Raw genomic sequence first — 42,504 nt, forward strand, 5'->3', positions numbered from 1 at the left:
GTGAATAAATCTTTAATTTCTAAATATTATCCTGAATATTGCTTTAATGAAGTGTTCAAAATATTCAATTAATGTTGGGTCCTAAATCCCAATGAACAATTATTATATGCTATTTCAAAGTTTGAACACTTTCAAGGTTTCCCCATTCAATCTTTTTGATTTTCCCTAAAATAATTACTATTGTATCTCGATGATTCGTATCGGTAAATACAAGTAATTAATACCCGGCATTCAATTTTGAAAGGGATCATACTTATAATGTGAATATTATCAAGAGACGGCTTACGCCCGAAATATTGCCATATTTCAGTCCCATTATTTTTCAGAGATCAACTTTGATATTTCAGGAAGAGCTAATGCCATTGCTTTAATCGGTTAGTGCATTAAAAAAATTATTTTTATCCTTAAGCGATAATAGTAATTTCTTTCTCTATATTCTTTCTCTTGCATCGGGGGCCGGCCCACAATATGGCAGACATAACGGCAAAGCATAAACGTATTAACCATATACGTATTCATGGTTCTCTACAATCTAGTACAGATAAGCGTTTGTGCGATTTTCGAACTTCTTTTGTCCACATTTTTATTAATCTTTAATTTATCTCCATACGAAGTCGTTAATTCTCACGAGCTCAAAAGGATCAGATTAAAAATGGATTAGAATTAAACATTCTTCGAATCGTCAACATCTTTTTCTATCAAAACCTTACATTTTTTTCTTAATTTTAACTTCTTCAGGATTGAAGTGATATTCCTGATTGAAATCCGAATCCAATGCCTCTTCAACTCTTTTTTACTACCAACGTTTCTTATTCATTACCGGCGTTTCTTATCTTTTAGGGTCACCCCATCACCTGTATTAAAAGTCAAATAACCTCAAGCAGGTTTATTGATACTTTATGTATTCACACTAACCTTTACCTATGTTAAATCATTATTTAAATGCTCGTTATTGGAATTGTTGAAAACGAGGTTAAGTACCGATCAGGACTTGAGCAGTTTTTTACATTATCACCCGACTATGTAGTGGGGGGCGTATGGAGCGATGCCAAAAGTGCGATCAATGGAGTGCTTCAGGTATTACCCGATGTTATTTTTGTAGAGCTGCAATTGCCAGGGATGGGCGGGATTGAATGTATTCGCAGGCTTAAACAAAAATGTCCGGGCGTGAAACTGCTGGTGTTAACCTGGCATGAAAATGACGAAATGGTGCTCGAGGCTTTCAGGGCAGGTGCTTCCGGGTACCTCTTAAAAAGCGACGGTCCTGAATTGATCATTAAGGCGCTCCGTGAGTTACAGCAGGGAGGTGCTCCAATGAGTATGAGCATTGCCAGCAAACTGATAGAGTCTTTTCAAAAAAAAACCGAGCTCAGCAAGCACCCCGCACTAACAGTGCGGGAGAAAGAAGTACTGCAACTGCTGGCACTGGGAAAAATGTATAAGGAGATTGCCATTAGGCTTCTTATCACTACGGAAACAGCGAAAAAACACGTCAAAAATATCTATCACAAATTGAATGCACAAAACAGAACAGAGGCCATTAATATATGGAACAACCTGAATGAGGCATCCACCTTTTCCGAAAAGTAACGATCGCCGTGGCCTGCGCACTATTATACATGTTGCAGACAAAAGAAACTGCTGCAGATAATACATAATTGTGGGATAATTCAGGAGACTTCGGAATACCGAGAAAGGGGTATAATATATCAGATGAGGATCAGGATTTAATAAACACCGGTTCTTTCAAACACTAAACCTATTCCGGCAGCGTCTTTCCCCGGAAAAATTTAAAAATGCCTGTTAAAAGTTTGGAGTTTAACCGAATTTTCTCAATGGAAGGCTGGTAGCCACCCTCCTAATATGTGCCGATAAAAACTCATTTTTTTATTTTAAATATAGTCATCGTGGAGGTCTAAGTGCATACTCCTACACTATAGCCTCCACAGGCCTGGTTTTGCGGATGACACCTGCTGCTCCTACGGCCCAGCCGATAAGGGCATCGGTAAAATAAACGTCGATAAAGTCCTGCGTTGTTCCTCCGGTGGACTGATTGGTCCAGGTGCTTCCTCCGTTAGTGGTTTTTTGAATAATACCGGAGGCTCCCACCGCGTATCCGATAGTGCCGATGGCGGCACAAACTGGACCACACCAATCAGCGGAACAACAGTTAACTTAAGCAGCGTTTATTTTAAGGATGTCAATACCGGCTGGGCAAGCGGCGCGAATGGCACCGTGTTTAAAACCACCAATGGTGGCACCACCTGGGTGGTAGAACCGACTGGTACCACGCAAGCCATCAATGATATCGGTTACGGTTGGGCCGTAGGAGCCGGCGGCATCGTTTTAATGAATCAAGCTCTCCTGACCCTGCCCCTGCAACTGCTGTCGATCTCGCTCAATTCGGGTGCAGACTGCAAATCCGGACTCCTGCAATGGACCACCGCACAGGAGCAAGGTGTATCGCATTTCGAAATAGAAACGTCTGCCGATGGCCTCAACTTTAAACCGGTTGGCCAGGTGAACGCAACCAACAGCGCCATCGCACAACACTACAGCTACCTGCTGAACTACTCTCTGCTGCCGTTGCACGTGCGGCTGAAAATGGTTGACCAGGATGCAAGGTTTACCTACTCGAAAATCCTTACTGTTAAGGATGTCTGTGGCGGAGCGATGGCTTTCAGCTGGTCCGTCTCCCCCAACCCGATGCCTGCAAACGGTTCTTTACAGCTGAGCTTAACCCAATACAAGGGTACCGGGCCGATGCTGGTAGAACTGTTCGATATGCAGGGCCGGCCTCAGACAAAAGTTACTTTAACACCTGTAACCGGAAGCAGCAATTATACTACTGAGATAGCCATGCCTAAAGCATTGTCTTCCGGCGTCTATACCATCAGGATCAGTAATGGCAACTTCAGCGAAAGCAGGAGGATCGTGCAGACAAAGTAAACCGATATGCATGGAGAAGCCGGAGCCCATGAAAAAGCCCACCTACGCTAAAGCTTCAGCGGGCGAAGCCGGACATCGTTCGCCGAAGCCCATGAAAAAACCTGCCTAGGCTAAAGCTTCGGCGGGCGAAGGCGGACAGCACAGGCATTCCGGAATCCTTCGAAACTATATAAAGCAGTAACTATATATAGCAGTAACGCCCCAGGTATGCCCGTTATCGAATTAGAGGCCTGCTGAGCAACGCTACTCAGTCTTTATGCAATTAGACTAGGAAAAACACAAAATATTGCTGGCGTTTTCCTGCATCACATAGCCGAAGCTAAAGATACTTTAGACCCCACCCATAAAGATCTTTCCAAAGGAATTGAATTTTTTGAATACCAGGAAGGAAAATGTATCCAGATGTTACATAAAGGTTGAACTTTCTCCATTAGCATCATTCCGGTTTGTAGGGGCTTGAAAGTAATTTTCTTGCACTACTGAACTGGAAAGCTGTAATTGATGTTGTTTCTATAAATCCAGCACCACAAAAGAATTTTGTACCGAAATAAATTGAACCTCACAACAAAACAAAATTGAACTCCACAGCAAAGCCACCTCCCAAACTTATACCGAACTTTGCAGCAGAAATCAAAAGAATAAAATAATGAACAATCAAACAGTATTAGTAACCGGAGGAACCGGATTTGTTGGTATCCACACAATTCTACAATTGTTGCAACAAGGATACACAGTTAAAACCACGCTTCGTTCTTTATCCAAAAAGGACAGTATCGTTAATGCGCTAAAAGACGGCGGATTAACGGATTTACAAAACCTCTCTTTCTTTGAAGCTGATTTAACAGCAGACGCAGGCTGGAACGAAGCCGTAAAAGGTTGCAATTATGTACTGCACATAGCTTCACCCTTTCCTTTAGTAGAGCCTGAAGACGAGAACGAACTCATTATACCTGCCCGTGACGGTTCCCTGAGAGTTTTAAAAGCCGCCCAAAAAGCCGGGGTAAAACGAGTAGTACTAACCTCTTCGTTTGCGGCAATTGGCTACGGTATCAAGCCTAAAGGCCATATTTTCACAGAAGAAGACTGGACAGATGAAAACGGGCCTCTTCAACCATATATCAAATCGAAAACCGTTGCAGAAAAAGCGGCCTGGGATTTCTTGAAAAATCATGGTGGGGATTTGGAATTGACTGTTGTTAACCCTGTGGGAATTTTTGGTCCGATTATAGGAGATATTGTCCCCGCCTCATTTGATGGTGTAATAAAAGCACTCATCGGAGGCACTGTTACAGAAAGCCCTGCATTCACCTTTGGTGTAGTAGATGTACGTGATGTGGCGGACATCCATATCAAGGCAATGTTGCATCCCGAAGCTAATGGTCAACGCTTTTTAGCAACGTCGGAAGGCGTGATGAGCTTTTATGATATTGCCCAACTCATCAAAAAAGAACGTCCCGAAAAAGCTGGCAAGATTGCCGGATTGAAGCCTACCGCGAAGGAGTTTTACATTGAAATGTCCAACAAGAAAGCAAGAGAAATTTTAAGTTGGCATCCGAAAAGCAAGGAAGAAGCGGTATTGGCAAGCGTAGACAGTCGGGTAAAATGAGTAAATTTTAAAGATAATTTTAGCATCAGAAATTTGAAAGTTAACAATATACATTACTGTCATTTAGGCCCGGAGATTTCGCCGGAGCAGTTCATACCTGAACATTTCTTTATGTTCCTGCTGAAAGGATCAATGAAGGCTTATGACGGAAACAAACGCTATTCTATGCAATCGGGTGATTATTTCATCGCCCGGAAAAACCATTTAATTCGTTATACGAAGTTCAAGGAGAATGAGCAGTTTGAAAAGATCATCATCACACTGGATGAACCATTTTTAAAGCAGTTTTTGGAACGTCATCCTTGCGACGTAAAAGAGTCAGATTATGGCGATTCATTTCTGATTGTGAAAGAAAACAAATTGTTTAAAAGCTATATCCGATCGCTCGAACCTTATTATACCGGCGATTTGGAGTTGGACGAAACCTTTGCAGACACCAAACGTGAAGAGCTCTTGCTGATTTTGTTAAAATCGGAGCCGGATTTCGCTAACATCTTTTTCAATTTTGGCATTCCCGATAAAATCGATTTGGAGGAATATATGAACCGGAATTTCCGGTTTAATATCAGCCTGGAACGGTTTGCCTTTCTTACCGGAAGAAGCCGGTCGTCATTCAAACGTGATTTTCAGAAGACCTTTGGAACAACACCGGGGAACTGGCTCAAAAAGAAACGGCTTGACGAAGCTTATTTTCAAATCAGCAAGCAAAATCAAAAACCGGGCGATATATATCTGGAATTAGGCTTTGAAGATTTATCGCATTTTTCCTTTGTATTTAAAAAAGAGTTTGGGAAAACGCCCTCAGAAGTAGCGACAGTAGCAATATAATTTAAATTCATCGAGATCTCCTGAATGTAATCTTTGAAGTTCTTCCATCATGCTGATAAAATAAATGTCGTACCCATTCCTGGTTGTGACTGAACCAATATTTTGTATTGGATTGCTTTTGCAAGATCTTGTATAAGATGAAAACCAAATCCGGTTCTTGTATTCACGGCAATATCATCTCCATTATACAATGCTTTCATCTGTTCCTCATTGATACCGGGTCCATTGTCAGTTATAGCCAATATTGTTTTGTCGCCCTCTTTTTTTGCACGCCATTCAATGACACCGTTCGGTTTATTGTTAATTGCTTTCATGGCGTTCGAGGTAAGATTTTGCATGATGACCCGTAGGTAATTTTCATCGGCAGAAACTGTCAAACCCGGAGTTTGAAAAAAGCTGATTTTTACCGCTCCATCCTGCGGGAAGAATTTTTGCAGATAGTCAAATAAATCAGAAACGCTTACCTTTGTTATCTGTGGTCTGAAATTCTCCATTTGCTCCTTACTCCATAGAAGCATAGATTCCATTGTGTTTAATAAATCTTCCGCCGACTGACCTATTCTTCGTTGATGAAAATTCTGCTGTTCCGCAGTTAATAAATCGGGACTGTTTTTTTGAAGATCTAGAAAATGAATAAGGTTTGCAACAGGACCTCTGAGATCATGACTCAGAATTCCGAAAAATTTAGCTTTCACTTTATTGGCTTCATCTAATTGATTGTTCAGCACCATTAATGTCGTGTTTGTTTTTTTCCGGTTACGGCTTTGCCAGTATATTAAGCCTCCAATAACTCCAGCTAATAATAACCCGGCAATCAATGCAGCCTGTGTCCGTCGCTGATTAATTAATAGCAACTTGTCGATGGCGATTTCCTTATCCTTTAGAGCGATATTGTATTTGCCTTCCAGCTGGGCAATGTTATTTTTCTTCTCCTGCGAGAACAACGAATCGTTGATGTTCTGACCCTTTTTATAATCCTCAAATGCGGCTTTATAGTTATTTTTATGTTCGTTCAGATCCGACAGCATAAAATACATATGCGCCTGTTGTTCAAGATTGGCATTTTGTTCTGCCAGGTCTTTTGCACGTGACAGATACTCCCCTGCCTTTTTCATGAACATTTCTTTTTCGGGCGATCTGCTTTCTTTTGCCAATTGATTATATGCATTACCTAAATTTCCCTTATTTACTATCGATACTTCTGAATTCGGATTAATCTCCTCCATTATCGCATTAACACGCAGCATTATTTCTATGGCTTTTTTATGATCAGAATATAGGACCGCCAGATTAAGAAGTGCATCCGCCATGCCCATTTGGTCATTTCTTTCTTCACAAAGCTTTAAAGCCTTCCCGAGGTAGATCTTAGCACCAGCGGTATCTTTTTGCATATGCCGGATAACACCTAACTGTTGGAACGCCAAACTTATATGGCGGGAATTTTCCGTCCGCTTGCCGGCTTCTAATGACATCTCTGCGTATTCAGTTGCTTTAGAATAATTTTGTTGTTTAAAATAAACGCTCATCAAATTACTGCCGATAAGAGCAATCTGATCGTAATTTTTCATTTCTTTCGCAATGGCCAGGGCCTCAAAATAGATTGGAGTTGCATTTGAAAAATCAGACTCCAAAAGATAACTTCTACCTATATTAATCAAGTTGTTTACCTGCTGAAATTTTGAGCCCATTTCCCTGTTCACGGCATAGCTTTTTTCAAAATGAACCCTTCCGAGAGCAGTGTTTCCCGTATCAGTAATATATAGGCCAATATTGTTATGGAAGATTGCAATACCTCTTTTCCAGCGTAATTTTTCTGCTAGCTGCAAACCAGCCTGGGCATAGGGCAAACATTTTAGCGGGTTAATCCTTTCGTAGGTTTGTGCAATACGGTTTAAAACCTTAGCCTTATTGGAATCTTCCTTCAGATGCGGGAGTTCGATTAGCAATGAGTCTATCAATTGCTGACCTTTCTTCTGAGCAGATACAGTATCAAAGAGCAATGTGGAAAATAGAAATAGAATATATTTCATGGATCTATTTTTAGGTGGTGCGTAGTTTGTCTAATGCCTCTTTATAACTTCTGCCAATGGGTAAAGGCATATTGTCCACCAATACTTCATTACTCGTTATTTTATCAATGAAGTGCTTCTGCACAGCATAGCTTCGATGGATCCGGATAAAGGTTCTAAAACTTTTTTCTTTTAACAGGTTGCCAAGTGGAGCCAGCACACAGTATTTCTTTTTTCTTGTAACAATACCCGTATAATCTTTTAGCGCCTCCAGGTAAATAATTTCATGAAACTTTAACTTGAGAAGCAGAATATCAGGCGTTGAATTTTGGCTGAAGGAAAGTGCTTCTTTGGCCGATCCAAAAACTCCATCAATTTGTAAAAATGAATACTTACGCGTATAGGATAAAATGGTCAGTCGATCTAATTCGTCGTCATCTACAATAATACAGCTATAGTTGCCTTTTTTCCGATTCACTAACGTTGCAATTTAAGTCCCTTACAAGTTACCGGTTTTGCATGTAATTTATAGTCTAAACATCCGGATAGGCATCCCCCTTTATACATTCATCTATTTAAAAGGTCGTTTAGCGATTGCATGTTAGAACTTTTGGGAAACAAGGTTAGGTTTGTTGTGACAATAAAAGCAACAAGTTAACATGAAACAAATCACCCCATTTTTTATTCTATTGTTTTCAATCTTACTCCTTAACTACGAACATTATTAACTACTCAACGAAAACTGCAAAAACTCCCCTAAAAGAACTAATAACTTTAAACTTAGACCATGAAACATCTAAAATCAATCAGCCTTTTATTAATCGCTGCAACAACATTTTTGGCCTGCAAAAAAAATGGCACTTCAAATGAAGTTCTGGAAAATCCGACAGAAGATCTGAAAGGCACTGTATGGGCAGGAGAGTTTCAATATACTTCCGGTGTATTTCAAAATATGCAGCCTTTCTCCATTGTCCTGGAGAAAAACAATACAGTTACATGGTACGAAAATGGGTTGAGTCTTTCCGGAGTCTGGTCAGTGCAGGGAGGAAAAATCACGATCCAATATACCAACGGTCAAATTGTATCTGCCGACGTATCAAAAAACACCTGGAATAATTTTACGAATACCGGGGCAAATCCGCGTCAAATTGCCAACATTATATCATCTGTTATTCCCGTACCGGGTGTATTTGAAAATACGCAATGGAAGGGGAAATTTATATCTGGGACCGCCGACATTTCCATCACGTTTCTTCCAGGAAGCAAATTAAGATACGATGCCGGGCTGCCTCTCGAGGTGCCTTACACAATTTTTGGTGCGGGAGTAAAAATTGGAAACTTTGCGCCGGCTACGAATAGCAGCAGCGCTTACATTGTGCCTCTGAAGAACGCTTTGAAAGGGAATACTATAACTAGTGATTTTGGTGGCACTTACTATGGTTCCTGGAACGCTACGAAGCAATGACCAATGATAACTGCAAATTGCCGGCCTTATCTTGGTGTTTTCACATTATACCGCTAACGGAAAAAAGATTGCATTTGTTTCTTCCAGAGAAAAACAAGCAGATATATTTATCATGGACCTGACAACAAGAAAAACAATGAATCTCACCCATCATCCTGCAGGAGATTTCAGACCCTCCTGGTCGCCCGATGGAAAATCAATTGCCTTTTCTACTGACAGGGATTCTAAAAAACCAAGACCTGTTTTTACGCTCTGGCATTCAACCGAAGTATATACGATCGGTGTTGATGGTTCGGCATTGAAGAGGAGAACCTTTATGAATACCTATGCAGGATGTCCCGCCTGGTCGCCCGATGGAAAAAAACTTGTTGTTTATGAAGCAGCATTGCAGCAGGTACGGAACATGAATACGGTAATGAAAACCGATGCCACTACGCAGTTATCCGTCATTGACCTTGCTGGCAATGAAAAAACGTATATAACAAAAGACAGTGGCGAAAAGATCTATCCGCATTGGCTACAAGACAACCGCATTGCTTACCTGACCTGGGTAGGTGGAGGACAAATTCTTTTTACCGATGGAACAAAAGGAGCTCATGGCGATTTTGAAAGTCCCAACTGGTCAGGGGATGGGAAAAAGATGATATTTCACCGGTAGCTGAATCGTGATCGTCCACCTTATTACAAATTATACAGCCGCGATAAACAATTTCAGCTTGTCAGGTCAGGCGTCTTCCCATGTTATTCTCCTTCCGGTACCAACCTGATCTGCAATGATAAAACGGCAGGTATTCATCACAACCAGATCAGGGCAATGGACCTCGAAGGAAAAAACCGTTTTATTCTATTCGGCGATTCAGTTGACGGTACTGATAAGCGGGTGTTAACCGATAACCAGTTTGAAGAAGCAACGCCTGCCTGGCGTATGATAAAAAAAGAAAAATAATCAGCTATTTCAGATCTTCACCAGCAAAATATTAGCAGGATATATAAAAGGATCAATCATTTCATTTTAACCTCTTCCCATATAAGGCATTTGATTTGCCATAATTGTCAGAAATGGAATATTGGTATCGGGTGGCAGACTGGCCATATAGGCTACAGCGCGGCCAACATCCTCCACCTTCATAGTCGGTTCTATTTTTTGAGAACCATCAGCCTGGAGTACGCCTTCTTCAATTTTTTTAGTCATTTCACTACTTGCATTTCCGATATCTATTTGCCCGCAGGAAATATTAAATGCCCGGCCATCCAGCGAGATAGATCTTGTTAAACCTGTTACAGCATGTTTGCTCGCCGTATAGGGAGCAGAATTGGGGCGAGGTACATGAGCAGAAATGGAACCGTTGTTTATGATTCGTCCACCTTTGGGGTCCTGATGTTTCATAATCTTGAATGCCTCCTGCGCACATAGAAAGGCTCCGGTCAAATTAGTATTAATTACACTTTGCCATTCCTCCAAAGTTAACTCGTCAAATAGTCTTGCCTTAGTATTTATGCCCGCATTGTTGAAAAGTAAATCCAGCCGGCCGAAGGTTTTCATTGTTTGCCTGAACAGATGTTGCACACTTTCCTGGATGTTAATATCGGTAGGGACAACGAGCGTCCGCTTCAAATCACATAAATTAGCCGTTTCGATAAGTTGGCTCTCCCGCCGGCCAGCAAGAACGACCGACCATCCATCCCTAAAGAGTGCTGTTGCCACTGCTCTTCCAATGCCCGAACCTGCCCCGGTTACTATTGCGACTTTATTGAGTTGATTCATTTTACAATGCTGATTTTTGTATTCTCTATACCTTCATCTGTTATGTATGATCGTATAATTTCAGCCACAGAAGAATCGCTGACAAATCCAAGTTCTTTTGCTCTTTGCGTTTCAAAATATGGTGGCCATGTAAGTACTATACTCTGCAGAAATGCATCCGGTTCATAAGATATTAGTTTGGTTACCTCAGGACCAGTAATTTGCTCCAGACTCTTTATCATTTCCCTAACTGAAACAGTCAGGCCAGGAAGATTGATTACTCTGTCTTCCCCGAGCAATTTTTCGTCAATATTGGCTGCATGAATAAAGTTTTGGATGACTTGTTTTGGAGATAGAATCCAACACGGTGTGTCCGGCGGTACCGGGTAAGAAGCTTTTTCCCCTCGTAAGGGTTCACGGATGATAGAGCTTACAAAGGATGAGGTTGCAGCATTTGGTTTTCCGGGCCGGATAGCAATAGTGGGCAACCTAAGGCATCGCGCATCTACAAAACCTCTTCGGCTATAATCATTCATCAGCAGTTCTACCATAGCTTTCTGCGTACCATAGGAGCTGCGTGGCTTAGGCGCCGTTTCGTCAGTTATTATCCCGGAAACATCGCCCCCAAATACTGCGCAAGAACTGGCAAAAACAATCCTGGGTTGAATCTCAAGCTTCCTGCATAATTCTAAAACCTGCAACGAAGCATAGAAATTTATCTTCATTCCCAACTGAAATTTTTTTTCTGCCTCCCCACTAACAATGGCTGCAAGGTGAAATATGATATCGGGCCGGTGCCTTAGAATATTTGTAATGGTGACTTCATCACTGAAATCTGCCTCGATGTATTCAAGTCTTGAATCGTGTAGCCTGTCTTCAGTAAATACAAGATCCACTAGTGTTAAGCGAAGTATTTCGTTCCGGGCAAGGCCGCCATTTTGTGCGAGTTCTTTTGCTAGTCTTTTACCTAAAAACCCGCCACCACCAAGTATGAGTATATGCACATGAATAATTTATTCTTATAAATTTAGTGATCATTAGCCGCAGAATCCAGGAAATATCATATTAATGGCCATGTTCATGACAATAACATAACCTGCAGAAAGCCAGCCAGGCAATCTAAGGTTGAAAGCCCTTTTTGCAATACCTTAACTCAAAATTATCTTAGATATTCAAGAATTGGTTTGCTAAATTTAGAATACTTCACGGGTGGCAACTCAAGCGTATACACGGTAACTTGAAAGATGGAAAAAAATATAAGCTTTGGACCTTTCAGTCAATCGCATCAGTTAAGGAACTGAAAACTACAGGGGTACTTGAAGCGAGTTGGGATAGATACATACAAACAGGCGCATTGCTCTACCATCCACCTATGTAATGCAGAGAGTATCGGCACAGACTCCCGCTGTCTTCGCTATTTGATCTGATCTTCGCTCAGATTTTCCTCTTTGCATTTTCGCTCTATTTCGTTCAATTGTTATAGAATATATCAAGGGATAGCTGAGATCAACAAAGATCCGATAATATTCCGCTGGAAATACAAAATGGACGAAAGGGAAATTATTTGATATGTTAATTTAGGAACGAAATACTAGTCCATAAACAATCAAAAATGTTTTATTCTCTATGTTTATTCCGAATTAAAGCGAGGATTTTGGATTGTGAGATTCTATGGAAAGCGATCGCATTATATTGATAAAAATGTATATCTCGCGCGCATACACTTGCTCGTCCTTATCAAAATAAGTTCTAAAAAAGAAATTGATGTCCTGTGCACCATTCAAAAATTCTAAAATACTCGAATCAGGGACACAATTTTTTAATTCTTTTTCATAAAAGTCTTTATAATATTTTGAAGATGCAAAATGAATACTTGGTGGTGTAAATTGATGAACGTTTTCTTTTAGCCAGCTCAAGGAGACACTTTCTAATGACTGTGGCAGAACAGAATCCTCAAGATCTAAATGCAGAAAAAGAATTAACGAATCAATTATATTCAATTGGTAAGAAGCATTCAGAACAGTTATCGACGCGTCTATCCACTCATTTCGTTTGATCGTATCCAGGCTGTCAATTTCATCTATATGCAAATCTTTGCCTTCCCATATTCCAGTGCGTATTACACTATCAGCCCAACGCTCAATACTCATTTTTATTTTTACGTAATCAAAGGATAGTCCAGCCATTTTCTCTTAAAAATTTAGTTTGATCGTTAGTTAATTTATGACCATAGTTATGTCTCCAAGTTTCATACAAAGGAAGTTATTTGTTCACCACAACCTAATTTTATAAAATGTCTGAATGGTGACATAAAATGCGTAATACTGGCTAAGAAAAATACTTGCACATTTCTATTTTTGCTCCTAAGAAATATGCGAAAGAAAAATCAGGATAAAGGTAAAGATCAAAATTGCACAGTGAACCCTGCTACCGGCGATCACCTCAACGAACAGCGCCAAAGTGAGGCAAATTATCGGTTGATATTTCAAAAATCAGCACTGGCACAGTTAATCTGCACTTTAGCGGTAGAAGCTGCAACTGCCACCATTCGTTATTGGATAAAAAACAAGGAAAAAATATTTCGCAACGTTACTGCCCTAAGCCAGCATTTTACCGACAGGCTCAGTCAAATGAAATTTAAGAAGGGCGCTTCTCTCCGCATATTAGGACTGGCTATCGGTATAGAAGTTAGCGATTCGAATTATGCCGATCGCATTCAGCAAAAAGCCCTAAAAAAAGGTGTATTATTCACTGCACAGGAAAAGACACTCACTCTTTTTCCGCCACTTACAATGAAGCTAGCAATAGCAGAAGAAGGATTGGAAATTCTGGAAAGTTGTTTATAAAAAGCAACGAATTAGACTAACGGTAAGACACAACCGATATTCCGTATGTGATTTTGAAAGAAGCTTTCATAGTTATAATAATTAGTCGTTCTGTTATTAGCCACAGTTTGAGCGACTTAGGAAATTGCAAAAATCACTAATACTGTACAGCCGGCTCCGGGTGAAGATTCGATTACTGACTGACCATTATAAAGCTCTGCCCGACTCATGATGTTAGCCAGTCCAATACCGTTTCTTTTCGCGTTTACGTCAAATCCCTGTCCGTTATCTTCAATCAGCAATGTCAGATTATACTGATTTTGTGTCAGCTGAACTCGGATAATAGAAGCGGAAGCATACTTAAGAATATTGTTCAATTGTTCCTGAATAATCCGGTATATAGTGACTTTAAGTCCTTCGCTCAGTATGCCTTCATCCAGAATTGATATGTCCAGTTTCACTTGTTCCCCTTTTACAAAGGGAATCTTTCTGATCATCCCTTCAATTGATTCCCTTAAACTGGTCTCCTTTAATGACGGAGGTGTTAGTGAATGCGACAGGCGCCTGATCTCTTCTATGCAGTAATTTACCGATTCCTTGCTTTTTGAAATAATATCCGCCTTAGCTGCATCTTCAGTTCGCAGCAAACTCAATAATAGCCGCACCGTAGCCAGTACCTGATTTATATTATCGTGCAGTTCCTTGCCAACCTGTTCACGTTGCTTTTCCTGTCCATCAAGGGTTGCCTTCATAATGTTCTTTTGTGCCATAAACCTAAGATCTTCAATCTCACGCTCCAGGTGCGCTCTATGGGTATAGTCATTAAGAGATATGAGAAAAGAAGGCACATCATCATAGTCCATTTTAGCAGCGCTTACTTCGATGACAAGCTGCTGACCATTTTTCCTGAGATGTGTAACTATATACTTTGGTGGCTTCTCCAATTGTAATGCTTCCTTTACTCTGCCATCTAAAGCGGCTCTATCTGATGGTAAGCGTAACTGACGTATATCCAGCTGCAAAAATTCATTTTCATCATATCCATACAAATCCAATGCTGCTTCATTAACCTTAGTAATATGTAAGGCTTTTTGCGTGCAGATTAATTGTGGAAGTGCTGATTTTTGAAATATCAATCGATGATTAGCCTCACTTTTACGCAATTCATTTAGCAGAATTACATTATCCGGGTTCACTGGGCTCTTTTTGTCTTTACTATTATCCTGACTTCTTTTCATCATTTGATGCACAAAAATAGGAACGTGCGAATCTTTATGTTAACCAGACCTACGTATTTTATATCACAATACAGACATTTTGTAACTTTAAGTTGTGGTTAACAAACAACTTCCTGTATATGATATCGAAAAATTCAGGTATCTGGGTGAGGAGAGTAATTTTTATGCGAATACCTTCAAGGCTCATCTAAAACAACATCAGCATATTATTTTGGCACCGCATAGACATGATTTTTATGTAGGTATGATCTTTACGAAAGGAAATGGAACACATCAAGTTGAATTTAATAACTACGAGATTAAGCCAGGGCATGTTTTTATGATAGCTCCGGGAGAAGTACATGATTGGAATCTTTCAAAGAATATAGACGGTTATATTTTTTTTCATGCTAAAGAATTTTTCGATTTGAAATTCACTTATGAAAAAGCAGATAACTACCCTTTCTATTGTAGCCTGAGAAATAATCCGTTGATACCTTTAAAGAATAAATCACGCCAGAAAATAAATGAAATATTTTCAGAAATAGTTGACGAGTATAAACGCACTGAGTTACTCAAATTTCAAAAGATTTCTTCGCTATTAAATGTCTTATATATCGAATTGTCGAGAATATATTTACCTGATAAGATCCTACAAAATAAAAATTTAAATTATTTAGATAGGTTGAAGCAACTTGATCAGCTTATAGAAAAACATTTTGAGGAATATAAGTATCCAAAGGACTATGCATTGTTGATGCACATGAGTGAAAAACACTTAAATAGAATTTGTAAAACATGTTTAAATAAAACAACTTCGCAACTTATAATAGAAAGGGTGCTTCTTGAGGCAAAAAGAAGACTTGCTTTTGCTAAATCTTCTATTTCTCAAATTGCCGAAGAATTGGGCTATACCACTACTTCCTATTTTATCCAATTATTCAAAAAGAAAACGGGTAAAACACCGTCCGAATTTATGCATACATTTCGGGAGACGGCACGTCCATAGTAGCGCGTTCAAAGCAGTCAGATTTAATAATAGCTATTCCCGCCGACCACACGGCCGCCAAACCAAAAACTTAGGTGCATCCAAATTAAAAATGCAAGTATTGCAAACCAACTACTTGCATCCTTCTGCATCCATTTGCATGTGGTATCAGCGGAGAGTGAGGGATTCGAACCCTCGATACCCTTTCGAGTATACACACTTTCCAGGCGTGCTCCTTCAACCACTCGGACAACTCTCCTAAACTAAGGGCGGCAAAAATAACGGATCGCACCATAGTATCCGAATAAATTTTCGGATTAGCTACCGGCCTTTAATCCGGCTCTAATAGGCTCGGATAGACTCCAATAATGGGATATGCCTGGGGTAGTACCAGTTAAATCTGATATTCTTTGATTAATCGGCGAAACAATCAGCTGGACTTTTCAGTCAGATTTTAGAACTTTACAGATATTCAGGATCCTGAAAATTCAGTAGCTTAATTGTGAACTCTATCTAAACTCCGGGTTGCATTTATACAAGTAAAAATCAACCTTTCACCGACCATAAACCTTCATGTCATGTCACAGAAAAGAAAAGCGGCAATAGCAATGAGTGGTGCGGAATTCAAATCAGCGGGCCATCAACTGATTGATAAAATCTCCCTATTCCTTGATTCAATTCAACAGAAACCGGTTACCACCGGTGAATCACCACGGCAACTACAAAAATTGCTGCAATCCATAAAGTTTCCTGTCACTGGAAAATCAGCTGAAACTTTACTCCTTGATGCAGCCGATAAGTTATTTGATCATTCTTTATTCAACGGCCATCCGAAATTCCACGGCTATATCACTTCTGCCCCAGCGCCAATCGGGGCACTGGCTGATCTGCTGGCATCCGCAGTGAACGCGAACGTTGGCGCCCAGGTATTATCGCCGATGGCAACAGAAATTGAAAAGCAAACCATAAGCTGGCTCGCTGAATTTATTGGCCTGCCTTCTTCCTACGGGGGAATTATGGTGAGTGGCGGAAACATGGCAAACTTCACTGGTTTTATGGCGGGCATAACAGCAAAAGCGCCAAAAACAATAAAGGAAGAAGGCATATCTACAGATGCCGGAAGATTATTTATTTATTGTTCAACTGCCACCCATACCTGGATCGATAAGGCAGCTGTATTATTCGGCCTGGGCAAGAAATCTGTGAAGTGGATAAAAACTGATGCACTGGGAAGAATGGATTTACAATTGCTTGAACAAACTATTCTAAATGACCTCGAAGAAGGCGGTAAACCCATCATGATTATCGGCACCGCCGGTGATGTTAGTACCGGTGTTGTTGATGATATGAAAAGCCTTGCGATTATTTCCCGCAGGTATAATCTTTGGTTCCATATAGACGGTGCCTATGGCATCTGTGCTGCTGTTGTACCGTCTTTAAAACAAATGTTCGAAGGAATTGAAGAAGCTGATTCAATTGCACTTGATCCTCATAAATGGTTGTATAGCCCGCTCGAAGCCGGATGTACATTAGTGAAAGATCCAAATCATCTGATGGAAACATATAGTTCACATCCTGTCTATTATAATTTCGACAGCCATGATAACGATGTAACCCATAACTTTTATGAATATGGATTTCAAAACTCCCGTGGCTTCAGAGCTTTGAAAGTCTGGCTGGCTTTGCAACAGGTAGGAAGTTCAGGGTATATAGCAATGATTGAAGAAGATATCAGGTTATCAAAGTTGCTTTATACGTTAGCCGACAAACATCCGGAGCTGGAAGCTGTAACACAAAACCTGAGTATAACAACTCTGCAGTTTGTGCCTATGGAATTTCAACATCGGGATAATGTAACGGATAATGTAACGGATAATTCAACCGATAATTCAACGACAAACCCAAACATGACTATGGAGACACTGAACGAACTGAATAAAACCCTGCTGAACGACTTACAACACAACGGCGAAGTATTTTTATCCAATGCAATTGTCGGGGAAAAATATTGCCTGAGAAGCTGTATCGTAAATTTCAGAACTACGGAAAAGGATATCGCTGAGATCATCGATATCATCGTCCGGACCGGAAGAAAGATTTACCATTCAAATTATTCAGTTTATCCAACTGCAACTAATAACTCATAACCATTCCAAACTCTAATTAATCTTCAATCAAACAACCATTCAACAATCAAAAAACGACTAAGCAATCAACAACTATTCAGCAATCAAACAATCACCTAACAATCAAAAAACGACTCAGCAATCAAACAACTACTCAACGATTAAACAACTACTCAGCAAAAAAACAATTACTCACCAATTAAAAAGCTTTTCCGCATTTGCTGTAGTGATCCTTGCAATCTCTTCCTCTGGCAGGCGCTTTACTTCGGCCAGCCTGGAAACTATATACTTCAAATATGAGCTCTCATTTCGCTTGCCCCTGAACGGTACTGGTGTCAGATATGGTGCATCGGTTTCAAGCACAAGAGCATCCATCGGTAATTTTTCGACAACTTCTGATAATCCACTTTTTTTGTAAGTCAGCACGCCGCCAATCCCTAAAAGAAACCCAAGCTCAATGATCTCTAGCGCCTGTTCGTAGGTTCCGGAAAAGCAATGAAATATACCACGAAGCTTTCCATTCTGTTTAGACTTTATCATCGCTATCGTATCATGCATCGAATCCCTGGAATGGATAACTATTGGCAGATCATGCTTCATCGCCAGGTCTACCTGGTAAGAAAACGCGTCCATTTGCTCCTTATCAAAATTCCGGTCCCAATAATAATCGAGGCCAATTTCGCCGACAGCTGCAAATTTTCGGGTTTCCAGCCAATTCCTGACGAAATCCAGTTCCTGCTGATAATTCTCCTTTACATAACAAGGGTGTAAACCCATCATCGCAAAACACTGATCCGGATAGGTTTTTTCAAGTTGAAACATTGAATTTGCACTATTGCTGTCGATTGCAGGCAGAAATATCTTTTTAACCCCCTCGGTTTCGGCCCTGCGTAGGATTTCCGCAATATCTGCACTGAATTCCTCAGAATACAGATGACTATGTGTATCAACCAGATAATTCTCCCTCATGACGCAAATTTCAGGAAATTATGATTCTTTTAGGCTTTTGTTCCAACTGTTAACGGTCATTTCTACGTTTACAACGACAGCAAAGGACCCGGGACCGAAAATTCAGAAATTCTGAAGAGCATCAAGTTAGATTTATGCAAAAACATAGTTGTAAGCCCGTTGGCACAATAATTATGCATATGATGTGAATTATGTATTTGGTGGCATTCGCGGTATTTGTGGTATTTGTGAAGAAGAGGACAAAAAAAGGTTGCAATTAATTCCTGCGCCTGCAAAAAAACAGGATGTCAATTCTGTTGAAATGCGCTCTGGTCTTGGCCTTTAATAAATTACTTTTGATTGATAGAAAAAGTTTATACCTTTAAACTAGTTTTCATAGGGTACGGATTAAAAACGGGCCAGGGTGTCTACCCAGGCCCAAATTTTTTTAGGACCATCCTGTCATAACAGGGGGACATTTCCAGGGACGGATTCAAATCGAAATCCTTTTTCATTAAAAAACCTGAGACATTCATTCAATGCTATCTTGAGACGCGGGAAAGCTTTTTCGCTGTCGTGAAAAACAACAATTGAGCCATTTCCTGCATTTCGGGTTACATTGAAACTACACTGCTCACCGGTAAGCCTCGTATCAAAGTCACCACTCAAAACATCCCACATTATTATTTTATATTTTAATGGCTCATCTTTAAGATGTCGTATCTGAAAAGCTGAGATCTTTCCATAAGGTGGCCTGAAGATTTTGCTGTCAATATGATTAGAAGCCAATAAAATATTTCCAAAATATTCTTTATCGCTCACCTTCCAGCCATTCAAATGATTGAATGTATGGTTACCGACCCGGTGTCCCTCTGAAATAATTCTCCTATAGATATCCGGGTATTCGATTACATTTTTTCCGATACAAAAAAAAGTTGCTTTGGCATTGTAAGCGGCAAGAGCCTGCAGCACAAAAGGTGTGGCTTCCGGATGAGGTCCATCATCAAATGTGAAATAAATAATTTTTTCTTTGGTGCTTATATTCCAGGTGCAACCCGGATATAACTTTTTGAGCAACCAAGGTGTTTTTATTGTATAATAGCCCATCCTGTTGATTGATTCACTATGCTAAATTACAACGTTCTCAACAGCATCGGATTTTCTTACAGCAAAAAGTACTATTTATGGGAGGGCTGATTTGATACGATTGATCTTAATCATTATGAAGTAATATGAAAAGCTTTAATCAATATGAAGTAATATGAAAAGCTCTGCCATTGTTTTTGAAGATTTTACCATACTTCCGCAGGAAGATTTCCTGTGATTCTTCATCTTTCAAAAACTGGTCAAGATATTTTTTTATTATTTCATCGGTAACACGGCTTTGACTACCATAATTGATTGCCTGTTCTACATACCCGCTAAGCAGGTTTTCGAACTGATCCTTAAATAAGGCAGGATCGCTATAAATGTCAGAACCAATGATCTTATCACCAGTCATACATACAAAACCAACAATGCCGGTATCCCTGTCATTTAATGTTTTTGAAAAGTAACGCAGATACTCATCCGAAAACAAAATATGTTTTTTATCAATTCTTTTTGCAGCATAAGCAAGAGTTGGGGAATTTATATTACTACTGTCAAGCTGCGCATAAATTTCCTTCCAGACCAGCAATTGGTTTTTTGACTGATCCAGCACCCTGCGTAGTTTGGGATTTGCAAATGAGGCATAACTGAACTTTTTTTCTTTCTCACTCCATCTCCCCTCCTCTACGCACATGACTGGAATATACTGGTCAACTTTTAACGATTGAAGAATGGTGTCTTTTGTTACCATCCTATCCTGCCTGCCGCCTGTTACCATTTCACCTGAAGCAACAAAAACGGATTGCCCGGTATTATTATTTACACGCAACCAGTGTACATTTTCGGTAGAAGCTGTTCCCCTTTCGCTAATTGATATTTTACCTGTCTGAAACGCCTTTCCAAATGATAACATTGGTCTTCCTGGCGGGCCCCCGGCTCTTTTCCGGACAGGGATCACTTTCAGATTCTTATACTCCACCGCGCTGTCGTAATCCACAAACAGCTCTTTGTAAGAGAGTTGAGCCATGCCTTCGTAAAGGCTACACAAAAACATCAATACCAGCGATATGCGAACCATTGATAGCGGAACGACGAAATACTTAAATTATTGTCAACTATCTTTGCCACCTATGAGTAAAAAAGTGAGGGTGCGGTTTGCACCAAGTCCTACCGGCGGCCTGCATCTTGGTGGTGTAAGGACCGTATTATACAATTACCTTTTTGCCCGTCACCATGGCGGTGACTTTATCCTTAGGATCGAGGATACAGACCAATCACGTTTTGTTGAAGATGCTGAAAAATACATCCTGGATTGCCTGAATTGGTGCGGTCTTACTCCCGATGAAGGCCCGGAACAAGGTGGCCCTTTCAGGCCTTACCGCCAAAGCGAAAGAAAAGCCAATTACCGGAAATATGCCGAACAATTGGTTGAACAGGGACATGCCTATTATGCTTTTGATACGCCTGCTGAGCTGGAGGAGATGAGAACAGCATTCAAAACACCAGAAAATCCCTCACCACAATACAACGCAGCCATTCGTGATCGGATGAGCAATTCGATTTCACTTCCTCCCGATAAAGTCGAATTATTATTGAAGGAATCAAACTATGTGATTCGGATTAAGATGCCGGATAACGAAGAAATCAGTTTTACAGACATGATCCGTGGTGAAGTAACATTTAATAGCAACCAGGTTGATGACAAGGTTCTGCTGAAAGGTGATGGTATGCCTACTTATCACCTGGCAGTGGTAGTGGATGATTATGCTATGGAAATTTCACACGCGTTCCGTGGAGAGGAGTGGTTATCTTCTGCGCCTGTACATATTCTTTTGTGGAAATATCTCGGATGGGAGGAAAAGATGCCTGAATGGGCGCATCTGCCTTTGATATTAAAACCAGACGGTAATGGTAAGCTTAGTAAACGCGATGGCGACCGTCTTGGTTTTCCCGTTTTTGCCATGGACTGGAAAGATCCAAAGACCGGCGAAATTACAACGGGTTTCAAGGAAAGAGGCTTTGTACCCGAAGCTTTTGTAAATATGCTTGCAATGCTTGGCTGGAATGATGGTACCAGCAAAGAGATCTTCACGATTGAGGAATTGATCAAACAATTCACGATGGACCGGGTACATAAATCGGGTGCAAAATTCGATTTTGAAAAAGCAAAATGGTTTAACCATGAGTGGATAAAACATATGGAAGCAGCCCGGTTGCGACCCCTTGTTAAAGAGTCGCTGATGCTACAGGGCATTATCGCTTTGAATGATGAATACCTTGACCAGGTGATTACCATGGTTAAGGACCGCTGCATATTAATTACCGATTTTTATACACAGGCTGGTTTCTTTTTCCAGGCTCCAAAAGATATAGACACTGCCTCTATCAAACCAAAATGGACAGATGAAAAGGCTAACTTTTTTAATGCTTTTTCTGAAAGCCTGGCAGCAGAAGGCGAATGGATCGCTATAAATATTGAACAACGTTTCAAAGAACTATCAACAGCTGCGGGAATTAAACCAGGTGAGTTGATGCTGCCATTGCGGATAATGCTGGTTGGTGGAAAGTTTGGTCCGGGCGTATTCGATATAGCCGCTATGATAGGTAAGGAAGAAACGACTGAAAGAATGAAAGCTGTGTTGACGATTTTATAAATAGATAATCAGATTCTTCTTAGAACACCAATTGAACTGATAGAACTCCAATTGAACTGATTAAGTATTTTCATTAATATACACATCATCAATATAATCATCATCTTATTTTGATTCTCAAGACAGGTCACTCACTTAACCAGAAAAGTCACTACTTAACCAGACAAATCAATTATGCCAGATTTAAATAAACGCCCAATCAGGGTATTGGTTGCAAAGGTCGGGTTAGACGGCCATGATCGTGGTGCCAGGATCATTGCTACTGCCTTACGCGATGCTGGCATGGAAGTGATTTATACCGGGCTAAGGCAAACCCCCGAAATGGTTGTAAATGCGGCATTGCAGGAAGATGTGGACGCCATTGGTATTAGCATATTAAGTGGCGCTCATAATACTGTCTTCCCGAAAATCATTAAATTGATGGAAGAAAAAAATATGGATGATGTCTTATTGACCGGTGGTGGCATCATTCCTGATGAGGATATGAGAACGCTTAATGAAATGGGTGTAGGAAAATTATTTTCGCCCGGCACCAGCACCCAGGAAATCGCGGATTATATCCGGACCTGGGTAAACGAACATCGAAACTTTTAGATCATCAACTTATCATCACCACACTCACCACTCAACTCACCACTCACAACTCACAACTCACCACTGAAAACTCATAACTCATCACTCATAACTCATAACTCATAACTTATGACCTACAGCACAATCACAACTTCTTTGAATGATAACATCCTGACAATCACAATCGACCGCCCGGAAAAGTTAAATGCCATAAATCAATTTGTGATGGATGATCTCGACAAAGTGATGGATGAGGTTTATAACAATCATGAGATCCGTTCTGTCATGATCACGGGCAGCGGTAATAAAGCTTTTGTTGCCGGTGCTGACATTTCTGAGTTTGAAGGTCTCGGCAAAGAAGAGGGAATGGCCATGGCAAAAAAAGGACAGGATGTTTTTTTTAAAATTGAAAACTCTCCAAAACCCATTGTGGCTGCCGTCAATGGTTTTGCACTTGGAGGCGGTTGTGAACTGGCCATGAGTTGCCATTTTCGGATTGCATCAGACAATGCTAAGTTTGGACAACCCGAAGTAAACCTCGGCCTTGTACCTGGTTATGGCGGCACGCAGCGACTGACACAATTAGTCGGTAAGGGTCGTGCAATGGAACTTATAATGACAGGAGCGATGATCGATGCAAACACTGCGTTAACTTATGGCCTGGTTAATCATGTATCTACCCCGGAGGAATTAATCAATACAACCCTGTCTATCCTTAAAACCATCAACACAAAAGCTCCGCTTGCAATTGCAAAAGCAATCGCTGCTATCAATGCCGTTCACAATGAAACCAAAGACGGGTACATTGTTGAGCTTACTGGCTTTGGTGAAAGTTTTGCCACCGAAGACATGAAAGAAGGAGCAAGCGCTTTTCTTGCAAAAAGAAAACCCGAATTTAAAGGAAGGTGAACACAGATATGAATTATGAATTATGAGTTATGAAAGGTTCCATTCATAACTCCTTAACTCATTCAATAACTTCACTCACCATTCACCACTCACAACTTATTTTTTCTTAGGCTTAATCATTGAAGTGTCTCCAACCAACATAGGTAATACGTATCCCCCGGAATCAAGCCGGGCTGAAGGAAATGCAGTTTGTAGCTCGCGCCAGCCGGACCGCACCACTCCGGTTTCATAAAGGTATATATTACGTAAGCCTTTAAGGTTTTTCAGATTAATTATTCCCTGCGCCGTTACTGCGGTTCCCACGAGGTTTATATCCTGTAAATCTTTCAACGAGGCTAGCATTGCCAAACCTTTGTCAGTAACAGCAGTATGTTGAAGATGTAGTCTTGTGAGGTTCGTGCACTTACTAATGTAGCTGAGGGCAGAGTCAGTTATTTTTGTATCACCTGCTTTCAGACTAACCAACTGTTTGCTTATTGGTATCAGTAACTTCATATCGTTATCAGTCACTTTATCTGTACTTACAAAATTCGCGCTGAGATAATTACTTTCTGAAGACACCGGTAATACAACTACACCTCTCCTGCGCAGTGTATCAAGGGCAGACGGTTCCGCTTTAGATACTGGTATTGGCGGCACCTCTGGTGGTATTTGTTTGATAATCTCTGGTTTTTCCAATGCAGCCAGTAAAGGAACAATCTTCCCGGCCTGTGTGAGCTCTTTCACTTTTCGATCGAATGAAGCGCCTGATTCAACCCACCAATGCAGTAAGCTGATCTCATCTTTTGTTAATTGCTTTTTATCTTTTGGAGGCATGTGTTTTTTGTCTGATAATGGCAATAACAATCTTTTGACGATTTCACTTTCAGACAAAGAAGCTGTGTCTACAATTTCACCATTCTTCCCTCCTTTCATAATATGCTCAGGCAAATCAAGCCTCAGTTTACCTTTCTGTTTTCTATCGCTATGGCAACTGTAGCATGATGTTGAAAGAATGGGTTTTACAATTTCGGTATATGCTACAGCCTGTTGAACATTTTCGATAGGTTTTCTTACCACCGTTTGAGCAGTATCTGCGGCGGGACCAAAAGAAAGATAGTCTTCTCCATGTGTCAAGGTGCCGCCGAGATGCCCGGTTATCATCAATAGTATCAACAATAAGCCACCGGTTAAAGTTGACCAGTTAGAAGCGGACCGCTTCTTAAGTTGATACAACCAGCCAAGACTTATAGCTGCCACCGTTATTCCCAGCCATTGGTGCCACCAAACGATGTCTTCATCATAATCGGCAGACTGAGACAACAAATACCCGGTGACACACGAAAGAACCGCAGCTATGCTTCCGATAGCGACACTGACGTTCAATGCCTTTTCAAGCATTATATTCGGATTTCTCCAGGCCATAAACCTGAACACAATAGCTATTAATAGGATCCCGATTGGTAAGTGGACAAGTAAAGGATGAAAGCGGCCAATAAATTCAAGAACATTCAACATCAGGCTTTGCAGAGTTTATGATTGATAACGTTTACGAAGCAATTTCATCATGTGTACATTTATTGCCCATTGATCAGCCAGCGGTTTCCTGGTATATGGCTCCGTTGGCATATAATCCGGTGGCCCAAACTCAGTAAGTATAGTTACAGGGGTATTTTCTTTTTTCTTGCGGTTCACAATGGTATCCCACCATTGCAAATGCTGTGTAACTATCTTTTCCCATTCAGGTGCACGCGGATCATTTACCTGCGGTCCCTCCGGATGGCCAATGCGGGCATGAATATGTTCGGCTCTCTGAAGTGCGAGATCAACAGCTTCCTGCTGATCCTGCAACATCGACTCATGCACATTGCACCAATGCGAAATATCCAGCGTAAGATGAAGCCCGGGATACTTGCGTATAAACTGTTTGGTGACATGGGCTGCAAACATGATCCTCGACCTGTGTGTTTCGTGGCAGATGTTAATACCGGTTTCAGTTGAAAGCGCAATGGTATGTTCGATAAAAGCGCCGTTTTGTTCGAATGAAAAATGATCACGTCCTGAATGACAGTTTATATACAACGGACGTTGAACCTGTTGCTTAGCGGCAGCAGTAACCGCATCTTTAAACAACTGCAGATGTTTGTTATAATCTGCTTCCCCACTGCCACATAAAAATCCTATTGCAAGGTTATGTTTTTTCAGTGCTGCAAATAATTCATCCTGTCCTTTTTTTTCACCCGGCCACCACATTTCAATTCCGTCATAACCTTCCTGTTTAACCTTTGAACAATATTCATCGAGACTTCCATTGAAGCCCCAGTTTGTAGCAAGTATTTTTAGATCCATACTATTTTTTTCAAGATTTATAAAAGCATTTGCGGCCGATGCCTTATCAATCGCAGCTAACAACGCCGTTCCTGATAAGCCAAGAAATCCTCTCCTCGAAATTGACATGGTATTATTGAGTATTAAAAAATTAAGCAACCATAAATTCAGATATGATAGATTAAGAAGAGAAAGATTAAGCAACTATATCACTGATCACATTGCCAGCAACATCTGTCAGCCTGAATGGCCTGCCCTGGAAATGATAAGTAAACGTTTCGTGATCAAATCCCAATTGGTTGAGTATTGTTGCCTGGATATCAAAAGCAGTCGTTTTTCCGCTGACCGGTGCATAACCAATCTCATCTGTTTCACCATAGCTGCCACCGCGTTTAATACCTCCTCCCGCCATCCACATGGTGAATGCTTCAACATGGTGATCCCGTCCCTTGAAAGGATTTGTTTTACCACCACGGTTTTCCATCATAGGTGTACGGCCAAATTCCCCGCCCCAAACAACCAGTGTTTCATCAAGCAGACCGCGTTGTTTCAAATCCAGTAATAATGCGGTCATAGATTTATCTGTTTCACGGCACTTGTTGATAAAACCTTCGTCCAATGCAGTTGAATTATCCGTGCCATGACTATCCCATCCCCAATCAAACAACTGGACAAATCTTACTCCCTTCTCAACGAGTTTCCTTGCAAGGAGGATATTATTTGCAAAACAGGCTTTGCCTGGTTTAGTGCCATACATATCATGAATGTATTGTGGCTCACTTTTAATATCCATCACCTCAGGCACAGACATCTGCATCTTATAAGCCATTTCATACTGGCTTATCCTTGAAAGAATTTCGGGATCTTTAAACTCCTCGTATTGCTGCCGGTTCACTTCATTAATGGCATCAATAGAAGCCCGGCGTATATCCCTGTCCATTCCAGCGGGATCTTTTATAAACAAAACCGGATCGCCTTCTGACCGACACTGAACGCCCTGGTATACAGATGGAAGAAACCCACTGCCCCAAACACTTTTGCCTGCATCAGGTAAACTGCCACCGGAAGTAAGCACTACAAATCCGGGAAGATTCTGGTTTTCAGTTCCGAGTCCGTAGGTAACCCAGGAACCCATGCTTGGTCTTCCCAGCCTTGGGGTTCCGCTGTGCATCATCAATTGTGCCGGTGCATGATTAAACTGGTCGGTTGTCATTGCCTTGATAAAACTTACTTCATCTGCAACGGTTGCAAAATGCGGTAGATTATCTGAAACCCAGGCACCACTTTGACCGCGTTGTTTAAAAACAGCCTGGGGACCCAGCATTTTTGGCACTCCTCTTATAAAAGCAAAACGTTTTCCTTCCAGCAATGAAGGAGGACAATCAAGACCGTCCAGTTTATTCAGTTCGGGTTTGAAATCAAATAATTCCAATTGGGATGGAGCACCCGCCATGTGCAGATAAATCACGGATTTTGCCTTGCCTATTCCCGGGGATGTTTTCGCAGCCAGTGGATTTGCCGGATCGAATTGTAATGCCGTCACCGGTTGGTCAGCAGGGCCACAACCCCCAACTAGTGAGCCGAGCGCCAAAGCACCCAGACCCATAGCACTTTCACGGAGGAAATGTCTTCTCGTCCAAAAGCTAAGCGTTTTTACATTGGCTTCATTTAGAAGCCGTTGATTATATAATTCTTTCTGAGTCACAGCTCTCCTAGTTTTATCTGTTTAATTCTTTGTTATCAACTCATCAAGATTCAGGATTGCATTTGCAACAACAACAAGCGCAGCTGTTTCGGGATTATTATGATGATCCATCATACCCACCATCTCACAGGTGCGGTCTGCATCCTTACGAAAATTTTCAAGTGATTCATTATATAGCCTGACCATCACCGTTAGCGCGGCAGGTGTGATCTTTTTGTTTAACGCAAGATGATAACCGTGGCTGATCTGTTCCCCGGTTGTCGTTCCACCTTCCTTTTGCATACGGAAAGCAAAATTCCTTGACATTTCCAGAAAAGATTCGTCGTTAAGTGTTACCAAAGCCTGCAAAGGTGTATTTGTTTTGATGCGCCTTGAAGTACAAATCTCACGTGCGGTACCGTCAAAGGTTATCATCGCAGGATACGGAGCTGTTCGTTTCCAGTATGTGTAAACAGCCCGGCGATATTTTGCAGATCCGTAACTCATCTCCCATTTTTCATTTCCGGCATATGGCGAAAGCCAGATGCCATCAGGTTGATGGGGCATTACGCTTGGACCATACATTGTAGCATCCAGGAGTCCACTAAACACAAGCGACTGGTCACGAATTTGTTCGGCAGTAAGACGAACCCTGGCACCTCTTGCAAAAAATTTATTGTAAGGATCTTTTTCAAGCAACTGTTTATTGACCCTTGAATCCTGCCTGTAAGTCGAAGACATAACAATATCCTTCAATAATTTTTTTACACTCCAGTTATGTTCGTTCATAAAACGGCCAGATAACCAATCAAGCAACTCTTTGTACTCAGGTTGAGCGCCCTGGGTGCCAAGATCTTCCAATGTTTCAACAAGGCCGGTTCCAAACAGCTGTTCCCAAACACGGTTTACCATGGTCCTGGCTGTTAAGGGATTTTTTTTATCCGTCAGCCATAATGCCATACCCAGTCGGTTTGCCGGTGCATTGGGAGGCATGGGATTCAGTGAGGCAGGCACACCAGGATTAACCTGCTTGCCAGCTACAAGCCAGTTCCCTCTTTCGAAAACATAAGTGTTCCGATGCATGTCCGCTGGATTTTCCATCATTACAGGAGTAAGCGGTGTGTTGACTGAAAGCAGCGACCAGAATCGTTTTTCCTGCTTTGCAAATTCAGGTGATTGTTTGCCTGGCAACTGAGTACCGAAATGCAACCAATCGAACTGGACTCCGCCTTTTTCAGTGCCGGCAATAGTAGGATTTAGATAACGTAAATAGAGATCGTGAACGCCCAGGGCTGGCGGAAATTGAAATTCAGTAATTTTCCAGCGGCCACTTGTTGTATCCAAAGGTATATTTATCAACATGGGTCCATCCGGGCGATCAAGCCGAACCTGGATCGAACCTTTTATTTGTTCGGCACGGTACCTGAAAATAAGTTGATTTTTATCCTGCAGGTTTACTGACTTAAAACGGGCTGTTCCTTTGTCACGGAACAATAACCATTTAGTATCATTCAGTTCACTGTTCACGAGTTGATCGGCCGTTAATGAGTGAATAGATGGCTCCCAGCTTTTCAAAAATTTCGTAATCGTTTTTACTTCAGTAGCGGAGGTTTGTTTGCTAAGCCAGTCTGTAAATAAATTCAGCTCTTTGTTTAACGAATCGTTGAAATGCCTTAGCTGTGGATAATCTTCGTAAGTATCTTCATCACGGGTATTGTCGAAAAATGCCAGGAATTTATAGTATTCTTCATGAGTAAAAGGGTCATAAGGATGGCTATGACATTGTACACAGGCAAAACTGGTTCCCATCAAAGTTTCCCAGGTGGTATTCACACGGTCAAGCACAGCCGCAGTCCGGAACTCGGCATTATCAGTTCCTCCTTCATCATTGGTCATCGTGTTCCTGTGAAATGCAGTAGCTATCAATTCTTCATCGGTTGCATCCGGCAACATATCTCCTGCAAGCTGATCAATAAGGAACGTATTATATGGCAGATCTTTATTAAATGCTTTGATCAGCCAGTCGCGGTAACGCCAGATTACTCTTTTATTATCCCGTTCATAACCTTTGGTATCTGCATACCTCGCAAGGTCAAGCCACATCGAGGTCCACTTTTCTCCATAAGCCGGAGAGGCGAGTAAAGAATCAACCAGGTTTTCGAATTGCTTCTCACCTGGATTATCAATAAACTCCTTTGAAAAACCAGGACCGATGGGCAAGCCTGCAATGTCGAGGGTAACCCGGCGTAAAAGGGTCGGTGCATCTGCAACAGCCGCAGGTGAAATTTCTTCCTTCTTTAAACGGGTTAAAATGAAGCGGTCGATATCGTTATGAATCCAGGGATCATCAAGTTCAGGAACTTCTATTTGTTGCACCGGAACATAAGCCCAGTGATTGCCCCAGACAGCACCTTCTTTGATCCATTGACGAAGCGTTGAAATCTGGTCTTTGGTAAGTGGTTCATGTTTAAACGGCATTCTTTCCTCGGGATCATTCAGCGTGAGTCGTCTTATCATCTCACTGTTTTCAGGATCGCCCGGGATGATCGCAGGTTTGCCGGATTCTGCATTTGCAAGTGCTTCGGTTCTGAAAAGGACACTGAAACCGGACTCTCTTTTAACCCCTCCATGACAGGTGATGCATTTAGAGTTGAAAATGGGCTTTACTTCAGTGTTGAAGTCAATTGCCTTTCGGCTGGAACTGAGGGTAAATAACAATACAACGCCCACTAATAGCGTAATGACCCAAACCAGTTTTTTCGAGAAAAATGATCGCATGGCAAGCGTTTGACTTCTTTAAAAATACTACAAAGCTTTCAATAAAAATTTTCCGACCTTGCGATTCCGTTTATAATGAACCCTGTATACAGGAATGGCTGAAATATATAACAATTTTTAATAAATATTTAAGAGCATGGAATTCAGGATTGAAAAAGATACAATGGGGGAAGTGAAGGTTCCCAAAGAGGCAATCTATGGTGCACAAACACAAAGAAGCATTGAAAATTTCAAAATAGCGCAGGACATCAACCGGATGCCGAAAGAGATCATTAGGGCATTTGCCTATCTTAAAAAGGCGGCGGCTATTACAAATTTTGAAGCCGGCGTTTTGCCGAAAGAAAAATCTGATCTTATTGGCAAGGTTGCCGATGAAATACTGGAAGGTAAACTGGACGATGCATTCCCCCTGGTTGTGTGGCAAACGGGCTCAGGAACACAAAGCAATATGAATGTTAATGAAGTAATTGCCTATCGTGGTCATGTTATAAACGGGGGAAACCTGGGCGATAAGGAAAAATTCCTTCATCCTAATGATGATGTCAACAAATCACAGTCTTCCAATGATACTTTTCCGACCGCCATGCATATAGCGGCTTATAAGATCCTGATGGAATTGACCATCCCTGCTATAGAAAGCCTTCGCGACACACTAAAAAATAAAAGTGAACAATTTAAAAAAGTTGTAAAAATTGGCCGCACGCATTTCATGGATGCAACACCACTTACACTGGGACAGGAATTCAGCGGTTATGTGTCACAGTTAGATCATGGGTTGAAAGCAATAAAAAATACACTGCCACATCTTTCGGAACTTGCCCTGGGTGGTACTGCCGTGGGAACCGGTATAAATACCCCGCCCGGCTATGATAAAAATGTTGCAAAACATATCGCCTCTTTAACAGGTTTACCTTTTGTTACTGCTGAGAATAAATTTGAGGCGCTCGCAGCACATGATGCGATTGTCGAAGCCCATGGTGCTTTGAAAACAGTAGCTGTGAGCCTTATGAAAATAGCCAATGATGTCAGGATGCTGAGCTCCGGACCCAGGGCCGGTATTGGCGAAATTTCAATCCCCGATAACGAGCCTGGTTCTTCAATTATGCCGGGTAAAGTAAATCCAACTCAATGTGAAGCATTAACGATGATCGCGGCACAGATCTTAGGAAATGATGTTGCAATAAATATCGGTGGAGCTACCGGCCATTTTGAGTTGAATGTTTTTAAACCGATGATGATCTATAACTTTTTGCATAGTGCGAGACTGATCGGCGATGGTTGTAACAGCTTCAATGAAAGATGTGCAACTGGCATTGAACCTATAGAGGCAAACATAAAAAAACACGTAAACAATTCACTGATGCTGGTCACAGCGCTGAATACAAAAATCGGGTATTATAAAGCAGCCGAGATTGCGCAGACTGCTCACAAGGAGGGTACCACTTTAAAAGAAATGGCAGTTAAACTGGGCTATGTGACTCCGGAAGAGTTCGACGAATGGGTGAAACCGGAAAATATGGTTCGATGAATTATGAGTGATGAGTGAGTGGTGAGTGGTGAGTTTGTTTGAGAATTAATTAATGGTGTACAAATACAAAACCCGAGTACCAAAATTCAAAAAGCAGCCTGTTTTTGGCTGCTTTTTTTTGTTTCATGAAAGTGGAAAACATATCGTAAACAATTGATAATCAATCAAAATAATTCATATCTTACTTTCATAATTCATAATTCATAATTCTTTTCGTAGATATACGATTGATCGCATAAGGTCTATGATATAATTTTGTTCGATCAGAATCTAATCCTGTAGAAACACCCGACTTATGAAACCTTTTAAACCCCTGGCGCGTCACGCGCTTATTGCTGTATTTGCATTGATGCAAATTCATGGCCTGGCACAACGAATTCAAACGGGAAAAAGTTATGTAAACATCACCAAAGGTGTTTCAGGTGGTACAATCGAAGTGGGCGATATATTGGAGATTCGTGCCACTATTGCTGTAGGGAATTTCTCAACCGTTACGCTGACCAATGTTCGTTACAACGATACCATTCCTGCTAACACAACTTATATTGCTAACTCTTTAAAGATCCTGACCAACGAAGGTCTGCTCTGGAAACAATTTACGGATATAAGCGATGCAGACCGCGGGCGCTATTCTGGAGGATACCTCAGAATAAATATGGGTAGCAGTTACAACAATAACGTACCCGCATCGGTGAACCTTGGTGCAGCCTGCACAATTGTTACCCCCGGTGGTACAAGTGGTGGCAGGATACAACACAATGGCAGGCCATCCTTTTACGGAGGCGTATGCATCATGTCTGCTTCTTACCGGATACGAATCGACAACGTACCAACCGGCACCGTAATCAATACTTATGGTGGAGCTTTCAGGTATACAGATGGATCTACAGATGTAGTAAGCGGACTAACTCCTTACTCAATCGCAATTGCCGAAAACCTTGGTTTATGTATTAACTCAATCGGGGGAAATGCCATTATTGAGTACGGGGGAACATTCGGGAACGATGTAACACAAAACAGATCAACATCTGCTATCATACCAGGATATACTTTTGGCAACGTGGCTTTTGGTTTCCCAAATGATGGCAGTTATAGTATAGTCAACAACCTCAGCCCAACCGGAATTACGAATATCAATTCGCCATTACCGGATAATGCTTTAACCGATCCGGCAATTGCACGGGTTCACCGTTTATGGGATATTATGGGTGACCATACATTAAGTGCGGTTCCTGCAAGCGGCAATCTTCCGGTTGCTCCCGGCACAAACGGAGGATATTTTGTTGCCATCAATGCGAGCTATGCTAACAACAATGCCATCCGGCAAACTATCAGCGGGTTATGCCCCAATACTTACTATGAGTTTTCCGCATGGTTCAAAAATATCTGTAAGTATTGCGCATGCGACAGCACAGCTGATGCACCTTACCGTGAGGTGAGTGGAGTAAGAGTGCCAAATCCAAACTTCAATGGTCCGGATTCTTCTGGCGTAAATCCTAACCTGACATTTACCATAGATGGTATAGATTATTATACATCAGGAGCATTGAGATACACCGGTACCTGGGTGAAACGCGGTTTTGTATATAAAACGGGGCCTGCACAAAACTCATTTACAGTTACCATTAGAAACAATGCAGCAGGTGGTGGCGGAAACGACTGGGCAATAGATGATGTTTCTGTTGCTACATGTACGCCCAATCTCAACCTTATTCCATCGGGCAACGCACAGGTTTGTTATGGAAACCAGGTGGATATGTCTACAACCGTAAGAAGCTATTATCCAAACTATATTGAATGGTTGTGGGAGAAAAGTGTTGATGGCGGTAGCTCCTGGTTATCAACTGGTCGTTCAGGCACAGGAACACCAACCCAGGTTGGTGGAGAGTACCAGTACATCGATAATTTCCCAAGCTACCTGGCAGATAGCAGTGTTCATAATAACATGTTCCGGATCAGGGTTGCTTCATCCCCTACAAACCTGGCCAACCCGGCCTGTTCGTTCACCAATACAGCTCATATCATTGTAATGGTAAACAACTGTATGTACGTGCTGAATAAGGACCAGGTAACAGTGAACGGGAAAGTTCAGAACGGCTATGCAGTAATAAACTGGAGCAGCTATGCTGAGAAGGAGGGGGTACAATTTGAAGTAGAAAGAAGTTATGATAAAATTAATTTTGCCAAAATAGCCAGCTTAAAAGGTAATGCACCGGCAAACCAGGGATCCAATTATAGCTTCACTGATCCGAAAAAGCTGGAAGGACAAGTATATTACCGCATACATGTCGCCGGTAGTGTGACTAACCTTTACTCAAAAACGATACTACTTAGCAATAAGTCGCTCCAATTTGAAATAAAATCACTTATTAACCCAGTGGTTTCGGGTATTTCGTTTGACCTGGTTTCACCCACCAGCGAAATTGCTGAAATAACCATAGCGGATACTTATGGCAGAGTTATAAGGCAGTCTACACATTCAGTTAATGAAGGCCTTAATCACATGCTTCTGAATAATGCAGGTATGAACACTGGTGGCACTTATATTATGAAGGTTAGAGGCGGTTCAAACAGCGTTACAAAACGACTGATCAGGCTTGCTCAATAAAAATTTCAAAACTTAACTCTTTCAAAACCTGGCGCCCTTCTATCAATAACATTTATAAGAGAGAACGTATTTTGTATCAGAAGGCATGAAAGATCCCTCTCCTCTCATATCAAAACTTTTTATGTAACTCTGGGCATCAATAACATAATTGGTGAAGGTTGCAACATCGGTTTGTTCTACTGCCCCGGCATTGTTGTAAATAGTAACTGTTGATTCAGTAATAATATTTTTGCTATTTTTTCCATAGTTAATCGCAGACTGAGTATAAAATACTTCGAAATTTGGAAACAGGCAGATATTTTCTTTAACTGTTTTCGAAGCATCATATTTATAATCAAATTGTATTTTCTGAAGATCGCCAACCACACCACTGACAGTTCTTGTGAGGTTCCCGTTTGTCCAGGTGAAATTTACTTCGTACTGAACAACTGTAGGGGCGGCGGGGATAGCATATGCGGCTTTTTCAAGGTAACCTTCAGAATTAAAACTGTAATTTATTATTACTTTTTGTGCGGCTGTATCAGCATCAAAATAGCCCGTAAATGTTTTAATTCTCCCATTTGCATCCAGATCAAAATATTGTTCTGCATCCAGGTTTACCCGTGTCGCCGAATAATTTATTGAAAAATCTACCAATGGCTTGCGCGTAATACTGTCAATAAATTGTACACGACCGACCTTATTCGAACCATTAAAGGTATTGGTGAGTGATGCATAACCAATGCCGGTAGGAAGATCAATATAGCCGATATTACTGATTTTGCATATTCCCAGTAATGGTGGAGTATCAGGAGTTTTTAATACCAGGCTGAACTTACCATTGGTTATTGTTTTTGGTTCCCCGGCAGCGTTCTCAACTTCTCCGCTGAAGGTACCCGTAACCGAAGTGGCATTAATTGTTGTGATCACAACCGTGAAGGCATCAATATTTGTCGGCACGTTCGAATAAGTGGTTGTTCCATTCTCCACATATTCAAAAAATACGTTTGGATTCTTATAACTTGATGCCGTAAGCGAAGCTCCAAATACCTGCATGAAAATCTGGCCCTTACCATCACCGCTGGTTCCTTCGAAAATAACGCTCTGAAATCCGCCGGAAGGTTCAAGGTAGGCAGTATCTATTTTCCCCTTGAAATTAGCAGCAGCTTCAGTGAATTCCCATTGTGAACCCGAGTCCCCGGCATTTCCGGTTTCGTTACTTAGTTCCTTTTGACACGAAAAGAATAAAACTACCAGGGAGGCAAATAAAATCAGGTGTCGCAATTGTTTCATAAAGTATTATTTTGTTAGCCTGGCCATGCGGGCAGTCTTAGCCACTTACAACACCTGCACTGTATCATTCACCGGGGCATTAGTATCAACGGTAGAGTGCTTCTCTTCGTTGGGTTTTTTATGAAAAAACTTTTTCTGGAAAAGCAGAATTATGATCACACCAATTGAAATGGAAGCATCAGCCAGATTAAAAATAGGGGAAAAAAACGTAAATCGCTCCCCTCCCCATACCGGAATCCAGGAAGGGAGGGTTTTATCTTCAATGATTGGCATGTATAGCATATCCACTACCCGGCCGTGTAAAAAACTTTCATAACCTTTTGCGGGGAAAATCTTAGCAACTGCCACCCGGGTACTGTCTTCGAAAATCAATCCATAAAACATAGAGTCGATCAGGTTTCCCAGGGCGCCGGCGAAAATCATCGAGACACAGACAATAAAACCAGGATGATATTTTTTCAGGATGATATTGCGAATGTAAAACACTCCAAATACTACAGCCACCATTCGAAACACAGTCAGAAGGACCTTGCCCCACTCTCCGCCGAACTTCCAACCCCAGGCCATGCCTTCATTTTCTATAAAAAACAACCTGAACCATGATCCTATCAGAGGAATCTGTTCATGATAGGACATTGTCGTTTTTACCCAGATTTTAAGCGCCTGGTCCGCAACTATGATCAAAAGTATTATTAAGACCGCTGTTCTGCTCTTCAACTTAAAATTTTTTGAGTGTCAAAGATAAGGCTTAAACGGCCATCTTATCCGCCGTAAACGCCTAATAGCCACTAATACATGTTATTTTTAACTTTGATGGGTTATTCCTCAAAATACACTCTTTTTACCCTTTGGGAAACACCCGTTAATATTTCATAGGGTATTGTTTCAGCCCAAACGGCCACTTCCATCACCGAAATACCTTCACCAAATATTGTTACCTCATCACCGGGAACCACAAAAGGCAGGTCAGTAATATCAATCATCGTCATATCCATACAGATACTTCCAATAACCGGAACCCTTTTACCATGGACAAGCATCTGCCCTATCCCATTTCCAAGTTTACGTGAATATCCATCAGCATAGCCTATCCGAACAGTAGCAATAAGCGAATCCCGGCTAAGTTTACCCCTTCGACCATATCCAACCGTCTCGTCTTTTGAAAGTCGTTTTACCTGGGCGATAGTCGACTTCAGTGTCGAAACCTCAAGGAGTTCTGCGCTTTCAGCCATTCCGCCATCAATGCCGTACAATCCTATGCCAAGCCTCACCATATCGAGCTGCAGATCAGGATGCCTGGAGGCACCTGATGAATTTGCGATATGTTTGATTACACCATATCCGAGTTTTTCTTCAATCTCCCGGACCATTTCCTGGTATTTTGCAGCCTGTTGAAGCGTAAACTCGTCAAAACCAGGATCTTCACTGGCGGCAAGATGGCTATAAACCGATTGTATTCTCAGGGCTGAAGTTGATTGGATGTGGCCAATATCCTGAACTGACATCCCGAGACGGTTCATACCGGTTTCAAGCTCCAGGTGAACCGGGATATTTTTCAGACCGCGAGATTCCACAAAATCGTTGAACTGGCGGTAGATATCAAGGCTGTAAAGATCTGGTTCAAGATTGTATTCCAACAAGACATCGAAGGCGGCAGCATCTGTGTTCATCACCATGATAGGTAACATAATTCCTCCTTTCCGAAGTGCTACGCCCTCATCGGCATAGGCAACCGCCAGGTAATCGACATTGTGAAACTGCAGAACGTTTGCAATTTCAAAACTTCCGCTGCCGTAGGAAAACGCCTTAACCATTGCCATGATCTTAGTACCGGGGGCAAGGATATTTTTGTATTCGTTCAGGTTATGAACAATGGCATTCAGATCTATTTCAAGTACGGTTTGATGAACTTTTTGCTGAAGCAACTGATCGATACCTTCGAGTTTAAAAGCCCTCGCTCCTTTGATAAGAATTGTCTCATCACGAAAATTCAGCCTGTTAAAATCTTTCCTGAATGCGGCCACTGAAGGATAATTCAGCAATTGAACAGGATATTCGTAATGAAACGCTGCAAGATTTTTAGATATTTCATCTCCTATGGCAATTACCCTGCTGATCTCATGTTGTTTCAGCAACCCTGCTACCTGCCGGTAAAGTTCCTGGCTCTCCAGGCCAGACTCAAGTATGTCTGAAAGGATTACTGTCTTGGAGGGATGCTGCTTCTGATGTGATAAAAAATCAAGAGCGATCCGTAACGAGCTCAGGTCAGAGCTATAACTGTCGTTAATAACCGAAGAGTTATTAATCCCGCTCTTCAATTCAAGCCTCATCTCAACCGGGTGCAGTTTGTTCAGCCTTTCTTCAATAACTTTTTCATTGAGACCGAGATAAACCATCATACAGCAACAATGCATTGCATTTTCAATCGATGCATCATCCGTAAACGGTATGCTGAGTTTCAACTCAGTTGAATTCCACTGTATCTTTAACCCGGTAAACAGGTTCCCGGTTTTAATTTCAAGTATCCGGAGAAACGCATTTTCATTTTTTCCCCAGCTTAAAAACTTATAAGCCCCGGTTAATTCTTCCCTGATGGTTTTCTCTGTCTCAGGATCATCATTACGATAGATAATTACCTCGCTGTTTTTGAAAAGCAATAACTTTTCCAGCAATTTTTCCCTTCGACTTGAAAAACCTTCGCTATGTGCTTCGCCAATATTTGTGAAAAGACCAATTGTAGGATTTATGATCGCTGCCAGCTTTTTCATTTCATTGACGGTAGAAATCCCCGCTTCAAAAATGGCCAACTCATACTTTTCATTCATCTGCCAAATACTCAGTGGCACACCAATCTGTGAATTATAACTGGCGGGACTGCGAACGATCTTAAAATCGGGTTCCAGTAATTGGTTCAGCCATTCCTTCACAATCGTTTTACCGTTACTTCCAGTGATGCCGATTACAGGAATTTCAAAAAGGCCACGATGGTACCTGGCCAATTGTTGCAAAGCCTGAATGGTATCACGGACTACAATAAAATTCGCATCAACAGGTACAGTCAAGCCAGGCATACGGCTCACCACGAAGTTCCTGACGCCCCGCTCATATAAAGTGGAAATGAATTCATGCCCATCCCTGCGATGACTTATGATAGCAAAAAACAAAGTCTCTGCAGGATAAATCAACTTACGGCTGTCAGTCAGCAGGTGAATTATCCTGTTTGCCCCACCGCTTGCCCTGAGGTCACCGTTAACAATCTGACTGATTTTTTCTATATCGTAGTTCATGATTTAAACAGGTCTCAAATCGGGATATCGTCAATGAATATTGGTATCGCCCGGATTAATGTCTTCTGTATCATCCGGCATGTTTCTCGAGGCTACAGATAGCGAGTACACAATTGAAGCGACAATACAAACAAGTATCACCAGCAACGAAACATAAACAGGTATATGTACATTAATAATTTCGGCCAGCATTTTCAGACCTATAAACACAAGCACAACTGCGATACCCTGTTGCAGATGAGTAAACTTATTAACTGCACCTTTTAATAAAAAGAACAGGGATCTCAGGCCCAGCACTGCAAAAATATTAGAGGTGTATATAACCATCCGGTTCTGTGAAATTCCAAACACTGCAGGTATGGAATCCAATGCAAAAACGATATCAGTGGTTGCCAGCATTACCACAACAACAAAAATGGATGTGTAATACTTTTTGCCATTATAAATCATGGTAAACTTGCCATCGCCATCCTGTGGTATCAGGGGCAGAAAACTCTTCAAAAACCTGTAAACCTTATTTTCTGCGAGGTCGGCAGGCTCGTCATGTTTCGCTGAAAACATTTTAATACCTGTATACAAAAGAACCAATCCGAAAATATAAAGCAGCCATTCGAAACGTTCAACCAATGCTATACCTACCGTAATGAAGATAACCCGGAATACAATGGCCATCATTATACCGATCAACAGTACACGCGCATAGTAATCCTGCTTTACTCCGAAAAAACTGAAAATAAGTATAAACACAAATATGTTGTCTATGCTGAGCGACCATTCAGTAAGATATGCACTCAGGTATTCAACCGCAGTTTTCTGTCCATCTTCAAACCAGATAAAAACAAAAAACCCCATAGCCAGCGAGACCCAGAACACGGTTTGCCAAAGGGCCTTATTGATGGTCATATGAGTACCCTTCTTACTCAATAAACCGAGATCAAATACCAAAGCTACTACCAGTAAAATTCCAAAGGTTAAATACGTTATCTGATCAGATGTCATGGAGGTTATTAATTATGTAAAGATAGGGAACTGAGGAAAACATCACTGGTATTTGCGACGACGAACGTATTGGTAAACAACCCCAAAAAGAATTATCATTACCATTGGTACAACGATGTTGAGTACCTGCCATTGCAGTTTGGAGCTGTCAACTTTTTTGGGATCAAGTAACCTTAACGTATAGTCTTTTGCTCTTGCTTCAAGTATACCTGATGGGTTAGTGAGATATTCGATACTGTTTAAGATGAAGTCCTGGTTAGCGTATTTATAATGTGTGAATTGATTTTCACCCATTGCGAGCGGGCCATCTTTCTGAGTAAATACATTGCTCACGATATCAGCATCAGAAATTACTATCATCTTATTTTCGGAAATTGAATTATTTCTGAAGGGATGACCGACAGCATTCAAAGAGTCGGCTTTGGATTTGGAAAGCCTGTTTGCATACAAAGAACTGAACCTGCCTTCCAGCAACATTGCCACCGGAATATTCTTGCGGTTGAACGTGCTGACTTCTTCTTTTGTTTTACCACTGTTAAGCGTCACTATCGCAGGTGTACTCAATGACCTGGAAGCTGAAGAAGTTGCAAGCAACACAGTCTTCTTAATTCCTTCAGTTTTAACCGTGTCTATAGAATTCGGAAAAATGCTTAGAACATCATCCAGGTTTTTTGAAATAGCGTGTCCTGAATAGGCGGAAAGCAAAGGAAAATACGGCCATGGTATCATTTCAACCTGCGGTTTATCGCCGAAATTGCCGACTACCTGGGGCAACTTATCGCATTTGATATCCTGAACCAGGTCGGGATTTATTCTTACGCCATATTTAAATAGTATATCATCAAGATTAACGTTACGGTCAAACGCCACGAAATCACTTTGACTACGAACAAGGCTGTCCATCTCAGCATAAAGCCTATCAATCAGCCAGATCACCTTACCACCATTCATTACATATTGATCAATTTTTAGTTTCTGGTCATCGTTAAACGCAATAGTCGGTTTAACAATCATCAGTGCATCAAATTCCTGCGGCAACACTGGAAAGCTATCAATAGGCACCCATCCAAATCCATATCGCGGCTTGAGTGTATTCTCAATCAAATCATAAACATTATAAGATTGAGGCTGGCCGTTTCCAAGCAAGTACCCGATAACGGCTACTGAATCTGTGGTAACCTTCTGAATCGCATTTGCAAAACGGTATTCCAGTAAAGCTTCCGCATTGTTCAGAGTCTGATAACCGCCTGTCATGCTTTGACCTTCCAGCAGGTTAATAGCCATTTCATTGTCTTTATAAGAGATCAAAGCGCCAGGATAAACGAGTCGTTCCTCCTGTGATTCACCGGCACTTGCCTGCACCTGTACATTCGTTGGTTTCAGCCCAAGGCTATCTGTTATATAATTGATGAAATTAATGCGCGCCGTATCATCCAGGTCTTCACCGGGACGGCCGAACTTCAGCTGGATATTTGATTTGCCAAGCTCCTTGAACTCCTGCAACAATTCCTTTGTTTCATTGGAAAGTTTTTTAAACGGGGCCGGCATGTCTCCATCAAGGAAAAAAGTGATTGAAACCCTGTCGTCAAGATTGCGGAGCAGCTTTTTGGTTGGCTCAGACAATGTATATCGGTTTTCCCCGGTCAGATCGAGCCGGTAATGAAACCCTGAAGCGAGATAATTAATACCAATCAGTATGAGAAGCAGGTAAATCCACCAGTATTTCGAAGACAACAGTTTATTCATATTTATTGGTTATGATATCTGCAGAGACTGCTCACGGGAGAGCCTACACGCAGATCACATTTTTCAGCTATATTTTCTTACAAGATTCCGGTTGGTAAATACAAGGAAAAACAGGATGATGCTCAGGAAATAGATGAGGTCACGTGTATCCACTACACCACGACTGATACTTTTATAGTGAAAATCTATCCCCAGCATGGCGACCAGGTAGTCGGCGCCCCCGCCTGCAATAAGACTGATGGCTTCAAACCCATTGTATATAACAAAACATAAAAATGCTGAAGCGATGAATGCAACAACTGCATTGTTGGTGAGACTGCTGCAACAGATGCCAATTGCAACAAAAACGGCAGATAAAAACAGTA

The 42,504-nt window shown here is 41.3% G+C and carries 34 protein-coding genes and 1 tRNA gene; 15 read left to right on the forward strand and 20 right to left on the reverse strand.

Annotated elements, in window-relative coordinates; genetic code table 11:
* The first annotated feature begins 942 nt into the window (after positions 1-942).
* The 4 genes from VK664_RS04270 to VK664_RS04285 all read left to right on the forward strand — a co-directional run bounded on the left by VK664_RS04270 (position 943) and on the right by VK664_RS04285 (position 5,383).
* Entirely contained in the window at positions 943-1,590 is a 648-nt protein-coding gene (locus VK664_RS04270) for a response regulator (RefSeq protein ID WP_461397373.1), read from the forward strand.
* 495 nt (positions 1,591-2,085) lie between these two features.
* Positions 2,086-2,949 carry a T9SS type A sorting domain-containing protein gene (locus VK664_RS04275; protein ID WP_461397374.1) on the forward strand — a complete coding sequence of 288 codons (864 nt, stop codon included), beginning with the start codon at positions 2,086-2,088 and terminating at the stop codon, positions 2,947-2,949.
* 646 nt (positions 2,950-3,595) lie between these two features.
* A complete protein-coding gene (locus VK664_RS04280) occupies positions 3,596-4,555 on the forward strand; it encodes an SDR family oxidoreductase (protein WP_461397375.1) in 960 nt (319 codons plus the stop codon).
* A gap of 111 nt (positions 4,556-4,666) precedes the next feature.
* Positions 4,667-5,383 carry a helix-turn-helix domain-containing protein gene (locus VK664_RS04285; protein ID WP_461397376.1) on the forward strand — a complete coding sequence of 239 codons (717 nt, stop codon included), beginning with the start codon at positions 4,667-4,669 and terminating at the stop codon, positions 5,381-5,383.
* A gap of 47 nt (positions 5,384-5,430) precedes the next feature.
* Here VK664_RS04285 and VK664_RS04290 read toward each other — a convergent pair whose 3' ends face one another.
* Both VK664_RS04290 and VK664_RS04295 read right to left on the reverse strand, forming a co-directional pair.
* Complete coding sequence (locus VK664_RS04290) at positions 5,431-7,413, reverse strand: tetratricopeptide repeat-containing sensor histidine kinase (protein WP_461397377.1); 1,983 nt, start codon at positions 7,411-7,413, stop codon at positions 5,431-5,433.
* Between the two features lie 10 nt (positions 7,414-7,423).
* Positions 7,424-7,870 carry a LytR/AlgR family response regulator transcription factor gene (locus VK664_RS04295; RefSeq protein ID WP_461397378.1) on the reverse strand — a complete coding sequence of 149 codons (447 nt, stop codon included), beginning with the start codon at positions 7,868-7,870 and terminating at the stop codon, positions 7,424-7,426.
* Between the two features lie 309 nt (positions 7,871-8,179).
* On the opposite strand from VK664_RS04295, the gene VK664_RS04300 reads away from it, so the two are divergent.
* The 3 genes from VK664_RS04300 (at position 8,180) to VK664_RS04310 (ending at position 9,803) form a co-directional block, all read left to right on the forward strand.
* Positions 8,180-8,857 (forward strand): hypothetical protein, encoded by a 678-nt coding sequence (locus VK664_RS04300; RefSeq protein WP_461397379.1) that lies wholly within the window; start codon positions 8,180-8,182, stop codon positions 8,855-8,857.
* A 31-nt stretch (positions 8,858-8,888) separates the two neighbouring features.
* Positions 8,889-9,515, forward strand: coding sequence for a TolB family protein (locus VK664_RS04305; protein ID WP_461397380.1), 627 nt, complete (start codon positions 8,889-8,891; stop codon positions 9,513-9,515).
* Between the two features lie 156 nt (positions 9,516-9,671).
* A complete protein-coding gene (locus VK664_RS04310) occupies positions 9,672-9,803 on the forward strand; it encodes a hypothetical protein (RefSeq protein ID WP_461397381.1) in 132 nt (43 codons plus the stop codon).
* A 66-nt stretch (positions 9,804-9,869) separates the two neighbouring features.
* On the opposite strand, the gene VK664_RS04315 is transcribed toward VK664_RS04310, so the two are convergent.
* From VK664_RS04315 to VK664_RS04325, 3 genes are all read right to left on the reverse strand, one after another.
* A complete protein-coding gene (locus VK664_RS04315) occupies positions 9,870-10,622 on the reverse strand; it encodes an SDR family oxidoreductase (protein ID WP_461397382.1) in 753 nt (250 codons plus the stop codon).
* The gene (gene denD, locus VK664_RS04320; protein WP_461397383.1) at positions 10,619-11,605 is read right to left on the reverse strand and encodes a D-erythronate dehydrogenase; all 987 of its coding nucleotides are present in this window, start codon (positions 11,603-11,605) and stop codon (positions 10,619-10,621) included. The genes VK664_RS04315 and denD overlap by 4 nt, the downstream gene beginning before the upstream one ends.
* A gap of 636 nt (positions 11,606-12,241) precedes the next feature.
* On the reverse strand, positions 12,242-12,787 hold the full coding sequence (locus VK664_RS04325; protein WP_461397384.1) for a hypothetical protein: 546 nt from the start codon (positions 12,785-12,787) through the stop codon (positions 12,242-12,244).
* A 186-nt stretch (positions 12,788-12,973) separates the two neighbouring features.
* On the opposite strand from VK664_RS04325, the gene VK664_RS04330 reads away from it, so the two are divergent.
* A complete protein-coding gene (locus VK664_RS04330; protein ID WP_461397385.1) occupies positions 12,974-13,447 on the forward strand; it encodes an aminotransferase class III-fold pyridoxal phosphate-dependent enzyme in 474 nt (157 codons plus the stop codon).
* 116 nt (positions 13,448-13,563) lie between these two features.
* On the opposite strand, the gene VK664_RS04335 is transcribed toward VK664_RS04330, so the two are convergent.
* Positions 13,564-14,667, reverse strand: coding sequence for a sensor histidine kinase (locus tag VK664_RS04335; RefSeq protein WP_461397386.1), 1,104 nt, complete (start codon positions 14,665-14,667; stop codon positions 13,564-13,566).
* Positions 14,668-14,758: 91 nt separating this feature from the next.
* On the opposite strand from VK664_RS04335, the gene VK664_RS04340 reads away from it, so the two are divergent.
* Positions 14,759-15,652: an AraC family transcriptional regulator gene (locus VK664_RS04340; protein WP_461397387.1), complete on the forward strand. Its 894-nt coding sequence runs from the start codon at positions 14,759-14,761 to the stop codon at positions 15,650-15,652.
* Between the two features lie 151 nt (positions 15,653-15,803).
* On the opposite strand, the gene VK664_RS04345 is transcribed toward VK664_RS04340, so the two are convergent.
* A tRNA-Ser gene (locus tag VK664_RS04345) sits at positions 15,804-15,890 on the reverse strand.
* A 319-nt stretch (positions 15,891-16,209) separates the two neighbouring features.
* On the opposite strand from VK664_RS04345, the gene VK664_RS04350 reads away from it, so the two are divergent.
* Positions 16,210-17,778 carry a pyridoxal phosphate-dependent decarboxylase family protein gene (locus tag VK664_RS04350; RefSeq protein WP_461397388.1) on the forward strand — a complete coding sequence of 523 codons (1,569 nt, stop codon included), beginning with the start codon at positions 16,210-16,212 and terminating at the stop codon, positions 17,776-17,778.
* Positions 17,779-17,949: 171 nt separating this feature from the next.
* Here VK664_RS04350 and VK664_RS04355 read toward each other — a convergent pair whose 3' ends face one another.
* From VK664_RS04355 to VK664_RS04365, 3 genes are all read right to left on the reverse strand, one after another.
* Positions 17,950-18,726, reverse strand: coding sequence for a TatD family hydrolase (locus tag VK664_RS04355; protein WP_461397389.1), 777 nt, complete (start codon positions 18,724-18,726; stop codon positions 17,950-17,952).
* Between the two features lie 441 nt (positions 18,727-19,167).
* The gene (locus tag VK664_RS04360) at positions 19,168-19,782 is read right to left on the reverse strand and encodes a polysaccharide deacetylase family protein (protein ID WP_461397390.1); all 615 of its coding nucleotides are present in this window, start codon (positions 19,780-19,782) and stop codon (positions 19,168-19,170) included.
* 169 nt (positions 19,783-19,951) lie between these two features.
* A complete protein-coding gene (locus VK664_RS04365; RefSeq protein ID WP_461397391.1) occupies positions 19,952-20,872 on the reverse strand; it encodes an ARPP-1 family domain-containing protein in 921 nt (306 codons plus the stop codon).
* A gap of 52 nt (positions 20,873-20,924) precedes the next feature.
* On the opposite strand from VK664_RS04365, the gene gltX reads away from it, so the two are divergent.
* From gltX to VK664_RS04380, 3 genes are all read left to right on the forward strand, one after another.
* Positions 20,925-22,448 carry a glutamate--tRNA ligase gene (gltX, locus tag VK664_RS04370; RefSeq protein WP_461397392.1) on the forward strand — a complete coding sequence of 508 codons (1,524 nt, stop codon included), beginning with the start codon at positions 20,925-20,927 and terminating at the stop codon, positions 22,446-22,448.
* A 174-nt stretch (positions 22,449-22,622) separates the two neighbouring features.
* Positions 22,623-23,042 (forward strand): cobalamin B12-binding domain-containing protein, encoded by a 420-nt coding sequence (locus tag VK664_RS04375; protein WP_461397393.1) that lies wholly within the window; start codon positions 22,623-22,625, stop codon positions 23,040-23,042.
* A gap of 108 nt (positions 23,043-23,150) precedes the next feature.
* Positions 23,151-23,930, forward strand: a complete 780-nt coding sequence (locus VK664_RS04380; protein WP_461397394.1) for an enoyl-CoA hydratase/isomerase family protein — start codon at positions 23,151-23,153, stop codon at positions 23,928-23,930.
* A 96-nt stretch (positions 23,931-24,026) separates the two neighbouring features.
* On the opposite strand, the gene VK664_RS04385 is transcribed toward VK664_RS04380, so the two are convergent.
* The 4 genes from VK664_RS04385 to VK664_RS04400 form a co-directional block, all read right to left on the reverse strand.
* On the reverse strand, positions 24,027-25,427 hold the full coding sequence (locus VK664_RS04385) for a DUF2231 domain-containing protein (RefSeq protein ID WP_461397395.1): 1,401 nt from the start codon (positions 25,425-25,427) through the stop codon (positions 24,027-24,029).
* Positions 25,428-25,442: 15 nt separating this feature from the next.
* On the reverse strand, positions 25,443-26,366 hold the full coding sequence (locus VK664_RS04390; protein WP_461397396.1) for a sugar phosphate isomerase/epimerase family protein: 924 nt from the start codon (positions 26,364-26,366) through the stop codon (positions 25,443-25,445).
* Between the two features lie 67 nt (positions 26,367-26,433).
* A complete protein-coding gene (locus tag VK664_RS04395) occupies positions 26,434-27,942 on the reverse strand; it encodes a DUF1501 domain-containing protein (protein ID WP_461397397.1) in 1,509 nt (502 codons plus the stop codon).
* A 21-nt stretch (positions 27,943-27,963) separates the two neighbouring features.
* Positions 27,964-30,699, reverse strand: coding sequence for a DUF1553 domain-containing protein (locus tag VK664_RS04400; RefSeq protein ID WP_461397398.1), 2,736 nt, complete (start codon positions 30,697-30,699; stop codon positions 27,964-27,966).
* A gap of 136 nt (positions 30,700-30,835) precedes the next feature.
* Between VK664_RS04400 and fumC the strand changes: the two genes are divergently transcribed.
* Entirely contained in the window at positions 30,836-32,227 is a 1,392-nt protein-coding gene (gene fumC, locus VK664_RS04405) for a class II fumarate hydratase (protein WP_461397399.1), read from the forward strand.
* A gap of 295 nt (positions 32,228-32,522) precedes the next feature.
* On the forward strand, positions 32,523-34,835 hold the full coding sequence (locus tag VK664_RS04410; RefSeq protein ID WP_461397400.1) for a T9SS type A sorting domain-containing protein: 2,313 nt from the start codon (positions 32,523-32,525) through the stop codon (positions 34,833-34,835).
* A gap of 42 nt (positions 34,836-34,877) precedes the next feature.
* Here the strand turns inward: VK664_RS04410 and VK664_RS04415 are convergent, their stop codons facing one another.
* From VK664_RS04415 to VK664_RS04440, 6 genes are all read right to left on the reverse strand, one after another.
* A complete protein-coding gene (locus VK664_RS04415) occupies positions 34,878-36,107 on the reverse strand; it encodes a hypothetical protein (RefSeq protein WP_461397401.1) in 1,230 nt (409 codons plus the stop codon).
* Between the two features lie 45 nt (positions 36,108-36,152).
* A complete protein-coding gene (locus VK664_RS04420) occupies positions 36,153-36,824 on the reverse strand; it encodes a lipoprotein signal peptidase (RefSeq protein ID WP_461397402.1) in 672 nt (223 codons plus the stop codon).
* A 101-nt stretch (positions 36,825-36,925) separates the two neighbouring features.
* Entirely contained in the window at positions 36,926-39,394 is a 2,469-nt protein-coding gene (locus VK664_RS04425; protein WP_461397403.1) for a bifunctional UDP-N-acetylmuramoyl-tripeptide:D-alanyl-D-alanine ligase/alanine racemase, read from the reverse strand.
* A 30-nt stretch (positions 39,395-39,424) separates the two neighbouring features.
* Positions 39,425-40,393 carry a TerC/Alx family metal homeostasis membrane protein gene (locus VK664_RS04430; protein ID WP_461397404.1) on the reverse strand — a complete coding sequence of 323 codons (969 nt, stop codon included), beginning with the start codon at positions 40,391-40,393 and terminating at the stop codon, positions 39,425-39,427.
* A 42-nt stretch (positions 40,394-40,435) separates the two neighbouring features.
* The gene (gene gldG, locus VK664_RS04435) at positions 40,436-42,139 is read right to left on the reverse strand and encodes a gliding motility-associated ABC transporter substrate-binding protein GldG (protein WP_461397405.1); all 1,704 of its coding nucleotides are present in this window, start codon (positions 42,137-42,139) and stop codon (positions 40,436-40,438) included.
* A gap of 63 nt (positions 42,140-42,202) precedes the next feature.
* A partial coding sequence (locus tag VK664_RS04440) for an ABC-2 transporter permease (RefSeq protein WP_461397406.1) occupies positions 42,203-42,504 on the reverse strand: 302 nt, incomplete at its 5' end.

The organism is Flavitalea sp. (assembly GCF_035489435.1).
Classification (GTDB): Bacteria; Bacteroidota; Bacteroidia; order Chitinophagales; family Chitinophagaceae; genus DATHKG01.

Excerpts from the sequence above, each read along its gene's own strand:
- VK664_RS04355 (WP_461397389.1), bottom strand. The coding sequence starts at position 18,726 with ATGAGGGAGAATTATCTGGTTGATACACATAGTCATCTGTATTCTGAG.
- VK664_RS04375 (WP_461397393.1), top strand. The coding sequence starts at position 22,623 with ATGCCAGATTTAAATAAACGCCCAATCAGGGTATTGGTTGCAAAGGTC.
- gldG (WP_461397405.1), bottom strand. The coding sequence starts at position 42,139 with ATGAATAAACTGTTGTCTTCGAAATACTGGTGGATTTACCTGCTTCTC.
- gltX (WP_461397392.1), top strand. The coding sequence starts at position 20,925 with ATGAGTAAAAAAGTGAGGGTGCGGTTTGCACCAAGTCCTACCGGCGGC.
- VK664_RS04380 (WP_461397394.1), top strand. The coding sequence starts at position 23,151 with ATGACCTACAGCACAATCACAACTTCTTTGAATGATAACATCCTGACA.
- VK664_RS04325 (WP_461397384.1), bottom strand. The coding sequence starts at position 12,787 with ATGGCTGGACTATCCTTTGATTACGTAAAAATAAAAATGAGTATTGAG.
- VK664_RS04350 (WP_461397388.1), top strand. The coding sequence starts at position 16,210 with ATGTCACAGAAAAGAAAAGCGGCAATAGCAATGAGTGGTGCGGAATTC.
- VK664_RS04310 (WP_461397381.1), top strand. The coding sequence starts at position 9,672 with ATGGACCTCGAAGGAAAAAACCGTTTTATTCTATTCGGCGATTCAGTT.
- VK664_RS04290 (WP_461397377.1), bottom strand. The coding sequence starts at position 7,413 with ATGAAATATATTCTATTTCTATTTTCCACATTGCTCTTTGATACTGTA.
- VK664_RS04385 (WP_461397395.1), bottom strand. The coding sequence starts at position 25,427 with ATGTTGAATGTTCTTGAATTTATTGGCCGCTTTCATCCTTTACTTGTC.
- VK664_RS04365 (WP_461397391.1), bottom strand. The coding sequence starts at position 20,872 with ATGGTTCGCATATCGCTGGTATTGATGTTTTTGTGTAGCCTTTACGAA.
- VK664_RS04280 (WP_461397375.1), top strand. The coding sequence starts at position 3,596 with ATGAACAATCAAACAGTATTAGTAACCGGAGGAACCGGATTTGTTGGT.
- VK664_RS04315 (WP_461397382.1), bottom strand. The coding sequence starts at position 10,622 with ATGAATCAACTCAATAAAGTCGCAATAGTAACCGGGGCAGGTTCGGGC.
- fumC (WP_461397399.1), top strand. The coding sequence starts at position 30,836 with ATGGAATTCAGGATTGAAAAAGATACAATGGGGGAAGTGAAGGTTCCC.
- VK664_RS04300 (WP_461397379.1), top strand. The coding sequence starts at position 8,180 with ATGAAACATCTAAAATCAATCAGCCTTTTATTAATCGCTGCAACAACA.
- VK664_RS04415 (WP_461397401.1), bottom strand. The coding sequence starts at position 36,107 with ATGAAACAATTGCGACACCTGATTTTATTTGCCTCCCTGGTAGTTTTA.
- VK664_RS04335 (WP_461397386.1), bottom strand. The coding sequence starts at position 14,667 with ATGATGAAAAGAAGTCAGGATAATAGTAAAGACAAAAAGAGCCCAGTG.
- VK664_RS04410 (WP_461397400.1), top strand. The coding sequence starts at position 32,523 with ATGAAACCTTTTAAACCCCTGGCGCGTCACGCGCTTATTGCTGTATTT.
- VK664_RS04390 (WP_461397396.1), bottom strand. The coding sequence starts at position 26,366 with ATGTCAATTTCGAGGAGAGGATTTCTTGGCTTATCAGGAACGGCGTTG.
- VK664_RS04430 (WP_461397404.1), bottom strand. The coding sequence starts at position 40,393 with ATGACATCTGATCAGATAACGTATTTAACCTTTGGAATTTTACTGGTA.
- VK664_RS04425 (WP_461397403.1), bottom strand. The coding sequence starts at position 39,394 with ATGAACTACGATATAGAAAAAATCAGTCAGATTGTTAACGGTGACCTC.
- VK664_RS04400 (WP_461397398.1), bottom strand. The coding sequence starts at position 30,699 with ATGCGATCATTTTTCTCGAAAAAACTGGTTTGGGTCATTACGCTATTA.
- VK664_RS04285 (WP_461397376.1), top strand. The coding sequence starts at position 4,667 with ATGTTCCTGCTGAAAGGATCAATGAAGGCTTATGACGGAAACAAACGC.
- VK664_RS04330 (WP_461397385.1), top strand. The coding sequence starts at position 12,974 with ATGCGAAAGAAAAATCAGGATAAAGGTAAAGATCAAAATTGCACAGTG.
- VK664_RS04270 (WP_461397373.1), top strand. The coding sequence starts at position 943 with ATGCTCGTTATTGGAATTGTTGAAAACGAGGTTAAGTACCGATCAGGA.